This window comes from Nemorincola caseinilytica (assembly GCF_039540515.1).
GTDB lineage: Bacteria > Bacteroidota > Bacteroidia > Chitinophagales > Chitinophagaceae > Nemorincola > Nemorincola caseinilytica.
The window spans coordinates 57,672-115,342 of the sequence record NZ_BAABFA010000018.1 but is presented as its reverse complement, the minus strand read 5'-3'; the positions used below and the strand labels follow the sequence as shown (position 1 = coordinate 115,342).

Sequence of the window (57,671 nt, the reverse complement as noted above, 5' to 3'; positions counted from 1 at the left end):
AGCCTATGCCCAGGTATATGTAGGCGTCCACTACCCGCTCGATGTATTTTGCGGCGGCATACTTGGTGTATGCATCGGCATGCTCACCGGCACCATATTCAACAGGAAACTGAAGCTGACATAGATACGGGCATCCTATCTCCTCCCCTTGGGGGAGGTCGGGAGGGGGCTTACCTCCTCCTGCGGTATATCTCGCTCCACACCCTGCCTTTCTCATATCTGTCCATCAGCTCGTACGCAGGGTCCTTCATTATCACTTCGCGCCTGCCATCGGGCTCTATATTGGTAAATACGGCAATGTCCGTTCTTTCGTCTATATCCCAGCGCACCGTGCGGAACGTCCTTTGTCCCCCCAGGTAACCCGTAGCAGGATCCAGCAGGTGCTGCCGCGATACGAACGACGCTGTACCTACATTGCTATCGTAATATCCACCCTTCTCCAGCACATCTACCACATGCTGCTGCACATCCATACCGTCATAAGCGCCGAGGTCGTCATCACCGAAACCCTCATTGGTGCTGTACGCCACATAAGATGTGATACCGAACACCACGAAACACAGATAATACACGCTCCTGTGCAGCATACCCGCAAAATGATCGAACAATGCTGCAGCTATGAACAGCATGGGAATTATAGACAGCAGCATATACCTGTAGGTATAGTAGTTGAAGGTAGAATACAGCATGAAACAGAACACCAGCCCTCCCGTCAGCACCAGCATCCTGCGCTGCTGCATCTGCGCAAATACCGACCGGTGCGCATACTGCCATACCACAAACCCCCACGATGCACTAAAGACAATAAAGAAAGGCACACTGGGCATCAGCCGCCCGGTACGCATATCGTTCACCATGTAAAAGACCAGCACCACCAGCAGCAGTATGCTCAGGTAGCGCCATTTCCGGTATCTGATAGCTGTTATTGTCGCCAGTATGGCCAGCAGCAGGTAATAGATGTATTTATAGCTGGTATACAGCTCATCGCTCACACACCCTATGTGGAACCTGTACCATAGCACGTCCCACCGCCTTTCCATGATGCTGGCATAGAATGGAAAAATATACCACCCATGCAGCAGCTTGTTCAGCAGGAAGAAAACGCCCGCCAATACCGTGGGTATGCCCACGCACAGTATACGCGCTATGGTATCTTTACGGTGCTCCCGCCCGCGCCACAGGCCTGTCAATGCATCTATACCCAGCACAAAGCCCACTATCAGGCCGCTCTCCTTGGTATAGAACAGCATGGCCAGGCACAACGAAGCCAGCACATACCGCGCCCTTACATAGTAGTACATAGCAGCAAAGCCCAGTAAAGCCACCAGCATCTCCAGCAATACCATCGATGATTGTACAAAGAAAAGCTCCTGCGATGCCACCAGCACCAACGCCATCACCGCCACACGCATGTTGAACAGCCGCAGGCCAGCCTCATACACCAGCCACAGGAACAGCAGCGATATAACCAGCGCAAAGGAATGCATGGATACATGCGACGGGCCGAAGACCTTCATCCACGCAGCGCCCAGGGCATGAAAAAAAAGCGGGTGCCCGCGCGATATCTCGGGATCTATGGCATTGGGCATCAGGCTGATGCCATGGTCGTGCAGCGCCTTTATGGCGGTGGCATAGGGCCAGCTCTCATCCCAGTAATAAGGGTGCGATAAATGAGGGATCTTCAGCGCCACAAAGACACACAGCACTACCAGTAAAGGCCATCTGTCTTTGAAGCTACCAGCCATAAGGTGTGGGCATTGAAAGGGGGCTGAAGCCGCAGCTTATTTCTTCCTGCGGCTGTTTATCTCGTCTCGTATATGTATGGCGCGTACATAATCTTCCTGCTCCAGCACGGTCTGCAGCAGCTTGTTCAGCTCGTCCAGAGACATGTTCTTCATGTCGGGATCGGTCTTGCTCTTGTTACTCACCGGCACATCTGCCGCCTTGGCGGCCTCATTAGCGGCAGGCTCTACGCTCTCTTCGTTCTCCAGGTACAGCCCTGCGGCATCTATGATGTTCTCATAGGTATATATACGGCAATTGGCACGCACGGCCAGTGCCAGTGCGTCCGATGTGCGCGAGTCTATCTCGGTTATTATATCGCTGTTGCGGCATATCAGCTTCGCAAAGAACACGCCTTCCTCCAGCTTGTAGATGATCACCTCCGTCAGTTCTATACTGAAGGTCTCCATGAAATTTGCGAAAAGGTCATGTGTCAGCGGCCTGCTGGGCTGCATACGTTCCAGTGCCACGGCTATCGCCTGCGCCTCAAAACCTCCTATCACTATCGGCAGCCGGCGCATGCCATCCACCTCGCCAAGCACTACTGCATAAGAATGGGTCTGTGTGATGCTGTGAGACAATGCAACTATCTCGAGTTCTACCTTTTTCATTGAGCGTATACAGCTTACATTACCCTGCTTTTATGGCAGGGTTCAAAATATGTGTGAAGGTAATCAATTTTGTAAAGAAACACCTTACAACTATCCTAGCTTACATCTACTGCTTGCCCGCACTGTTTTTCCTGTGCTCACTCCCCATCTCCCCTTCTGTTCCTCCGCACTTAGAACAAGGTCGGCGCCTCTCGCTGCGACGCATCCTCGCCCGCATCGGGCAGCAGCGACAGCTCCTTCATATCGTCTGCCGCCAGGTAGCTGCCTACCGTCTTCCAGCCGGTTATATCTACTGTCTCGTGCAGGGCCACTATCTCCTCCTTCAGCTCTGTCTTCTTCTTGCCGGTACGCACTATCACCACGGGTTCCTGTTGCAGGGTCACCAGTTCCAGGTAGTTGCCCTCGCCATCCTTTATAAAGGTATACCTGCTCTTTAGTGTCTGGCTCTCTATCACAAAACGCTTCACGTTGAACTGCTTGTTCTTTGCATCAAAGTATATAGCCGTCACTACCTTTTCCGGGTGGAACTTGTCTATCAGCACCACATTATCCGCATCATACCTGTTGGTTATGTCAAAGCTCGTCACCTCGTACGTTCCATCCTTGTAGAATACTATTATGCGGTCTGTCTCGTCGAACCGGCCCAGCACCATACCGTGCCCGTCCTTGTTCAGCCTGCCCACACTGTCGTCATACCATATCTGCGGCGCCGATAGGGTCGATCGGCCCTTCTCCTTCAGCCGCACACCGCGCACAGGGTACTTCGTCACCTGGTTGCCCATGGCGCTGCGCCCCTTTATCTCCAGTTCCTCAAAGTAGTAGTCGAATGTCTTCGTCCTTGCCTTGCTGCTCGGCAGCAGTGTCACCGTCACCGATTCGGCCTCGCCGTTCGGGTTGGCCGTCAGGTAGTGTACCTTGCTGCCCGGGTTGCCGCGGCTCAGGTCGTACTCCTTATCTCGTGTCACGCCCGTCACGTTAAAGCGCTTGGCGTAGGTGATACCCGTCTTGCCATCCATATACATCATATTGTATGTGGTGCGCTCGTCGTTCTTCTGGAAAACAGCTATATGTATGATGTCCTTGCCCACAAAGGTCTTGTCGGCCACCTTCGTCACCGTCATCTTCCCATCCCTCCTGAAGGCAATTATATGGTCCAGGTCCGAGCAGTCGAAGGCGAATTCATCCTTCTTCAGTCCCGTACCTATGAAGCCCTCCTTATAGTTCACATACAGCTTAGTATTGGCTATCGCCACCACCGTGGCCTGTATGGTCTCAAAGGGGCGTATCTCTGTTTTGCGCTCCCTGCCCTTGCCATATTTCTTCAGCAGGTTCTCGTAGTAGCGTATCGCAAAGTCGTTCAGGTTGGCTATGTTGCCCTTTACCTCCTCTATGCTGGCCTCCACACCCTTTATGTGCTCATCGGCCTTGAAGGAGTCATACTTACTTATCCTCTTTATCCTTATTTCCGTCAGGCGCACTATATCTTCCTGCGTTATCTCCCTGCGGAATAGCTTTTTATAGGACTTCAATCCCTTATCTATGGCTGCTATCACACCTTCCCAGGTGGTCTGCTCCTCTATGTCGCGGTATATGCGCTTCTCTATGAATATCTTCTCCAGCGACGAATAATGCCAGTCGTCCTCCAGTTCGCCCAGCTTTATTTCCAGCTCGCGCAGCAGCAGGGCCTTCGTATGCTGCACCGAGTGTTTCAGCAGGTCCGACGCCCCCACGAAGTGCGGCCTATCGTCTATGATGATACATGCGTTCGGCGATATGCTTATTTCGCAATCTGTAAAGGCATACAGCGCATCTATTGTCTGGTTGGTCGATACACCGGGAGCCAGTTGCACCATCAACTCCACATCCTTGGCCGTATTATCGGTCACGCTCTTTATCTTGATCTTCCCCGAGTCATTGGCTTTCAGTATACTATCTACCAGCGACGATGTGGTGATGCCATACGGCACATCCTTTATCACCAGCGACTTCTTGTCCACCTCCTCTATCCTTGCCCTTACGCGCACCTTGCCGCCGCGCGCGCCATCGTTATAGTTGCTCACATCTATCATGCCCCCCGTCAGAAAATCGGGGAACAGCTCGAATTTCCTGCCTTTCAGGTGCTTTATGGCCGCATCTATTATCTCGCAGAAGTTGTGGGGCAATATCTTGGTGCTCAGGCCCACAGCTATCCCCTCCGTACCCTGTGCCAGCAGTAGGGGGAACTTCATGGGCAGCGTCACCGGCTCGTTCTTCCTGCCGTCATAGCTCAGTTGCCACTCCGTCGTCTTGGCATTGAAGGCCACCTCCAGTGCGAATTTCGACAGGCGCGCCTCTATATATCGCGCAGCCGCAGCGCTGTCGCCCGTGCGCACATCGCCCCAGTTACCCTGTGTCTCTATCAGCAGGTCTTTCTGGCCCAGGCCTACTATGGCATCCCCTATCGATGCATCGCCATGCGGGTGGTACTGCATGCTCTGCCCTATTATATTGGCCACCTTGTTGAAGCGGCCATCATCCATCTCCTTCATCGCATGCAGTATGCGACGCTGCACCGGCTTCAGGCCGTCCTCTACGGCCGGCACCGCACGCTCCAGTATCACATAGCTGGCATAATCCAGAAACCAGTTCTGGTACATCTCATTGATCATTGCCGAGCCCTGCCCGGCGAACATATCCTGCTCTTCCATCGTAGTCGTGAGTCATGAGTCGTAGGTCGCGAGCCGGTAGTTCCTGCCACACCCATTACGACCCAACAAAAATATCTATTGTCGGGGATAGGTGCAGGGAAGTTATCCACAAAAGAGTTAAGCTTAAAAAACCTACTTCGAAATCTCAGCAAAAAAGTTCTTCAAATTTGGATCTGCGTCTAATAATATATCGTTCAAATCGTCTATTTGCTTAGCTAAAATAACCTTGTCTATTGGTTTCTTAATTAATGTATTATATTCCTGTTCCGGATGATTTTTCTTGTACTGTTTGGTTAGCTTACACAGGTATCTATAAAATGATTCAAAAAGACTATTTTTTTCCTCAAAAATGTTCTCAATGACATTATTACTATTTTCCTTATTATTAATGAAGTGCCCAAAAAATCCAATAACGTAATAAGGTATAGGAGTTCTCTTATCGTCACTTGTTGCACGTTCTCTTTCTGCGCGTAAGTAAATCAAATATAATCGAATTAAATTATCACATGTCAAGTACTGATTTACTTTTAAGGAATAACCTTTATATATGTCAGTTGTTTCCTTTAGTACTGCGTTTTTCTTTGTATAAGCAAGATGGCCGTCTTTGATAAAGGCTAGATAAACCTGTAACAATTTGTCCAACGGAACGAATAAATCGCTTAATTCCGTAAAATCTATGCTTATCTTTTTGAAAACCCATTCGCGAGTTTTAATAATTCATTTAGCTTCTCTTTTGTACAATACTCGGATGAAAATGTATTTTTATCACTCGGTTTTATTAATAATAAAAATCCTCGCTCTTTAAATTCTTTTTGAACTCTGACAAACAAATCTGTTTTACCTCCGAAAACATTTTCATTAATAGAATTTTGTTTGTTGGTATACTTCACTACGTCTCTATAGAAAGATTGTTTCGTCTCAACAACTTGCAATATTTTTACCATAACAAAAGTTCCGCTGAACTCTTTGGTAATATCCTCATGCGTATAGGTGCTTAAAACCTCATTGATAGAATTTACAGTTTGACACCCATTAACTATCTGCGGTTTTATCACTTCAATTTGATTAGAATTTGCCGCAGTTTTTACGTTGTTACAAACTATCGTAACTCCATTATTATAATAGAAAAAATTGCTTCGATCCTGGGGGTGCTTTAATGTTTCAATAATTCCTTTATTAATCGCATTTCGACCCAAATACTCTCTTATGTTTGCCTCAAAAAGTGGATATTCCCTTTCTTTAGCCTCGTTGTACATTTTGTATAATTGCTCAACAGGAGTAAGGATATAAAATGCTTTGGGCATATTCGGCAATTTATATTCTTCTGGCCTGATTGCTAATATTGTTCTCCGTTCGGCGTAGTCTCCGACTACGTCGCAGCGGCACCAGATCTCCGATCTGCGAAAACACACACCACGCCCATCCTTACATCCTTCCTCGTCCGCCAAAGCCGCAGGCAATGGCGGACGCATCAAGGTTCACCCATCATGTGCACTTTCCTGCACATCATCTCACATTATTTTGGCCACTTCCCACCCATACCCCATATTTGTTACAGGTGCCACCTACCATCCTTAAAGTGGCCCGCACCTGCACAAAATGTACATATACCTGCATAAAGACATTTCTACTACATCTACAGCGCTCAACATACCATCTCCCCCCTTTGGGAGAGCCTGCCTGCTGGGAGGCAGGGCCGGGAGGGGCTTATCGACCGACATAAAACCGACACAGACCGACATTTTAGGTACACAAAATGTACATTTCAGGTACATAATACCGACACAAAATGTGCATGAAATGAGGCGAAAACCGCTATAACATATTGATAGCCAATAAAAACACCCTCCCACAAAAAATTTCCGTCAAAAATGCGCATTTATACCTTCTGTCTTCCTTACATCCTGTGGATCAAGGTTCCCCCGTTATCCACATAGTACTAATAGCTCGCCGGGCGTATTTGCTGCCGTCTCGTTATTTTTGCCGCACTAAGTATACAGGCGCATGATATACCACATAGTGATAGGCGATATGGCAGCCGCACCGCTGGCCGAGGCAATGACCACCACCCCCGAACTGGAAGGCGAGATAGTAGTGATAAGAGACCTGCTGAACCTGGGCCCCATACAGAAGACCGAGGATGGCCAAAAGTTCTCCGACCTCCGCAGCGCATTCTGGCAGCAGGTAGTAGTAAGCGACAAAAGCCCCATACAGGTAGATGATACCGAGCGACTGCTACAGGTGAGCGCCGCCATGGCCGCCAACGAAGACATAAAAGCATGGGTATGGATAGCTCCCTGGCCCGCCGATATATGCACCCTACTGTGGACCACGAAATACCTGGGCAAATATCCCGGCCGCTTCTTTGTGGTCAACATAGCCGGCCTGCCCTTCCTCGATGAGAACGGCAAGGTATTCTACCCAAAGAACATAAGCGAGCTGCGCCCCAAAGAGATAGTGAAAGCAAAACGCCTGGCCCGCCAGGTATCCTATGCCGAAATAGAGACCGATGGCGAAGAGTGGCGCAAGCTGGTGAACGAGAACGGCGCCATACGCACGCTGGAAGGCGCAAAACGCATAGCATCGCGGCCGGCAGAGCATTACGATACCCTGCTGTTCGGCTTCTGCACACAGCAGTTCCAGAAGGCATCGAAGGTGGTGAACCAGGCCATGGCCAAACACAACATACCCACCGGCGACCTGTACCTGGGCTGGCGCCTGCGCGAAATGGCCGCTACCGACCGCCTGCGCATACAGGGCGATACCACAAAGGGACTAAAGGACTTCGACGTGAAGATACCCAGCGGCGAGCTGGACTTCGTTACAGAAGGCGTGCAGCCGGTAGAAGGCAACGGATGATCTGCTATGCAGATATATAGCGCATCACCTGCCCTGCGACACCTGGTCGGTGGTAGTGGGTTGCCAGGTGGCCACATCGCCGGGCATGCTTTCGGTACCTGCCTTGTTCACAGCCACTACATAGAATTTGTAGCTGCCGCCATTACCCTGTGGTACCGGCAGTTTGTACATGGCAGGCCTTAACGGCAGGTCATCGGCCTGCAGCACGAACTTATCATTCAGGGCATCGTACTGGTACAGCCTGTAGTGGTGTGTAGTGTTGTCGCCGTTTATTGGCGGGTCCCACGATATATGCAGCATCTGCCGCCTGTTATTATCCATCACCGCCTTTATCACCGTATTGTGCGGCTTGGGCGCCTCCGGCGAAGGGAAGTAATTGAAAAGGCGCTCTACACCGTTTATCACGCTGCGGTCCTCGTATATGGCCACTACACGCACCCTTATATAATAGTTGGCCTGCGAGCCCGACCTGTCTATATACGACCTCGTAGCCCGGTTCAGCAATGCCGATGTGCGCATATAGCCCGCAGGCATATTATCCTTCTCTACATAGAACCCCTTTATGAATCGTTCATACTCCGGCGGGAAGCTCCACTCTATGCTCATACCGTCTTTGAAGTAGTACCCCAGCGATGTAAGGTTGGTAACGATAGGCTTCTTGTATTCGGCCGGGTGCTCGTGCGGGTGAAAGGTGTAAGACCTGATGATACCTTCTATACCGAACAATGATTGCGCGCTGATGCTGTACTGGTCCATAGTGGTAGCAGAGCCGGTCTTATCCAGCCATTCGAACTCTGACGCCCTACCTTTGCCCTCGGCCACTGCAATGGGACGGTCGTTGAGGCGTATGCCACGCTTATAGATGTTGAAGCCTGTCACATACCCGGCCTTTACCTTGTCCATATCGGCATTCCATACCAGGTGTACCCCCCTGCTGGTACCGGGGTCCACGCGCGATGTGATGTCCTGCACCACATTCAGATCGGGTATCTCGCCATAGTTCCAGCTTACCTGCGCCAGTTGCACATTGGTACCATGTACGAACAGGCCATACTGGTAGTCTATCCTCTGTGTTACGGTGCGGTCCACGAAGCCGAAGCCGCTCATCAGCGACACATCGAAGTCCAGCTCGGCCAGCATGAAGATGTCCTGTATGGCTTTGTCTCCGGCCTTCCACCTGGCCATAAATGCAGGATAGCTGTATTCCTGCACAGAGCCGTTCTTCAGCAGGTCTTTCAGCTTTTCCTTCACCCTGGCTATCTCTATCCCATCAGGCCCTGCAGGTATCAGGTCTTTTTTCAAAGATATGCCCGGCATCAGCGGGGCAGAGTTGAGCTTCTTCCAGTCGCCCAGGCCGTCCTTCCTTTTTATGTCGAAACCCGACATATCCATCTGTACCGAATTGAAGAACCATACCAGTTTTACGGTCTTGCCGTCGGGGCTTTGCGCCATCAGGTTCACGATATTCTCCTGTGCGAATGAAATGGAACTGAACAGGAGCAGAGATAAAATGCCAATAATGGTCTTCATAGAATAGCTGAGATACCTGGGTCAACAATGAACGCTTCGGTCAGCAACAAGGGGTCATGGCCAGCCTGCCCTTACTGCACAAAGCCATTCGTCACATATGCTACAGGCGCTGCTGGCGCTGCATATATAATATACTCAAAAATAGTAAAAAAACGGGCGCACAACTTCGCATTTACAGAAATGCAATGGCATTAGCTGAAAAGGAAGGCTATATCATCCTTCGTAAGGCGTTTCATGAATGCATTGTCATCAGACACCAGCTCTGCCGCCAGCGCACGTTTGCGCTCCTGCAGCTGCAGCATTTTCTCTTCCAGTGTATCCTTGCATATAAGGCGGTAGGCAAAAATGTTCTTTGTTTGCCCTATACGGTGGGTACGGTCTATGGCCTGCTGTTCTACAGCGGGGTTCCACCATGGGTCTACTATATACACATAGTCGGCAGCGGTAAGGTTCAGACCTATACCACCCGCCTTCAGCGATATGAGGAACACACGGCAATCGTGGTTGTTCTGGAACTCGGTGATGGCCCGCTCGCGCTCGGCCGATGAGCTGCTGCCGTCGAAGTACACATGGCTTATCTTCTCCTCGGTGAGCTTTTGCCGTATGAGGCCCAGCATACCCAGGAACTGCGAGAACACTAGCACCTTGTGGTCGCCCACGTTCTCGGTTATCTCGCGGCTCAGTTCGTCCAGCTTCACCGAGTAGTTATGAAAACGCTCACTCTCGTTCAGTATGGCAGGCGAGTCGCATATCTGGCGCAGCTTGGTAAGGCCCTGCAATATGTGCATCTGCGAGCGTTCCATGCCCTGCTCTTCTATCATGCCCAGTATCTGCGAGCGGTAGGTATTGCGGTAGGCATCGTATATGCGGCGCTGCTCTGTTCCCATCTCGCAGTAGAGGATGGTCTCTGTTTTTTCGGGCAGGTCTTTTGCCACCTGCTCCTTGGTGCGTCGCAGCAGAAAGGGGTGCGTAAGCTTGCGCAACTGCTGCTTCACCTCGTCTTCCATGAACTTGTCTATAGGTGTAGCGAACTCGCTCATGAAGAACTCGCGGCTGCCCAGCATACCGGGATTCAGGAAGTTCATCTGCGCATACAGGTCGAAGGTGTTGTTCTGCACGGGCGTACCGCTCAGGGCCAGCCGGTTCCTGCTATTCAGCAGCAGCGATGCCTTCGCCACCTGCGATTGCGGGTTCTTTATCGATTGCGACTCATCCAGTACCACATAGTCGAACGCTATCTCGCGCAGGCCTTTGATATCGCTGCGCATAGTGCCGTAAGTGGTAATGATGATGTCTATACCCTTGTACGAGGCCGGTGCGGCATTGCGCTTCGGGCCATGGTGTATGACATGGGTAAGCTCCGGGGTGAATTTCTTTATTTCGTTCTCCCAGTTATACATCAGCGTGGTAGGGCATACCACCATGAATATAGCATCGGGGTGATGGTTCTTGTAATGCTGGAAGAAAGCAAGTGTCTGTATGGTCTTACCAAGACCCATATCATCGGCCAGTATACCACCCCACCCTGCTTCGTTCAGGAAAATGAGCCATTGGAAACCCGCCAGCTGGTATGGCCTCAGTGTGGCCGTCAGGTGCTCCGGCGGCGCTATATTTGAGAAGTCGTTGCTCAGTATTCGCTCCAGCTTGTCCTTCTTCACCTCCAGGTCCTCTATCAGGGCCTCTTCCTTTATCTCGCCCAGCAGCTCTTCCAGCACATTGTAATGGAATTTCTTCAGGCGCACCTTACCGCCTTTGGCCTCGCCCACCTTCAGTAGCAGGCTGTATTTCTTCAGCCACTCCTCTGGCAGTAGGCCCAGCGAGCCATCGCTCAGGCGCACAAAGTTCTGCCGCTGGGTAAGCGCCTTTTTCACATCTATTATCGATACCCGCTGGTCGCCAAAGGTGAGCTCTACCGATGCATCGAACCAGTCTATGCCACTGCTCACCTGTATCTGGGTCTGCGGCTTGTGGGTATTCACGCGCAGGTTCTTCAGCCCTTCCATGCCCAGCAGCTCTACATCCTGCTCGCGCATCACATCCACGAACCGGAAGAACCAGTTGTTGGTAAGCACTGCCGAGCCCGGCAGGAAGAACACATCATCCTTCTTATTGAAAACTATATCGGTATGCAGTGTGCGCAGCAGGTCCATGTATTCCCGCTCGGCCTGCTCGTTGCGCTTCATTATGGTCACTATGCCATTGCGCGGCTGTATCACATCGCCAAAGTAAGACGGCTTCACCTCCACATCACCATACAGGAAGGCAGGCGCCAGTATCAGTGTCTGCTCGCGCTCATACAGGTACAGCCTGTAGCGGGTGATGGCCTTGTGTACATGTTCTACCAGTTCTTCAGAGAAATGCACATATATAAGGTTGCTCCACTGCATCAGCTCACTTTCCAGGAAAGTGTTCCATTTGCTTGCGGGCACCTTCATGTATCCCTCCGGCTCAAAGCGTTCTGCAATGGCTATTTCCTGCAGGTCTCCAAGGGCATACAGGCTATTCTCGTACTGCAGCAGGGCAGGGTTTATCACCGTTACCTTATTGTAAGGTACTGCACGGTTATCTATGTTCCATTCCAGCTCTACTATATGGTCATCCCCATCTTTCCTTACCACCAGCTGCGGATGCGCATGCGCAGAAGAGAAGGCTACAGCCTCCAGCGTCTGCGACGACAACGTTTTACCTGGCTTCCTCATGTACAGGAAGGGGTGGTTGTTATAACGGTCCAGCAGTTTCTGGTACTTGGGCAGCAGGTATTCCCATGCCTGCGTGCGCACTTCTTCCTGCGGAATATCTTTCAGCAGGCTGCCATAGTCATGCAGCAGGTCGCCGAAGGGCAGCGTTTTTTTCAGGTAGCGCAGCAGCTCTTCCGACTGGAATTTGCGCACCACCGGCAGCAGGTCGCGGTCCTCTGCCACAAAGCGCATGGGGTTCACATACTGGTCCAGCTCCAGCTTTTCTATGCCCTTCGCCAGGTCGGTCCCTTCCTCAGTGGCCTCTCCGGCCACCAGCAGCACATCTACAAAGGGGAACGAAGTACGCGAGGTGTCGAACACCACACCCAGGCGTTTATCTTCCTGTACCTGCACAGGTGCCGCTACCTGCACTTGCACGGGTGCGGCCACCGGCCTACCCTGCGCGCCCACCTTCTTTATAGAAGGGTCCAGTACGCGCAGAAAAGGTTTATTGTCCTGGTATATGAACTCGAACTTGCCTGTCAGGTCATCGTTCAGGCTGTAGCCATATTGCTCCAGCAGCTTGTTCTTCTGTATGTCCCAGTTCTGTATGGACTGGAAATGATTGGCCCCGAAATTCTTCAGTACCTGCAGAAAGAGTGCTGCCTTATGCACACACAGCGGGTGCGTGCTCTCGCTGCACCCGCAAGAGGTATCGAAATACCGCTCTTCGTTCTGCTTTATGGTCACGCGGTATATCTCCCCGCTCTCATCGGGCACTTTGGCCTCTATATTGCCGTTCTTGTTGGTGATGATGATGGCCCTGTCGCCATTGGCTATCATCTCGGCCTTTTCCAGCGATACTGCGGCGGTGAACAGTTGCAGCATCTGGCGGCTCACCTGCCTCATGCGCACTATGGTGTGCTTCTGCTCGTAAACAATGTTCACGTTCTCAAAGAAGCCGCTCTGCAATATATCGTTCAGCTGAAAAAGGGCCGCCACCTCGTGCCTGCATATCTCGCCCAGGTTGTAGGGGCACTGGCAGCGCACTGCCAGGTCCTTGGGCTGCAGGTATTTATTTACCGTTACCGTATAGTAGTTCTGGTACAGGTCGTTACGCACACGAAACCGCACCTGCTCCAGCAGGTGGTCCACATCCAGCATTTGTACTCCCGATGTATAGAAGATCTTCTTGCCACGGCGTATCACCTCTTCGGTGCCATGATTATATACATATCTGAGTATTGGCGGTAACGACATTCTTCCCGGCTACAGGTTCAAAAAAGGCAAGCTACAAAAGTAGAGAAAAAAGAGAAGAAGGATGTACAGATCGTTGTAAATGTATGTTAACATACCTTCCTCCACTTATGCATATGCGCACATTTACATATATAATAACTCGAAAAGGACATTGACCAAAAACACACAGCAGATCGTTATGAACCATAACTTTATAGCTGGAACAGAATTATAGATAGTTTGAAAAGAAGATGTAACGCAACGCTACGCCTGCCCCTGATGGTGTGTTGTATGACCTTACTCTACTGGTCTGCCCCGGCATGGGACGGCGGAAGTGCCCAGGTAGAGCAACTGCTGAAAAAACTGACCAAAGCCAAAGAAGACACGAACAAAGTAGTGCTGCTGGGCCAACTGGCCCATGCCTACGACCGCATAGAACCCGATACGGGCATCAAATATTCCAGCGCACAGCTGGTACTGGCCACAAAACTGCAATGGGTGCGTGGCATAGCCTATGCCAACAGCTCGCTCGCCGCCAGCTACTATGTGAAGAACGACCTTCGCCTGTCTGCAGAATATTACAACAAGGCCATAGAGATATGGCAAGAGGAAGGCGATAAGAAAATGCTGGCCGATAACTATGCCGGCGCCGGCGATGTGTATTTCTTCCAGGGCGACCTTGCATCGGCGCTCGACTACCTGCTGAAAGCGGGCGACCTGTACAACGAGGCGGGCAACAAGGAAAATGCAGCAAAGACATTGGTGCGCATAGGCGATATATACGGCACACAAAAAGACCGCGTGAGGGCCATGCAATACCTACGCAAAGGCGAGGACCTGTATGCAGCGCTGGGCGATAGCGCGGCCATAGGCCGGGTGAATGCCAGCATGGGCAATGTACACCTGGGCCAGCACGATCATGCCGAGGCGCTGAAGCACTACCGGAAGGCGCTGGCCATTTTCGAAAGAATGGGCAAAACATACGATATAGCCTATGTATGTGGCAATGCCGGCAGCGCCTACATGGGTATAAAGGAATACTCTTTGGCCCTTATACACTACTTCCGCTCGCTACGCATGAATGTAGCGCTTGGCAACCAGCATGGCGAAGAAGCCGCCATGGGCAATATAGGCTCTGCATACCTGGCCATAGCCAAAGACCCCAGGGCAGTACCCCGCGACAGCCTGATACCACAGGGAAATGCCCTGCTGCTGAAAAAAGCCGCCGAATACCTGCACAACAGCATAGACCTGTGCCAGGAGACGGGCAATACCGGCGCGCTGGTAGAGTTCTACCCTCGCCTGTCAGAGGTATACGCTATGCAGGGCTTGTGCAAACCCGCACTGGAATACCAGTTGAAGTACACGGCCATCAGGGATTCCCTGTTCGACTCTGAGAACAAGGTAAAGCTCTTTAATGTGCAGGCGCAGTACGAGATAGCGCTGAAGGATAAGGAAATAGACCTGGACAAGCTGGCCGTAGAGAAGAAGCAGAACGAAAGGATATTCTATATAGCAGGCATAGCGGGCCTGCTCATCATCATCGCCTTCATAGGCCGCGAACGCAAACGCTCGGACAAGCTGCTGCTGAACATACTGCCCGAGACCGTGGCATCAGAGCTGAAGACCAAGGGCACTACCGAGGTCACCTACTTCGATGATGTGACGGTCATATTCACCGATTTCGTGGGCTTTACCCGCGCAGGGGAACATATGACTCCGCGCGAGCTCATCAACGAGCTGCACGCCTGTTTCGAGGCCTTCGATGCCATAATGGGAAAGTACAACATAGAGAAGATAAAGACCATAGGCGATGCCTACCTTGCCGTAGGCGGCGTGCCCCGCCGCGATGCGCAGCATGCACAGAACGTGGTACGCGCCGCGCTGGAGATATGCACCTTCATGCAGGCACGGAAGGAGCAGCTTGGCGACCGCACCTTCTCTGTACGCATAGGGGTGAACAGTGGCAGCGTAGTGGCAGGTATAGTGGGCGTGAAGAAATTTGCCTACGATATATGGGGCGACACAGTGAACACGGCCGCCCGCATGGAGCAGAACAGCGAGGCCGACCATGTGAACATATCGGAAAGCACCTACGAGCTTATAAAAGACCGCTTCGAATGTACTTACCGCGGCCAGATGCTGGTAAAGAACAAGGGCGCCATGAAGATGTACTATGTAGTGGCCGAAAAGGGCGCTACCGCCTGAGCAGGTCCATAAAAAAAGCTATCTGTGCCACATTCCTGGAAAGGAACGCTGCACAGATAGCGGCAAAAGAACTATTCTATTACTTATTTACTACGAGCTGCAGGTGATGCAGCCTTCCTGCATGGTGCATACCGCACCGGTATTGTACTCTGTTGTTATGTCGTCTATCTCGTTGGCGCTGTCGGCCTTGGTCTCGGTAGAGGGTATCACAGGCTCTATATCGTTGCTGGCCTGCTTCTCTACGGTGAACTGTACCGCCTGTGTGGCCGCCTGTGTGCGCAGGTAGTACATACCTGTCTTCAGGCCCTTCTTCCATGCGTAGAAGTGCATAGAGGTCAGCTTGGCCATAGTAGGCGTATCTACGAACAGGTTCAGCGACTGCGACTGGCATATATAGGCGCCCCTGTCGGCGGCCATATCTATCAGGTTGCGCTGCTTTATCTCCCATACGGTCTTGTACAGCTCTTTTATATGAGCTGGTATCTCCGTTATGTGCTGTACCGATCCGTTGGCAGCTATTATCTTGTTCTTCATGGTGTTGTTCCACAGGCCCAGCTCTGCAAGGTCTTTCAGCAGGTGCTTGTTCACTATTATGAACTCACCACTCAGTACACGGCGTGTATAGATGTTGGAAGTATACGGCTCGAAACACTCGTTATTGCCCAGTATCTGCGATGTAGATGCGGTAGGCATTGGCGCTACCAGCAGCGAGTTGCGCGCGCCATGCTTCATTACCTCTGCGCGCAGTGCATCCCAGTCGTAGCGGTCCGAAGGCTGCACGTTCCACATATCGAACTGGAAGATACCCTTCGATAACGGAGAACCTGCGAAGGTCTCATATGCGCCATCTTTCTTCGCCAGATCCTTACTGGCCGTCATAGCGGCAAAGTATATGGTCTCGAAGATGTTCTTGTTCAGCAGCTTGGCCATATCGCTCTCAAAGGGCAGGCGCATCAGTATGAACACATCGGCCAGGCCCTGTACGCCCAGACCCACGGGGCGGTGGCGCATGTTAGAGTTGCGGGCCTCTTCTACAGGGTAGTAGTTGCCATCTATTATCTTGTTCAGGTTGCAGGTTATGTGGTAGGTCACCTCGTACAGCTTATCGAAGTTGAACTTGCCATCCTGCACGAATCTTGGCAGCGCTATAGATGCCAGGTTGCACACGGCCACCTCATCGGGGCTGGTGTATTCTATTATCTCTGTGCAAAGGTTGCTGCTCTTTATGGTGCCCAGGTTCTGCTGGTTGCTCTTCCCATTGGCGGCATCTTTGTACAGCAGGTAGGGCGTACCTGTCTCTATCTGCGCCTCCACTATGGCGAACCACAGCTCCTGCGCCTTTATGGTCTTGCGCTGGCGGCCTTCTGCCTCGTACTGTGCATACAGCGCCTCGAACTCTGCACCGAAACACTCCGACAGGCCGGGAGCCTCATTGGGGCAGAACAGGCTCCAGTCGCCGTTCTCCTCTACCCTCTTCATGAACAGGTCGGGGATCCACAATGCGTTGAATAGGTCGCGGGCGCGCAGCTCTTCCTTACCATGGTTCTTGCGAATGTCCAGGAAGTCGAACACATCGGCATGCCAGGGCTCCAGGTATATGGCGAATGCGCCCTTGCGCTTGCCACCGCCCTGGTCCACATAGCGGGCCGTATCGTTGAATACGCGCAGCATCGGTATCAGGCCGTTGCTGGTACCATTGGTGCCACCTATGTAGCTGCCTGTTGCACGCACATTGTGTATCGCCAGGCCTATACCACCTGCACTCTGCGATATCTTGGCGGTCTGCTTCAGCGTATCGTATATGCCGTCTATGCTGTCATCCTTCATGGTAAGGAGGAAGCACGATGACATCTGCGGCTTGGGCGTACCTGCATTGAACAGTGTAGGCGTAGCATGCGTGAACCAGCGCTCGCTCATCAGGTTATACGTCTCTATGGCGGCCTGTATGTCTTCTTTGTGTATGCCTATGGCCACGCGCATATACATATGCTGCGGGCGCTCTACCACCTTGCCATTCAGGCGCAGCAGGTAAGATTTCTCTATGGTCTTGAAACCGAAATAATCGAAACCGAAATCGCGGTCGTATATTATAGAGCTGTCCAGCAGCTCGGCATTGTCCTCTATTATCTGCGCCACATCATCGGCCAGCAGCGGCATGCGGCGGCCATTGGTATCATCGGTATAGTTGTATAGCTGGCGCATCGTTTCCGAGAACGACTTTGTAGTGTTCTTGTGCAGGTTGCTTATAGCTATGCGGCTTGCCAGCAACGCATAATCGGGATGCTTTATAGTAAGCGATGCCGCGGTCTCTGCAGCCAGGTTATCCAGCTCGGTGGTGGTCACACCGTCGTATATGCCCTCTATCACCTTCTTGGCCACATCTATCACGTTCACGGCCTTGTTCAGGCTGTAAGACAGCTTCTCTATACGCGCCGTTATCTTGTCGAACTTTACGCTCTCTTTTTTACCGTTCCTTTTTATTACATACATAGCGTTCGTATTTTATAAGGTTAGTTTGTCGTTGCTTTAGTTACAGAGTCAATTAGTTAAAAGGGTAATAAGGTAAAAGGTCGATAAGGTAAAGGGTTGGTATTTGAAATTTGGAATTTGTGATCTGGAATTTGGTATTTGGAATTTGGACTTTGGAATTTGGTATTTCCCCTAAAAGTCTTCATCCAGCGAAAAGCTCTGTGTCGACTGGCCGCTTATCACACCTGCCTTCTGGTAGTCGCCCACACGTTTCTCGAAGAAGTTGGTCTTGCCCTGCAGCGATATCATCTCCATGAAGTCGAAGGGGTTGGTGGCGTTGTATACCTTGGGGTAACCCAGGTCGGCTATCCACCTGTCCGCTACGAATTCTATGTACTGCTGCATCAGCCTCGCGTTCATACCTATCAGGTCTACAGGTATGGCCTCGCTTATGAACTGTTTCTCTATCTCTACCGCCTCGCAAATGATAGCATATACCTCGTTCTTGCTCAGCTTGGTGGCCAGCATGCTGTACAGCAGGCAGGCAAATTCGCAATGCAGGCCCTCATCGCGGCTTATGAGCTCGTTGCTGAAGGTGAGGCCCGGCATCAGGCCACGTTTTTTGAGCCAGAATATAGAGCAGAAGCTGCCGCTGAAAAAGATGCCCTCTACCGCTGCAAAGGCCACCAGGCGCTCGGCAAATGTGCCGTTCTGTATCCAGCGCAGGGCCCATTCGGCCTTCTTGTTCACACCGGGTACGGTCTCTATGGCGTGGAACAGCCTGTTCTTTTCCTTGGGGTCTTTTATGTAGGTATCTATCAGCAGTGCATAGGTCTCAGAGTGTATGTTCTCCATCATTATCTGGAAACCATAGAAGCACCTTGCCTCCGGCAGCTGCACCTCGCTCATGAAGTTCACCGCCAGGTTCTCGTTCACTATGCCATCGCTGGCCGCAAAGAAGGCCAGTATATGCGATATGAAGTGACGTTCGCCATCGTTGAGGTTGGCCCAGTCTTTCAGGTCATCGCCAAGGTCTATCTCCTCTGCTGTCCAGAAGCTCGCCTCGTGTTTCTTGTACATCTCCCACACCTTCGGGTAGTTGATGGGCAGTATCACAAAACGGTCTTTGTTCTCTTTCAAAAGTATCTCTTCCTGCATATCGGTAATGATGTTATCAGTTTCAGGAACACTACGGTAAAAAAGACAAGGGTGCCATGCCTGCAAGAGGCTGTACCACCACTACTTTTCCACCGAAAGTGTACGGTGCGTTACCGGGCAGGTCTTCTGGCTCTCCTTGGTCTTCAGATACCTTCCCATCCGCCGGGGGCGAACAGTGGTATTGGGCTTTCCGAAAACTGGGCGCATCTCTGCGCCAGGACTACAGCTACGGGGATAGCGCCGGACTGAGACCGGCTTCCCTTTTTCATCACGCAGGACATTCAGAGAATGGCCTGATAAGCGAACCCGATAACGAAACAAATGTAGACAGTTGGCCCGACCGCAACAGAAAATGATATGCACAACTGTGGATAACCGCAGGCCTCTTTTAGAACACAATACCAATGCCCAAAACACAAAAATAATTAATTAGTTAAATAAATAATTTATTTCAAAAAAGAGGCCCTAAAAGCATGCAAAAAGCATAGCGGTATATAGAAATGCTCCACGATGCGGGTCGCCATAAAGTATGATCTCATATCATTAGTTTTGCAGCCATCCTCACACCACTTATGAAGAACATCTTTCTTATCATACTCTTTACACTCTCTTTCTCGGCCAGGAATGCGCAGGCGCAGTATGCCATGCATGATACCTGGTACAATAATCCTCTGGGCTTTGCCCCGCTCAACCTGCACACATCCATGGGCTTCCTGGTGCCGGCCGCTACAGTGGCACTATGCCTGGCGCTTACAGGCAAGGACAGCTCATTGCATCACCGGTTCTCTATAAGCAGTACTGCAGGCTGGGCCGGCGGCTATAAATACCCCGCCACTACCCTTTCATAAAGCAATACGGCTGTGAACTTTCAGCTACGCAAATGGATGTCCATAGGCATAGAGGCACACCTGTACTTCATGCGCGACATGTATAACAATACTATGGGCACCGCACTGAGGCCCTTTGCAAGGTTCTATATGGCCAACAGGGCCAACTGGCGCCTGTATCTCTCATCGGGCGGAGGGCTCATTTACTGCATAGATCCTTTCCCCGCACCTACCTTCAACGATGGCCGCATAGGCACCCGCCTCAATGGCACCACACGGTACGACCTCAGCACCGAGATACGCTTCTCTCCCCGCACATTCTTCACAGCGGGCATTTGCCACCTGCACATATCCAATGGCAATACGAAAAGGGTGGACCGCAACCCCTCTCACGATAGCAACGGCTTCATTTTCGGCATCTCTCACATGTTGTGGCCTCACCACCAGCACATAACACATTAGCAGGCACATACACCCGCCTGTAGCATCTTTTATGCGCTCCTTTCAGGGTCTGTGCATCATGTGGCTTTTATGAAAATAATAGGGTCCAATGTATAAGTACACAACTTTCGTTCGGTGCTAATTTTACAGTATTCTTTCACTATAAAAACACAGCATCATGAACCTGACAGAACTGAAAGGCAACTGGAACGAAATGAAAGGCAAGCTGAAGCAGAAATATGCACAGCTCACCGACGACGACCTGCTATTCGTAGAAGGCAAGGAAGATGAACTTGTAGGCCGCATACAGACCCGGCTGGGAAAAACAAAAGACGAAGTACACAAAATGCTCACCGAGGACGAGGACCTATAGTACCACGGCTACAGTACATACTACCCACTTCCTCCCCGGTCGGGGAGACCGGGAGGGAGTTGAACACAGCTACCCATTGAACAGCACAACTTTGTACAATAACGGCCCACCGGAGGGGTTTAACAACATTTACCGAAAAACCGAACAGCTATGGAACAGAAAAAGAACAGCACGCAAGAGCAGGGCACGCCGCAGAACGCTGCGCAGGGCACCGGCAAGGAGCCACAACCCATACCGGGCCAACCTACCCCCGATAAACAAAAGCCCGAGATACCCGAAATGCCTGATAAAGAGACCCCTGATATGCCCATACGACATACCGAGGTGCCGCAGCAGGAGCCTCTTACACAACCGCAGACAGACCAGCCGGAGAAGGATCATAACACCCCTACTCCTAACACTACACCGGCCCAGCCGGGCAAAGGCCAGCAACAGCAGGGCGAACAGCACAACACACCGGGCACACAACAGCCACAGTAAAAAGTACAGGAAGAACAGGAACAACACTGACCGGCGGCCGCATCAATTCTTGAAGGCGGCCGCTATTATTTTGTAAGAGGTACAGGCCTTGCCCGTAGGCTTGTCTATACAGCCTGTGCAGCCTATGGTACGCACCTCTTTGGGACTCAGGTTATCTACCAGCGTCGATTTTTTGCTCATACGCCCGTTGAACATCACAGACACATCCACACGCACCATCATGGTACGCGTCTCCGATTTATTGGTGATGGCTATACCCTTCATCTCGCCACTACAGCCGCCCTCCAGCGCCACAAAAGACACATCGTTGCGCGCATTGCCCTTTATGGTATCCTGCACTGCTGCGGGGCGCGGCCTGGGCGCTACTGCGGGCTTCTTCACCGCGGCCGGTGCGTCCGTTGCCGATGCCACAGCAGGCGTAGGCGCTGCCTCCACAACTTCGGGCAGGTCTGCCGGTGGTGCGGTAGAGTCCTCTACCTGTGCGAACACACTTGAGCAACAAAGGAATATAGCAGCAAGAAGTAGTGTGGATCTCAGTTTCATAGAATACCTGTATGGATGGACAAAGCTAGATATAAACTTTCGGAAATAGAAAACTCATAGCCGCTGCGCACTATATGCAACGGCTATGAGTTTATGATTGGTACAGCAGCAGCGGTACTAGTCTATGGATACCAGTTCTATATCGAATATGAGGTCCTGGCCGGCAAGGGGATGGTTGGCGTCAAGCCTTACCATATCGCCGTTCACCTGCGTTATCACTACAGGGAACACATTGCCCTGGTCGTCGCCCATCTGCAGCTCCATGCCCACCTGTGGTGTCATATCGGCCGGGAAATCGCTCACAGGGTAGTCCATTACCATATCCTCGTTGCGGTGGCCATATGCCTCGGCAACAGGTATGTGCACTGTTTTCTTATCGCCCGGCTGCATGTTCATCACCGCTTCGTCAAAGCCTTTTATCACCTGCCCCTTTCCGGCTACGAAATTCAGCGGTTCGCGGCCCTGCGAGCTATCGAATACGGAGCCATCGGTCAGTTTGCCGTGATAGTGAACACTTACCTTGTCTCCTGCTTTTACCTGTTGCATGTTGTAATATTATGATATTTGTGAAAAAAATGAACACGCAAGTTACAACAATAATTATCATCACAGGTCTGCAAATGATATGAAGTGTCATTATTTTTGTAGTATATCCGTCCTTGCATTGAAGAACATCTGTTGCCTGTTGCTGCTCGTATCGGCCTTTTTCTGCGGTCATGCCCGGGCCATACCCGATACCACCATTCTGCCCGCCGCGGCCGACCCCCGCGGCTATATGCGCCATCTGAAAGACAAACGCGTAGGCCTCGTCATCAACCAGACGTCGGAGTACCGGGGCGTATCGCTGCTGGATATAATGCGCGCGCAGGGCGTGAACGTGGTGCGCATCTTTGTGCCCGAGCATGGTTTTCGCGGCAGCGCCGATGCCGGTGCGCACATAGCCAACGATGTGGACTCTGCTACAGGCATACCTGTCATATCGCTCTATGGCGCCAATAAAAAGCCTAAACCCGAATACCTGAAGGATATAGATGCATTGGTGTACGACCTGCAGGATGTAGGCGTACGCTTCTATACCTACATATCTACGCTGGAATACTGCATGGAGGCCTGCGCCGATGCCGGTGTATACCTGCTGGTGCTGGACCGGCCAAACCCCAATGGCCACTATGTAGATGGCCCTGTGCTACAGAAAGAACATCGCTCATTTGTGGGCATGCAGCCCATACCCATTGTATATGGCATGACGGCGGGCGAATATGCCCTGATGCTGGCCGGCGAAAAATGGGTGGCCGGGGCCGGTAAATTGAAATTCGACGTGGTGCCCTGCAAGAACTATACCCACTACAAGCGCTACCAATTGCCGGTCCCCCCCTCGCCCAACCTGCGCACCATGGAGGCCGTGTATGCATACCCATCTATGTGCCTGTTCGAAGGTACAACCATCAGTGTAGGCCGTGGCACCTACTTCCCCTTCCTGCAGTATGGCTGCCCCGAATTCGAGGGTCTCATGCACCATAGCTTCACCCCCCGCAGCGGCCCCGGAGCAAAAACGCCCCCCTACGAGGGCAAAAAATGCTATGGGGAGATACTGGGCGATATAAAGGAACTGGGCCTTCGCGAAGAGGAAGATGGACAGCTGCAACTGAAGTGGCTGATAAAAGCTTACCGGTCCTACCCAACCAAAAAGAATTTTTTCACGTCTTTCTTTACAAAGCTGGCAGGAACCACCATTTTGGAAGAACAGATAAAGCAAAATGTGCCGGAAGCAGATATAAGGGCATCATGGAAGAACGACCTGGAGGCTTTTAAAAAAATAAGAAAAAAGTACCTTTTATACCAGGATGTATATTAGGAATAAGGATATTTTTGGGAGTAAAAAACGACACTTTCATTATATCTCACATAAAAAAACTAACTTAGTCGTCATCATTTAAACCAATTCAATACAACTGATATGAAAAAACTGATAGCTACTTGTGTGCTTCTCGCCTCTGTAACTGCGGTATCGTTCGCGCAATCGAAAGTCACCAACAAGCCTTCATCGGCACAGGCGAACGCGAGTTCCGGCACAGCAACAAAGACCTCTGCTTACCCCGAGATAACAACAGATAAGCCCACAAGCTACTTTGCCAAAGATGCCGAAAAAGCTGCACGCGCGGCCCAAACGCGATATGGCCTCTCTGAAGAGCAGTATAAGGGCGTATATGAAGCCGAAATGTACTATGCAAAACAGATGCACCAGGCATCGGCCGGTGGTGCACAGGTAAGCAATGGCCAGCACCTGCAAATGAAAATGGCAAGAGACTGGGGCTACAAGCGTGTGCTTACCGAAGAGCAGTACGGCAAGTACTTTGCCGCAGAGGGTGCCCAGCCATAATAGCTACCTCATTTTTTTCTATGATATTCAAAGCCCGGTACGCACCGGGCTTTGGCGTTTAAGAATATATGAATGTATATTTTACCTCATAAATAAACACATAACATAATAAACATTAATAATTATATCTCTTTTCAGCTCGTATTGATAGCTCGCTTATCGTATTGAATTATCTTTACTCTCTATTTAGCCCCGACCCGCTGTCTTATACAAGCACCATACCAAAACTATACCGCAGCAAATGAGTGAGCAGACCGAACAGCACGGTACCGACCAGAAAGCAACGTCGAAAAAAGATGCCGCAATGTATGGCCGTGTTACCAAGAAGAAAACGAAGGAGACCATAAGGTACAACGAGAAGATATACAAACATGTATACGACTACCGCGAGACCTTTAAAAGCGCATTCGACTACTCGGGCATAGGTATGGCCCTGCTCACCCCCGATGGTAATATACTGGATGCAAATAATGCACTTAGCACCTTTGTAGGCTACAGCCGCGCAGAACTGGCCGACCTCAATTTTCTGGACCTCGGCCACCCCGACGACAACCAGAACGACCGCTCGCTGCTGAACAGGATGCTGACAAATGTGCTGAATTACTACAGCCTGGAAAAACGCTACATAAGCAAGCAGAACACCATACTGTGGGGCATGCATACGGTATCGAAGGTGTATAACGAAGCCGGCCAGCTACAGCACTATGTGCTGCAGGTAGTAGATATAACCCGGCGCAAGAACCTCACCGATGAGCTGAACCGCAAGAACAGCGAGCTGGAAGCCATACGCAGCGGCCTCATCAATCGCATCGACCAACTGGAAGAGCTGAACCACATAATAGCGCACAACCTGCGCGGCCCTGCCAACAACATAGTGCTGCTGGTAGATATGCTGAAGGACAAGTACGAAGAGAAGGATACCGACGGCCTGCGCCTGGAGATGGAAGAGATAGTACAGTACCTGAAGGAGGGCAGCGGCTCGCTGGTCACCAGCCTGAACACGCTGATGGATGTGGTACGCATCAGCATGTCGCGCGAGATACCCTTCGACGACTGTGACGTATATGCCATGTGCCACGAGATACTGGACCAACTGAACAGTACCATCTTCGAAACAGGAGCCTTCGTGCAGCTGGAACTGGAGATAAAAAAGATACACTACCCGAAGGTCTTCCTCGAAAGCATCATCTACAACCTGCTGAGCAATGCCCTGAAATACATAAGTCCCGACCGCATACCCGACATACTGCTGCGCACCTACGAGCAGGATGGCAAGATAGTGCTATCGGTAAAGGACAACGGCCTGGGTATAGACCTTGTGAAATATGGCAACAAGATATTCAAGCTGAACCAGGTGTTCCACAAACGGCCCGACAGCAAGGGCGTGGGCCTTTACATCACCCGTGCGCAGATCGAATCGTTCGGTGGCAGCATACAGGTAAAAAGCAGGGAGAACGAAGGCTCCGAGTTCATCGTCACCTTCTGATCTCCCTGTATCTATATCTTTTCAAACTCCTTACTTCGTGCTCCATGCGGCCAGCTTCTCGCGCAGCACATTCAGCGGCACACAGCCATCTATCAGCACCTCGTCATGAAATGACGCTATGTTGAATTTGCCGCCCATCTGCTGCTCATATTTACGGCGCTCGCCGCTTATGGTCATCTGCCCTATCTTGTAAGACAGCGCCTGGCCCGGTATGGCCATATAGCGCTCTATCTCTGCAGTTGCCTCGGCCTCGCTCACCAGCTCGTGCTGCAGCATATACTTTATGGCCTCCTCACGCGTCATGCCCTTGTGGTGCATACCCACGTCCACTACCAGGCGAATGGCGCGGTGTATGCCATCGCTCAGGTGACCGAAGTACTGGTACGGATCGCCATACAGCCCCAGGTCGGTACCAAGGGTCTCGCAATAATGCGCCCATCCCTCGCCATAGGCGCCATACCACAGAAAGCGGCGGAAAGCAGGCAGGTCCTTGTTCTCCTGCTGCAGCGATATCTGGTAATGGTGGCCCGGTATGGCCTCGTGCAGGAAGAGGGTGCTCATACCTACACAATTATACTTTCGTGCGTCCACTATAGGCACATAGAATATGCCCGGGCGGGTACCGTCCTCAGAACCCTGGTTATACTCTGCACTGGCCGATGCCGCACGGAAGGCCTCCGTCTGCCTGATGGTGAACTGCGTTTTCGGCACATTGTTGAACAATTTTTTCAGTTGCGGGTCTTCCTGCTTCTTTATCGCCCAGAAACTGTCTATCACCTGCTTTGGCTCGGTAAAGGGGAAGAACTTCTTATCGTCGCTTATGAACTTGAAGAAGCTCTGCAGCGTACCCTTATACCCTACCTGGTCTTTTACCTTGTTCATTTCGGCCTCTATGCGTGCCACCTCGGCCAGGCCTATGTTGTATATACTATCGGGCGAAAGGTCGGTGGTGGTCCACAGGCGTATACAATATTTGTAATAGTCCTCGCCACCGGGCATTTCCTTTATACCGCTACCGCCACGCGCCTTGGGCAGGTATTCTTTCTCAAAGAAATCGTGCAGGCGGGTGTATGTCGGGTTCACTATGTTCTTTATCGCCTCCCTGTAGGCAGCATCCAGCCTTTTCTTGTCGGCATCGCTGGTGCCCTCGGGCAGCATCTTCATAGGGCCGTAGAATATACTGGCCTCCTCATTGGCCGCTACCACTGCCTTTAGCTGTGGCAGTATCTTCACCACCAGGCTGCGTGGCAGCACCCAGCCCGTCTCCGTGCCTTTGCGCATATTGGCTATGGCAGTATCGGCCCATGCGGGCACTGCGGCCAGGCGCTTTAGCCAGTTGTCATGGTCGGCAATGGTCTTGAACGGCTGGTTGCCCGAACCCGAGCCCAGTTGCGGCAGCTCCAGCGTGAAGGCCCAGAACTGCGATATGGGCAGCAGGTGCGAGGGGTACTTCAAACCCTCCATACCCATGCGCATCTCGTGGCAGAAGAGCCGCCAGCTCATCTTATCATCGGCCGAAAGCCCTGCGGTATCTATCTGTTCCGCCTCGCCCAGGTAGCGGCCATAGAAGCGGTCCAGGCTATCGCGAAAGCTCTGTGCTATGGTTATGGTCAGGCGGTCGTTGTAGCGCGTATCGCCTATACCTGTCGCCTCTACCGGGAAAAGCTGCAGCCGGTCCTCCCAGTACCTGCCCAGCATTTCGGCCAGTGCGGTGCCGTTGTTCTTCTTAGCTTCCTGCTTGCCGCTTTCGCCCCCGCAGGACACCAGCAATGCCGACATACCCAGCGCGGCCATGAATTTTCTCATCAATTGTATTTTTGTGTAAATAAAGGTAATAGTTCCCGTCATGTTTTCACCTTATGCGGGGGAATTGTACACATACGGCCGCCAAAGCCTAATCCTTCCTGTAATAGTAGATATTGTCGCTGGCAAAAGCAGCCGGCCTGTTGGATGAGAAGTAACCCGAGCCCTCGGCAGACAGCGCCATAGATATATCATCGTACGATGAATTGACAGGCGCTCCCATATTCACCGGCGGCAGGAAGACACTCTTTTCCCTGTCCCAATGTGATATAAAGATATCCAGCCCGCCAAGACCCGCATGCCCGTCAGATGCGAATATCAGCGTGGTATCATTCACCAGGTAAGGAAATACCTCCTCTCCCTCGGTATTCACGTTCGGGCCCAGGTTCACGGGCTTCATCCACTTGCCTTTTTTATTGCGGTGGCTCATATACATATCCGAGCCATTGCCGCTGGCCGTGGAAGAGAATATCATGGTACTGCCATCGGCGCTTATGGTAGGATGCGCTACGGAATGGCTCTGCCTGTTAAAGGCCATGGGCTTTACCTTAGTGAACTTGTGTGTGGCATCGTCATACTCTGTGGCCATCATCATTTCCAGCACCACCACAGAGTCCTTATTAGGCACTGCACCGCGGCTGAAGAATTTTTCGTTGTAGCGCGTGCGGGTAAAATACATGGTATCGCCCGTGGCATTGAAGGTGGCAGGCCCGTTATGCCATTCTATGTTCACCTTACCTGCTGCGCCCAGTGTCACCGCCTCTGTACCACAATTGCCCGAGCCATCGCATGGCACGGCATAGATATTATAGCACGAGTTGCCCGACCATGCGCTCTGTCGCTTGTGCACACCTATGGCCGTATCGGATGCAAAAACGAGGTTGCCGTTCCAGAACGTAGGCCCGAACTCCGACCTGTCGGTATTCACATCCAGCAGCGCCGGCGTACCCCTGTTGGGCGACCGCAGCATACCCGGCGCTATGCGGCAGCCTTCCACCAGGTTCACTGCACGGCGGTCCCTGGGATTATTGGCCGCAAATTCCTTCAGCCATCGCGATGCAGAGTCGTACTGCTGCAGTTGCATCAGCACCTTGCCATATTTCAGCCGCAGCGGGTCCGTCACTTTTTTCATCTCTATCACCTTCCGGTAATACTCTTCGGCCTTTGCTATATCGCCCGTCAGCCTGTAGCAATCGCCCAGGCGCGCGTACAGGTAAGCTGTACCGCCATTCTCTGCCAGCTTTTCGTAGTATGGTATGGCCTTGTAGAAAGCAAGATGCGTAAAGTAATAGTCCGCCCTTATCAGGTCCATATTATCCCGGGCATACACTGTGCTACCGCATAGTGCCTGTGCCGCAAAGGCCATTATCAGTAATGCTTTTTTCATAGGCCGGGTATCAGAATGCGCGTATGATACGCGGGGTGACATATTTCGAGTTATCACGGATCAGGTCGAAGCCTACTACTATCTCATGTGTGCCCTTATCGTACTGCCGCAGGCCCGATACCAGGTAGTCGTAGGCATAGCCCACATTGATGTTCCTGGTGGCCTGTATATGCACTATACCCTCGAACGACATGTCGGTACGGTACGTTACACCCACCAGCAGCCTGTCATAGAATATACCCGATACGTTCAGGTCGCCGTTGAAGGGCAGGTTGTATTTGCCATTCCCCGCATAGCGCATCAGCACCTGTGGCTCTATCTTCACTATATCGTTCACGGTAAATACATAGCCGGCACAGCCATAGTATCCACGTATCTCTTTGGCTACAGAGGCCAAGCTTTGCGTCTTGTCGTAGTAGTTCTGGAACAGGTTCGGCACCGATACCCCGGCATAGAAATTCTCTCCATACAGGTACACGCCCGCGCCCGCATTGGGCAGGAGCGCTCCCCTTACATCGCGGGTGAACGTAGCATCGTTCATCTGCGATAGGTTCAGTTGCCCGTAGTCGGCGCTATATGTTTTCAACCCACCACGCAGCCCCATAGACAGCACCATATCCTTTATCCGCAGTCGGTACGCATAGTAGCCCATCAGGTTGGTATAGCGCTCCACACCTATCGATTCGCTGGATATGCTACCCCCTGCCGCCACCTTTCGGAAGGGCCTCATATAGTTGCCGACAGGCGCATCCAGTGTCACATTGAAGGTCTTGGGAGCGCCGTTTATACCCGTCCACTGGTTTCGGTAGCAGGCATTGATGGATGTCACATCCCTGCTGCCTGTATAGCCGGGGTTGTACAGCAGCTTATTGTACAGGAACATGGTATAGTGAAGGTCGCTCTGCGCCGATGCCTTCGTAAAAGTGCCCGCGCAGAACAGTAAGAGTATCAAATATCTTCTCAGGCTCATAGTATCATCGTTTTACCAGTATAGTACCTGTGAACACGTCTTTACCACCCGTACCATTTTTGGCGTTCAGCTTTATCACATAAAAATAGGTACCGTCAGGCACAGGCATACCTGTTCTGCCGCGGCCATCCCATTTGTTATCGTAGTTGTGTTTCTCGTACACCATGTCTCCCCATTTATCGAATAGCTGCACCACATTATCTGGATAGTTATGCAGCCCCTTTATCACCCAGTACTCGTTCACACCATCTCCGTTCGGCGATATACCTGTGTTCACATCTATTTCGTCACAGTCTCCTTCCAGTATGTCTATCGTTGTGCTCTTTTCGCACAGGTTCTTATCTCGCACCGTTACTGCATAACTGCCGCGTCTCAGGTTCTCTGCACGGTCGGCAGTACTATTATCGAACCACTGGAAACTATAGGGCGCCCTGCCGCCGTTCACCGCAACTATAGCCGATCCGTTGGCCATCTTACACAGCTCGTCCTTCACATCGGGTGTTATGCTTAGCGAGTCGGGTTCCTTCACGGTATAGCCTTCGCTTTTCTGGCAGCCGTTGCTGTTGTCGGTCACGTTCACACCATAGCTGCCCGGTGCCAGCCCGCTTATGTCCGGCGATGTCGCGCCAGTGGTCCATTGGTAGCTCCATGGCCCGGTACCACCTGTAAGTCCCACCGATATACTGCCATCAGTGGTGCCATAGCAGCGCGTATCGTTCACCGTCTCATTGATCAGGAATGGCGCTATCGTATATATACTCAGCAGGTAGGTCGTCTTATTGGTACAGCCAAAGACACTTGGCGCCGTTACATATGTGATGGTCACATTACCTGCCACTACAGGCGTTACTGCTCCCGTTGTGGCATCTATAGCTGCTATAGCAGGCGCGCTGCTGCTCCATGTACCGCCCGGCACTGTGCATACAAGCACTATCGGCGCGCCCACACATGCCTGTTTCGGCCCCGATATGGTGCCCGCAGCGGGCAATGGCGCCACCGTCACCGTATGGCTCACACTAGCGCTGCAAGCCACATTGCTTACCGTAAATGTGATGATCACCGTACCCTCGGCAATGCCGGTCACCACACCTGCCACCACACTGGCTATGGCCGCATTGCTGCTGCTCCATGCGCCAGTGGTACTTACCGAGCTGGTGAGTGTTATGGTACTGCCTATGCATACCACATGTGGCCCGGATAGCGTACCTGCATCAGGCATAGGATCTACCGTTATCACCTTCGTAGCCGATGCCGAACCACATGCATTGGTAAGCGTATAGCTGATTGTAGCCGTACCCGCGACCATACCTGTTACCACACCTGTGGCAGATATAGCGGCCGCCCCTGCAGGCGTAGCATTGATGGCCCATACCCCACCGGGCACCGATGCCGTCATGGTAATAGAATTACCCTCGCATACCTGTACCGGCCCGGTGATCACACCTGGGTCGGGCAGCGGGTATACATTCACCGCATGTGCCGCGCTGGCAGAACATACGCCATCTGATACCGTATAGGATATCACCGCCACACCGCCACTTATACCCGTTACTACTCCCCCACCCGACACGCCTGCTATACCGGGAGCGCCACTGCTCCATGTACCGCCGCTTACTGTATTGATGAGTGTAACGGTGGTGCCTACGCACAGCGATGCCGGCCCCGAAAGGGTACCTGCATCGGGCACCGGGTGAACGGTAACTATATATGTGGCCGTGGCCGGGCCGCAGGCGTTCACTACCGTATAGCTGATGGTGGCCGTACCTGCCAGCACACCTGTTACCACCCCACCCGCCGATACGCTCACACCCGGCGCTCCGGAGCTCCATGTACCACCAGGTATAGTAGACGTAAGGGTGATGCTGGATGAGACACACAATGTATGAGGGCCGGAGATAACACCCGCATTGGGCAGAATATCTACGGTGATAATGCGCGTTATAGGTATGGGCCCGCATATGCCGCCCGGCACCGTATAGGTAACTATACCTGTACCGCCGCTCACACCCGTCACTACACCTGCAGCGCTTACCGTTACAGCGCCTGTGGCGCTCCATGTACCACCCGGCGTAGCACAGCTAAGGGTAATAGTATTGCCGATACATACGGCCGATGGCCCCGTGATGGGCGATACCGGCGGCAATGGGTTCACCGTAATGACCTTTGTGGCCATCGCCGAACCACAGGCGTTAGAGATGGAATAGGTAATGGTCACAGTACCCGGGGCCACACCTGTCACTACCCCGCCTGCCGACACTGTAGCTATAGCTACAGACCCGCTGCTCCAGGTACCGCCCGGCACACTGGCCGTGAGTGTGATACTCATGGAAACGCACACCGTACCCGGACCCGATATAGTGGCCGCAGCAGGCGGAGGGTCGATACTGATCACATAAGTGGCCACATCTATCCCACACCCATTGGACACCATATAGCTGATGGTGGTAGTACCGACCACAAGACCTGTCACCACACCCGAAGGGGTAACACTGGCATTCGGCGCACCGCCGAACCATGTGCCGCCCGGCACAGTAGAGGTCAGGGTAATGGTACCACCCACACATACCGATACCGGGCCGCCTATAGTGCCTGCATCAGGCAGCGGATCCACATTTATCACCGCTGTCACAGAGGTCGTACCACAGGCATTGGATACCGTATAGGTAACAGTGGCCGTTCCTGCGGCCAGGCCGGTCACTACACCGCCCGCACTTATACTGGCCGCGCCGCCCGCTATGCTCCAGGTGCCACCCGGTGTGGAGTTACTCAGTGTTATAGATGCGCCCTCGCAAACGCTGGCAGGCCCCGTAATGGGCGATAGCACAGGCGGAGTGTTCACCGTTATCACCGATGCGCCGCCGGCTGTGCCGCACGGTCCTGTTATAGAATAACTGATAGTGGCCGTACCACCCGATACACCCGTCACCACACCGGCAGCAGATACAGTAGCTACCGATGGGTCACTGCTGCTCCATGTACCGCCTGTAGTGGGGAAAGAAAGTGTGATGGTACTGCCCACACATACCGATACCGGGCCCGTAACACCGCCCGGTATACCCGGTGCAGCATTGACAGTGACCACATAAGTGGCCGTGGCCGCCCCACAGGAATTTGTGACAGTATAGGTAATGCTTGCCGTACCTGCCGCAACACCCGTCACCACACCCGATGCCGATACCGCAGCATTGGGCGCACCGCCGCTCCATGTGCCGCCCGGCACAGTAGAGGTCAGCGTTATGTTCCAGCCTGTACACACCGTTGCCGGGCCAGATATGGTACCTGCCACAGGCATGGTCTCTACCGTCACTATACGCGTAGCGGTGGCAGCGCCGCAACTATTGGTAACAGTATAAGAGACCGTTGCCGTACCGCCCGATACCCCTGTCACTACACCACCGGCACTTACAGTAGCGCTGCCGCTGCTGCTCCATGTACCGCCCGGTGTGGCATTGCTCAATGAAATGGTACTGCCTGCACATACCAGTCCCGGGCCCAGTATAGGCGCTACCGTAGGTAGTGTGTTCACCGTCACCACATGGGTAACGCTCAGCAGGCCGCATGCTCCCGATCCCGCTATTGAATAGCTGATGGTAGCAGTACCGCCCGATACACCCGTCACTACCCCACCCGCTGTCACTGTTGCGATACCACCACTGCTGCTGCTCCATGTGCCGCCAGCCGGTGTGGCAGATAAAACTATCGATGCGCCTGCGCATACCACAGCAGGCCCTGCTATAGGCGTAGGTGCAGGTGCCGATGGCGTAACGGTCACCACATAAGTGGCTACCGCCGGGCCGCAGGCGTTTATAACGGTATAGCTGATAAGGGCCGTGCCTGCAGAGATGCCTGTCACTACCCCGCCTGATGGCGTGACACTTGCAGTAGGGCTGCCGCTGCTCCAGGTGCCTCCCGGCACTGTCGATGTCAATGTTATAGACCCGGCCACGCATACACTCGTTGGCCCCGATATAGTACCCGCCGACGGCGCACTGTTCACCGTAACGATGTGCGTGGCCAGCGATGAGCCACAGCTATTGGTCACGGTATAAGAGATGATAACGATACCACCAGCTACACCCGTCACTACACCGCTTGCGCTTACCGAGGCCGCACCTGTAGCGCTCCACACACCACCCGGTGTAGCATTGCTCAGTGAAATGGTAGCGCCCACACACACCGATGCCGGCCCTGTTATAGGCGCTACAGTAGGAGTAGGGTCAATGGTCATTGCCATCGTTGCCGATGCCGTGCCACACATATTCGTAACTGTATAGCTGATAATGGCCGTTCCTGCAGTGGCACCCGTTACCACTCCCGTACCCGATACCGGTGCTACAACAGGATCGGAGGTGCTCCATGTACCGCCGCCTACACTGGGTGTAAGAGTGGTGGTAGTACCTATGCAGATAGGCGATATACCTGTAATGCTACCCGCAGGTGGTACCGTAGGCAGTACATTTATGGTATGTATGGCAGATACCGCACCACATGAATTGGATACCGTATAGCTGATGACCGCACTACCTGCAGCAGATGCCGTTACAACACCTGTGGCCGATACACTTGCAACAGGCGCTCCGCCCGACCATGTACCACCCGGGGGCGTAGCCGTAAGGGTTGCCACTGCACCTGCGCACATCGCTGCAGTTCCTGTTATCGCAGGCGTTGGCAATGCTATTACGGTCACTACTTTTGTGGCCGTGGCGCTACCGCAGGTATTGGTGACGGTATAACTGATGGTGGCCGTACCATCTGTCACCCCGGTCACTACGCCGCCCGCGCTCACTGTAGCGCTGCCCGATGCACCCCACGCACCGCCCGGTACCGAACCAGAGAGTGATATAGTAGCGCCCACGCATACAGTGGATGCACCTGATATAGTACCAGCATCGGGCAATGGCAGTACGGTCACTACCCTGGTGGCATAGAACGTACCACAGGTATCATTGAATGCATAGCTTATAGTAGCCGTGCCACCCGATATCCCTGTTACACTACCGCCACCCGTTACGGTTGCTACCGCTATATCGCTGCTCGTCCATGTACCGCCGGTAAGCGGAAAAGAAAGAGAGATGCTACTACCCACACATACCGATGATGGCCCTGTAATGGTGCCGGGGCTGCTGCCCGGTGTTACCGTTATGGTATATACCGCGGTAGCTGCTCCGCAGCCATTCACTACTGTATAGCTGATGATGGCAGTACCCGGTGTACCACCTGTCACTACACCGGTGGCCGATATGCTTACATCTGCGCTCGGGGTGCTCCATACGCCGCCGGGCACGGTAGATGTCATGTGTATCGTCCACATGGCGCAGACCGTATCCGGGCCCGATATCGTACCTGCGTCGGGCGCTATGTTCACCGTTACTATTTTTGTTACTGTGGTAGTACCGCAGCTATTGGTAACGGTATATGATACCGTCGCCGTCCCACCCGATACTCCACCTACCGATCCCGTTGGGCTTACGGTGGCAGTACCTGTTGCGCTCCATGTACCGCCGGGTGTGGTATTGGTAAGTACTATGGTGCCGCCCACACATACCATTGCAGGGCCTGCTATGGTATCTACCACAGGCACAGTGTTCACTGTTACGGCCCGGGTCAGTATGGTCGTACCGCAAGTGTTGTTCACGGTATAGCTTATGATCGCCGTGCCGCCTGCTACACCGTTCACCGTACCACCTGCCACAGTAGCTATGGTAGTACTGCTGCTGGCCCATGTACCGCCCGGCAGCGATGGTACCAGTACTATACTGCTGCCCACGCATACTGTCGATGGCCCTGTCAGCACACCTCCGGGGTCGGTCACCGGTCTTACATATATGGTCTTGGTAGCTACAGATGGCCCGCAGCTATTTGTTACTGTATAGCTGATGGTGGCAGACCCACTGATAAGGCCCGTTACTACCCCTGTAGCAGATACGGAAGCATTGGGCGCCCCACCCGACCATATACCCCCGGGCACCGATGCCGTCAGCGCAATGCTCGATGTGATACATACCGTATCGGGCCCAGAAATAGTACCTGCATCCGGCAGTGGGCTTACTGTTACTACACGCGTGGCCATTACCGAACTGCACATATTGGTCACCGTATAGGTCACTACCGCCGTTCCTCCCGATACACCCGTTACCTCGCCCGTTGTAGGGTTCACTGTGGCGGCACCTGTGGCGCTCCATGTACCGCCTGCTGTGGTATTGCTCAGTGTTATGGTAGCGCCCTGGCATACGGTATCCGGCCCGGTTATAGGGTTCACCGTGGCCAGCGGGTTCACTGTTATGGTCTTCGTAGCATATGCAGGTCCGCAACTGTTGCTTACCGTATAGCTTATCACCGTAGTACCGGCCGATATACCTGTCAGTATGCCGGTACTGCTTATCGTGCCCACAGCAGGCGTACTGCTCGTCCATGTACCGCCGGGTGCTGTTGAGGTATAGGCCGCCGCACTGCTTTCGCATATCGTTGGCGGGCCCGATATCACACCCGGATCGGGCGGCGAAGCCACTACCGTCACTATATAAGTGGCCGATACAGGCCCGCAATCATTGGTCACGGTATAGCTGATAGTGGCCGTTCCGGCATTTATACCTGTCACTACCCCTGCCGGCGATACACTGGCATTGGGCGCCCCGCCGCTCCATACACCGCCCACCACCGTAGAGGTCAGTGTTATGGCAGGCCCGCTGGTACATACCTCATGCGGGCCTGATATGACACCCGGATCGGCCAGTGCATTCACTGTTACCACCATAGAGGCGAACACTGGCCCGCAGGCCGATGACACGTTGTAGAAAACGGTCACTGTACCACCCGATAGTCCTGCAAGCACACCCGTGGTGGTACCTATCGATGCCGCAGGCCCTACTACGCTCCATGTACCGCCCGGCGTGGTATTGCTCAGTGTTATGGTGCTGCCCTGGCATACCGTATTCGGCCCCGTTATGGGGTTCACCGTAGGTATAGGTACCACAGGAAAAAAGGTAGTGGAATAACAGCCGCTGGGCAACGTATATGTGATCATTGCAGACCCCGTGGCCAGGGCTGTGAACACACCCGAGCTTGCCCCTATCGTACCTACGGCAGGTATATAGCTGGTCCAGGTACCTCCGGCCGGTGTGCCTGTAAAAGTAGCTGTGGTACCCACACATACCGAAGATGGCCCGGCAATGGTAGGCACAGGGTCTATGATGATGGTGAAGGCACGGGTAAGCGTACCGGCATCGGGGCAATTGTTGTCGGTGAAGGTGACATAGAACGTATACGATCCCGGCGCAGTGCCGGTAGCGTTCCATAAGAAAGTACTGTGGGGCGCCGGGGTGGTATTGTCTACAGTATTGAAGGAAGAACCCGTGGGCAGGCCCGATGCTGTAACTGTAATGGTATCACCCTCGGGGTCCACCGGATATATGTTTATAGAGAATGGCCCGGAGTTCTGGCATATCCTGAATGTGGTGGTATCGGTAAGGGTACCGGCGGTTGCGCCGCTGAACACGCCCGATGGTGGCATATTCGAGCAGGGGCGAACATAGAACGTCATCTCCCGCTGGCAAGTACCCACCAGTATACCTCCCCTGAACTCGCGCACATTATATACCACCACCGATCGCTGCACAAAATTCGGGTTGAAAACTATTTGCCCTGTGGTGCTGGAGAAAGAATAAGATGCCGGAAGACATTGCAGGGGTGTTGCAGGGGTGATAGGCTGTCCCGGCCATGCCGAACCGGTATATGTGCAATCGCCGCCTACCACACTGCAGTTGCCCGTGCCATTGGTGGCCGCCACCAGTTGGAACACAAGATTATCTCCATCCGCATCGGCCGCGCCTGGATTGTATGTATTCAGTTCGTTCAGACAAAAGAAGGGTGTGGGAATAGTAGTGAACAGAGGGTTCGAATTGGCCGGGAAAGACAAGTTGTTCAGCGTATCTATCAGCTGAATACTGGTAGCAGGGGTCGTGGGCAGGTTAGTGATGGCCGCAGCCCTCCCTGCGGTCGCTGAAGTATATTGTCCATTGAACACAAAACGCCATACCGAAGAATTGTACGGTAGCATATAGTCCACAGAATAAACGAACTTTTTTATGCCCGGTATCGTAAAGGCGGTATTCGTACATTGTGTGGAAGAGATATCTGCTGCACAAACAGGTGTTATCTCCACACCTGCGGTAGGCGGTTGCAGAGATAAGCTAAGTGTGGTCACACTGGTAGCGCCATCATACACACACACCTGCGGCGTTCCTGTAGATAAACTAGGGAATGTCCCAGAACTGGCAGGCCCGCAATCGCCATAGAGCACTACGGTTATCCTGTAGGTATTGCCGGTAACATGGGTATAGAACAGATCTGCGCCTACTATATGCGATGCCCTGCCCACTGCAGGCAGGCAAAAGAACAGTAGCACCAGCAAAGAACGTTTGAGAAGAGTATAGGTAAATTTCATAAAGTAAGTGGTGTATAGCGTGAAAATAACAATAATTATGCCATTTATTTAATATTTTTAATGAAAGACACATGATCGCCGCATAAAAGCACAGAACACACTTTTCATACCCACCTATTAATGCATTATATACTGAAAGACAGTTCTCTATTCGTCTTGGTTTGGGAAATGACCATTTTTCCGGGCTATGCTTGGGGCTGAACCATATTTATAGGCAAAGAACAGCAGGAAAAAGTTAGTGTATAAGGAATATCGTCCTTTATATACCAATGCATTTGTGAGAAAATGCATTTTAATTATACATTTGCCATCGCTATTTATGAAAGTAACACAACTGCTGGCCGAAGCCAAGGATACCATCATATCCTACGAGATACTCCCCCCCACTAAGGGCAAAAGCATCGATTCCATCTACGATCACCTCGATCCGCTCATGGAGTTCAAGCCCTCTTTCATCAATGTCACCTACCACAGGGCCGAGCAGACGTTCAAAAAACGCGGCGATGGCAGCTTCGAGCGGGTGGAGATCCGCAAGCGCCCCGGCACAGTGGGTATCTGCGCCGCCCTTATGAACAAATACAAGGTCGAGGCCATCCCCCACCTTATATGCGGCGGCTTCAGCAAAGAAGAGACTGAGAACGCGCTTATAGACCTTGACTTCCTGGGTATAAAGAACGTACTGGCGCTGCGTGGCGATGCCGCTGCCAACGAAAAATTCTTCAACCCCCACCCTGCCGGTCACAGCTATGCCGAAGACCTGGTGCGCCAGATAGTGGGCCTCAACAATGGCCTGTACATGGAGGACGATATAATGGATGGCGCCAAGACCGATTTCTGCATAGGCATAGCGGGCTATCCCGAAAAACACTTCGAGTCGCCCAATACCGATACCGACATCTACTACCTGAAACGCAAGATAGACCTCGGTGCAGACTATGTGACCACCCAGCTTTTCTACAACAATGAGCACTATTATGCCTATGTGAACAAGTGCCGGGAGTTCGGTATAGAGGTGCCTATAATACCGGGCCTGAAACCCATCACCAACAAGAAGCAGCTAACTACCATACCCCGTGTGTTCAATATAGAGATACCCGTAGACCTCTACAATGCCATGATGAAGGCCAAGACCGATGCCGACTGCGAGCAGATAGGTACGGAATGGCTCACAGAGCAGTGCCGCGACCTGCTGAAGAACGGCGCCAAAGTGCTGCATTTCTATACACTGGGCAAACCCAGGGTCATCTACAACGTACTGAAGAAGCTGTTCTAAACCCTATAGCATATGAACTACTGGCTTGTAAAGTCCGAACCGTTCAAATACAGTTGGGACCAGTTCGTAAAGGATAAGAAGACCTTTTGGGATGGTGTACGCAACTATGCCGCCCGCAACAATATGAAGGCCATGGCCAAGGGCGATCATGTGCTTTTCTACCATAGCAACGAGGGCCTGGCCATAGTAGGCATAGCCACTGTGGTCAAAGAGGCCTACCAGGACCCCACTACCGAAGACCCTGCCTGGGTGGTGGTAGAGCTGAAACCCTACAAAGCCATTCCCACCCCCGTTACCCTTGCCGACATCAAAAAGGAACCCTCCCTCGCCGATATGCAACTCGTGAGGCTGGGCAGACTGTCAGTAAGCGCCGTCACCGAGGCCGAATACAAAAAGGTACTATCTATGGGTGGCCTTTGACATTCAACACATTACACGTTAAAAGTAAGAGCAGCAACGTTATTTTAACATTAAGGACCGGGAAGTTATCCACATAGCCTTGGAGCGACCGGCAGTTTCCCTTACTTTTGCACCTCGCAAACAAACATGCCGATGAGAAAGCGCTCCTTTACTTCAGCATGCCTGTTAATGATAGTATTTTTACTTACCAGCTGCGATGCAGGTAAGAGGGTTACATTAGCACATGCCAGGCAGCCAAAGTTTATTAATGGTATCTACCTGCACGGTCAGACAAAGACCGGTGAGGCTGCCAATGCTATAGATACCCGCACCGTTGCCACCCTGCCAGCGCAGGAGGCCGTGGCATCTGCTACATCATCCGAACCCGCTCATGCCGGGGCGCTCACCGCCGAAGAACAAAGGCCCGAACAACACCAGGGCCGTACCCATTTCATATTCATAAAGCGCAAAAAGCAGGAAACAGAAGAGGAAACAGAAACATCTGAACCCGCTACTACACCCACTGCTACTGCCACCGAAGAGATAGAGCCCGCCGGCCTTAAATACACCGACCTCGTAGGCATACAGGGCAAAGATGTGCACAACGGCCAGTTATACAACTTCATCACCAGGTGGTATGGTACCCGCTATCGCCTCGGCGGCCAGTCAGAGGCCGGTATAGACTGCTCGGGCTTCTCCCGCAAGCTGTACGATGATGTATATGGCATAGAGCTTACCCGCACCGCACAAGACCAGTACAAGAGCTGCAAAAGAGAGAAAAAGGCCGATGATGCCCAGGAAGGCGACCTCGTATTCTTCCGCCAGCGCGGCAAGCGCATCACCCATGTGGGCGTTTACCTGGCCAATGGTCATTTCATTCATTCATCTACCTCGCAGGGCGTTGTTATCAGCAGCCTCAAGGAAGATTACTGGCGCAGGCATTATGCAGGTATCGGCAAGATATCGCGCGGTGGTGGTGTATCGGGTCTGTAAAAGAATATCCCCTGCCGTATCGGCATTCCAGTTTGGTTACGGAGAAATAAATTTAGGATAGTAGCTTCTGCCTCAGCAGGAATTCCAGTTGCTCGTTCGAAAGGCTCAGTTTATTGGTCATTTCGCGCTCTTCTATCTTCTGGCGGTATACGTCAAAGGCGCGTGTTATGGTCATATCCAGTTCTTCCTCGTTCCATGGCTTGGTCAGGTAGTGAAATATCTTTCCCTTGTTCACGGCATCTATCACGGCGTTCATATCGGCATAGCCGGTGAGCAGTATGCGTATGGGATCGGGAAATTCATCAAGTATCGACTCCAGGAATTCCACACCTGTCATTTGTGGCATACGCTGGTCAGTGATAATGATATTTACCATATTGTTCTTTAAGATCTTTATCGCTTCCTCTCCGCTAATAGCCGTAAGTATGTTATATTTAATGCGGAAAACAGCTTTGAACGAGATGAGGTTGTTCATTTCATCATCAACGTACAATATGGTAATTTTATCTTTATTCATTGGCTGTGAGATGACCTGCGTTAAGGGGTAGGCTGTTGTTGTAAAAATAATAAACTTATTCGTTTAATACTAAAATCTACCATGGTGTTAACAAAGATAATTAATAATAAATTAAAAGAAATAAAAGAAGAACAAGATATGTACAGGCCCGTGTTCTTTCGCCTCATAGAGAAGGGGGACGAAGAGGCACTGGAACAGCTACTGAACACCCGCCCATGGATACGGGTCTATGACACCATCCACGCCCAGCTTCGCGAACTGGTAAAGACCAGCATACCCAAAGAGACCCTGAAAGACAATGAGATAGAACCGCGCATACACACCCACCTGGCCGGCACCCCCATAGACCAGTACGGCGTATGGGTATACTACCCATGGAACGATAAGCTGGTACACCTGCTCGATGAGAAGGAATTCGTCTTCATGCGTACCAACCGCAATAAGTACAAGATAACCGACGAGGAAGAAGAGATACTGGCTACCAAACGCATAGGTGTGGTAGGCCTCTCGGTAGGTCAGGCAGTATCGGTGACCATGGCCATGGAGCGTACCTTTGGCGAGCTGCGCATAGCCGATTTCGACGACCTGGAGATCACCAACCTCAACCGCCTGCGCAGCAGCGTATACAATATGGGCCTGAAAAAGACCATACAGGTAGCGCGCGACATAGCCGAGATAGACCCATTCCTGAAGATCACCCTCTTCTCAGAAGGCCTCACTACCACCAATATGGATGCCTTCTTCACCGAAGGCGGCAAGCTGGACCTCGTGATAGACGAATGCGACGGGCTGGACATGAAGATACTGCTGCGCCACAAGGCCAAGGCCCTGCGCATACCTGTGCTCATGGAGGCCAGCGACCGCGGTACTGTAGATGTAGAGCGCTTCGACCTGGAGCCCGACAGGGCCATACTGCACGGCTTCATAGACCACCTGGACCACACCAAGATAGGCTCCCTCACCAACGATGAGAAGATACCCTACATCATGCCTATGCTGGGGCTGGATACCATATCCAAACGCCTGCGGGCATCTATGGTAGAGATAAAGCAGACCATTTCCACATGGCCGCAACTGGCCTCGGCCGTGGCCCTTGGCGGTGCCCTCTGTGCCGATGTCTGCCGCCGCATCATGCTGAACAAATACAGCAGCTCGGGCCGGTATTTTGTAGATATAGAAGAACTGATAGGCGACAAGCCCCAGAAGATGGAAGGCACCTACGAGGTACGCGAAATGCCCTATCCCCGGCTTACAGAGCAGCAAATGCTGCAGTTGGCAGGTGCACATGCCGCGCCATCATCGGCCATAAGCGCAGGAGATCTGCAGCAGGTAGCACAGGCCGCTATAGAGGCCCCATCTGCTGCAAACAACCAGCCATGGAAGCTGCTGTCGAAAGATGGCGCTCTCTACCTCTTCCACGACAAGCAACAGTCCTACTCGTGGACGGATCCCATAGACTTCATAGCGCGTATATCGCTCGGTGCCGCGCTGGAGAATATCATCATCAAGGCCGCCAGCCTGGGCTTCGAGGCCCACTATACCCTCTTCCCCGCCGGCGAGGACCAGCCATTGGTGGCCACTATAGCCTTCCGGCCCAGCGAGGCGGTACGCCCCCTTGGCGCACCCGCCATGTATATAGGCACACGCTGCACCAACCGCAAGCGGGGCGATAACGCCCCCCTGCCCGCCGGCATCTATACCGATCTGGCTACCGCCTGCGCACGTGTGGCAGACACCAAACTCACCTTTCTTACCGACCCCGACATTATCAATGCCTTTGCCGATATAGAATCTGCCGCAGAGCGTGTACGCTCGCTGCACCCGCAGTCGCACCACGAGTTCTTTCACAAAGAGCTGCGCTGGAACGATAGCGGTACCGAAAAGATAACCGAGGGCCTGGACATAAAGACCCTGGAGCTCACCGTGGCCGAGGAAATGGGCATGCGCATCGGTTCCGACCCGGGCGTTATAGCCCTGCTCAACCAGTGGCGCACCGGCAAGGTCTTCGAAAAGCTCATCCGCCTCAGTATACGCAGCTCTTCGGCAGTAGGCCTTGTCTCCGTTCCGCAGTATAGTGCCGCCCACCTTGTGAATGGTGGCCGCGCTGTAGAGCAGGTATGGCTGGAGGCCACCCGCCATCACCTGTCGGTACAGCCCATTTCGGCCCCATTGTTCCTGCATGCCAGGGCCAAATATGCGGGCATGGATGGCGAAGACCCTAATATGGTATCAGAGATATATGAATTGTATGGGAAATTATGTACCTTGTTTCCGGAATTGCATGACAGGCACGGTTTATTCTTATTCCGCCTCTTCAAAGCCGAACCGCCTACGGCGCGATCGCTCCGGAAAAGCATAAATGAACTGTACACCATTGCCTGAAGATGTTGAAATTAAAATTCACTGCATTCAAACCTGTGGATGACCTGGAGCTATCCGAGCGTTATCTGAAGGGTCATACGAAAGTGCTGGAGGATTATGGTATCACCAATATCACTTCCAACAACAGGGTATGGCTGGAAATGCCATGCATATATGGTGTAGTGGCGCAGAACGAGGAAGGAGAGCTGGTAGGCGGTATACGCGTGCAGATGGCCGATGGCATACACCCCCTGCCCGTAGAGAAAGCAGTAGGCCATATGGACGGCCGCATATACGATGTGGTGAAGCAATACTACGACAATGGCGTAGGCGAGCTGTCGGCGCTGTGGAACGCCAAATCGGTGGCCGGCTATGGAATAAGTGTACTGCTTACCCGTGCAGGTATATCCATGACCAACCAGATGGGCTGCAACACACTGGTAGGTATATGCGGCGACTACACATTGGATATGTTCAAGAACGTGGGCTTTGTGGTAGATAATACGCTAGGCTCCAATGGTGAGTTCTTTTACCCCAAGGAAGACTTTATTGCGCGTGTACTGGGTATCCTCAACTCGAAGAACCTGGAGACCGCCGAAAAAGTGAACAGGGAACGAATGCTGGATCTCCGCAACAACCCCGTTCAGAAATATATGGAAACAGGCCCCAAGGGGCTTGTGGAAATAGATTATAACTTAGTGATACCCACAAAAGCTCAGTAATGCTCATACGCTATCTTCTTCTTGTTGCCTGTTCGCTATTGTCTGTAGTTGCCGGCGCGCAGAACGTACCACCTATCACCATCAGCGACCCCGACAAGAACTACCTGGTCACCACCGGCGTAGAATACATAGAAGACAAGACGCATTCGCTCACCTACAAAGATGTAGTGAACGCTCATTACGAGGTTTGGCCCAAGGGTATCCCCAATTTTGCCACTACTTCATCGGCATACTGGCTCAGGATCAGGCTGCGCAACGAATCCAGCACGGGCAAGCTCATGCTCAGGCTTTCTGCCCCTACTACGGACAGTGTCTTTTTCTACGAGCCCATAGGCGATTCAGGGCTCAAGGCCCACTCTACCGGTGCTGCATTCCCATTCGGCTACCGCGAAAAGATCAGCTCCGACCTCATATTCCCCGTCTCCGTTACTCCCGGTACCGAGAAGTATGTATACCTCAAGGCCTCCAGCACCTCTCCGCTGCTGCTACCCCTTTCTACCGGCACCAATATCGCCATATCCGACTCCGATAAGTACAAGGACATATTCTGGGGCATGTACATGGGCCTTATGCTGGCCATGCTGCTTTACAACTTCTTCGTTTACCTCACCACCCGCGATGCCAGCTATCTCTTCTATATAGGCTATGTGCTGGCCGTTATACTCGCGCAGATCACCCTTTCGGGCTATGGCTTCCAGTTGTTATGGCCCAAAAGCCCATGGTTCTCTATAGCCAGCACCTACCTCACTCCCCCACTGGCGGGCATCACCGGTATGGAGTTCCTGCGGCACTTCCTGCGCACGCGCGAGCATATACCCAGGGCCGCCGACAGGGGTTTCTTTATCCTTTATATCCTTTATGGCATAGCCATAGTGGCCGCCCTTGCGGGCAAATACACCATTACTTACAATGTCATAGACATGACGGCCTCGCTCGTATCCATCTACATGCTGGTAGTGGCCATCGTCATCTGGCGCAAGGGGTACAGGCCGGCCGGCTTCTTCCTGGTGGCATGGGTAGCGTTCCTGATAGGTGTTTTCATATTCGTATTCAAGAATTTCAACATCCTCCCTTACAACATATTCACGGCATATACCATGCCTGTAGGTTCGGCTATGGAGGTGATACTGCTGTCCTTCGCCCTGGCCGATAGGATAAACATTCTGAAGAAAGAAAAGGAAAAGCACCAGGCCGAGGCCATCGCCGCACTGGAAGAGAACGAAAAGATAATACGCGAACAGAATGTAGTGCTGGAACAAAAAGTAACAGAGCGCACATATGAACTGAAAAGATCGAACGACGACCTGAACAAGGCCCTTACCGACCTGAAAGAGGCCGAGACACAACTGGTGGAATCTGAAAAGATGGCCTCTCTCGGCCAGCTTACGGCAGGTATAGCGCACGAGATCAATAACCCCATCAACTTCGTCACCTCTAACGTGAAACCCCTCAACAGGGATGTACTGATACTGCTGGACACAGTAAAAGAACTGGAGCAGATAGCCACATCCGATATGTCTGCCGGGGAAAAAGCAAAGGCCATAGAGAATTATAAGACCGATATAGATTACGAATACCTGCAGATAGAGATAGATCAGCTACTGAATGGTATAGGCGAAGGCGCCAGCCGCACGGCCGAGATAGTGAAAGGCCTCAGGATATTCTCTCGCCTCGATGAGGACGACCTGAAAAAGGCCGACATAAATGAGGGCCTCAACTCTACCCTCATCATCACCAACAATATGCTCAATAACACCATAGCTGTGGCGAAGAGCTATGCCAACCTGCCGCTCATAGAGTGTTATCCCGGCAAGCTGAACCAGGTGTTCCTGAACATGATATCGAATGCCGTTTACGCCATTCGCAAGAAATACGGAGAGGCCGAGGGCGGCGTACTTTCCATCACCACCACGTTCGATGAGTCGAACGTGCACATCACCATCGGCGACAATGGTACCGGTATGGACGAGAACACCAAAAAACGCCTGTTCGAACCTTTCTTTACTACCAAAGATGTGGGCGAGGGCACCGGTCTGGGTATGTCCATTGCCTATAATACCATCAACAAACATCACGGCCAAATAAATATTAACTCCGAACTTGGCAGGGGAACAGAATTTATCATTACTTTACCACTGATTCAAAAATAACGTAGCGTTGAACACAGGAGAGAAAATAAAAGTGCTCTACATCGATGATGAACAGAATAACCTGAATGGCTTTAAAGCCACTTTCAGGTTCGATTACACTATTTATATCGCTGCGAATACCCCACAAGCATACGAGTACCTCAAGGCCCATCCCGATATAAGAGTAGTACTTTGCGACCAGCGTATGCCCGATAAAACGGGAGTACAGTTCTTTGAAGAGATGCGCGACCAATACCCCGACCCTGTACGAATGCTGATAACCGGCTATACCGATATAGAGTCTGTGATAGATGCGGTGAACAGGGGCCACATTTTCAGGTATATCAAGAAACCATGGACCGATAATGATGTGCGCTCGGCCATAGAAGAGGCCAACAAATTCTACCTTACCAGCTCGCTGCTGGTGCTGAAGAACAAAGAGCTGCAGTCGGCATACGACGAGCTGGGCAAATTCGCATACAGCATCACCCACGATGTGCGAGGCCCGCTGCTCAGCATCATAGGCGCCATAGACCTTGCCAACGGCATCAACAACCTCGATGAGCTGCGCGAACTGCTCAACATGATGTCCGAAGCGGTACGCAAGCTGGATGAATACATCAAGAACACACACGAATACTACAAGCTGAAGCGTGGTATGCTCCAGTTCGCCGAGATCAACTTCAATACCCTGCTCTCAGACATAGCCGCCCTCTTCCGCATAGCCAGCCGCAACAACAATATCAACTTCACCTCTACCGTCATACAGAACGAGCCGTTCTATTCCGACGAGATCAGCATCAAAATGATACTGAACAATCTCCTGTCCAATGCCTTCAACTACCAGCGCAAGGCCGCCAGCGAGAAATTAGTGGATGTGCACATAGAAGTGAAGGCCAATAATGTGCAGATAAAAGTAAAAGATAACGGAATAGGCATACATGAAAACCACATAAACAATATCTTTACATTGTTTTACAGGGCCACATCCGAAGAAACGGGCTCAGGTCTTGGCCTGTACAACGTGAAGGACGCGCTGAATAAACTGAATGGAAAGATAGAAGTGGAATCTGAACCCAATGTGGGATCAACGTTTATCGTAACAATACCCGGTCGAACTCATGGTACCAAATAAGAAACTGAATTTTATTGTCATTGATGATAGCAAGCTTGATTGTTTCATCGCTGAGAAGATAATCAAGAACACAGGCAAATGCGAGTCCATACGGTCTTTTCTGCAGGCCAAAGATGCCCTTGAGTTCATTGCCGCTACCCCGCCAGACGATCTCTCGCATACCATCATACTGGTAGATATACAAATGCCCATCATGAACGGTTTCGAGTTCGTAGAAGCGTTCGAGAACCTGCCCGGCAATATAGTGGCCAACTATACCATTTATGTCATATCCTCATCTATAAACGAGAACGACCTGCAAAAGGTGCACAACTACAAGTCGGTAAGGCAATTCCTCAATAAGCCGCTCACCAGCAACAACTTGTCGGCCCTGCTTTCCTGACGTATACCGCCTCCATCTTATTTATGTAGTATCTTTGTATAGCATTTGCTAACAAGCATTTTTATGTCCGTACTACAAGCCAGCAGCAGTTCCCCCATTATATTCACCGAATGCCCCCGCGATGCCATGCAAGGCTGGGACAGGCATATACCGGCCGCAGAGAAGGCCGAATACCTGAACCTGCTCCTTCGGGTTGGTTTCGATGTGCTCGATTTTGGTTCCTTCGTATCGGCCAAGGCCATACCACAACTGGCCGATACCAAAGAGGTGCTGTCCATGCTAGACCTGAGCGCCACCCGCAGCAAGCTGCTGGCCATCATAGCCAATACCCGCGGCGCCGAAGAGGCCGTACAGTACAGCGAGATATCTTACCTCGGCTTCCCGCTCTCCATATCCGAGACCTTCCAGATGCGCAATACCAACAAGACCATAGAGCAGTCGCTGGTACAGGTGCAGGAGATACAGGACCTCTGTGTACGCCACAGCAAAGAGCTGGTGGTATATATATCTATGGGCTTTGGCAACCCCTATGGCGATCCGTACAATGCAGAGGTGGCCATACAGCAGGTAGGCAAGCTGGTGCGCATGGGCATAGGCACCATAGCCATGTCCGATACAGTAGGCGTTGCCACGCCCCATAATATCAGTTATATCTTCAACAGCCTGTTGCCCGAATTCACCGGCACCAACATAGGCGCACACTTCCACTCTACAGCAGATACCTGGCGCGAGAAGGTGGGCGCCGCCTACAATGCAGGGTGCCGCCGGTACGACAGCGCCATCAGGGGCATAGGCGGCTGCCCCATGGCCAAGGACGACCTTGTGGGCAATATGGCTACCGAGCACCTGGTAGACTGGTGCGACGAGCATCAGCTCCCCCTTCAGCTCGATAAGGAAGCATTCCGCGCCGCATGGGAAATGGCAGGCAGGGTATTCCGTCATTAAAGGCAACGGACACCGGCCAAATTTTGGGGTAATGTTTGCATTTATTGCCCTACTATTGTGCTCCTCTTTATCAGGCATTTATGGATAACGGTATACAGGCCGCCACAAGGGGCGCATCGTTCTATGTAAGGCGTGTCATAGGCGCTATACTATTGCTGGCCCTTTCGGCCACATTCTTCTACTCTGCCTATACCAAGATATATAGCGAGAACGCCTTCGATAATTTCCACTGGACATTCATAGACCTCGGCATCAGCAACATACTCGTGGCCGGCATCATAGCGCGTATGATGATAGGCATGGAGTTGCTGCTGGGCCTGCTGCTGCTGGGCCATGTATACCTGCGCAGCTTCACCTACAAGGCCGTTATAGCCGTGCTGTCCGTCTTCATCATATACCTGCTGGTGATAATAGCCAAGCAGGGCAATACCGGCAACTGTGGCTGCTTTGGCGACAAGCTGGCCATGACACCCCTCACCGCCATATGGAAGAATGTGGCCATGATAGTGGCCACGGTGGCGCTCATGTTCATATACCCTGTGAGGCCCTACAGGCACCAGGCATATGTATGCATGGCACTGGCCTTCCTGGCGTTCTCCACACCCTTCGTCACGCACAATATCTATGTAGGTACCGCCCCCGTAAAGTACGGCCAGAAGCTGGACCTCGATCTGCTCTACAAGTACTCCCCTGCCCCGCCTATGGACCTTCGCAAGGGCAAGCACATCATAGCCTTCATGCACTTCACCTGTCCCCACTGCAAAAAAGCGGCCTTCCTGCTGCACATCATACACAGGCAGTACCCACAGATACCCATATACATGGTGCTCGATGGCGCCGACGTACACAAAAAAGCATTCTTCGATGAAAGCCAGGCCGAAAATGTACCCCACCTGCTCTACCCCCATTCTACAGAGTTCCTGCAACTGGCGGGCGAGGCCGTACCCGCCATATACTGGGTGAACAATGGTGTGGCCGAATACAAAAGCAAGTATGCCTACTACCAGCTAGATCCTTCTGATATGCTGAGCTGGCTGCAGGCAAAATGACCTCTGCCTCTTATATGCTTCTTATCTTATTCTTATTATTTATATCATTAGTACTCCGATAACAATTCAAGTGTTGTTCAGTGAATAAAACAAAAGTAGGTTTGAGGTATCGAACTCTGACCATATGAACAACAACTTGAGCGACATAGAGCAGAGGCTGCTCGAAAAATTTCTTCGCGATAGTACACTCAATGAGGCCAAAAGCCTGCAGATAGCGCTGCGCAACTTCCTGGCAGAAGAAAAAGATGCCCTCATGCAGGAGCTGTCGCTCGATGAGCGCGACATTCGCGCGCTCCAGACACAGGCATCAAAGAACATACTCGATTTCCTGAAAAGTAACGACTTCATAGCCGAGCGCGAGGGCGGTGTGCTCTTCATCACAGATAGAGGCAAGCAACTGCGCAAGCAAGGCACGCTGGCAAAGTATGAAGAATGGCAAAAGGATACCCGTGCAAAGAACAAGGTGATCATACAGACCATAGAGACCCGTGGCTACCTGGACCAGGACCAGATAATACGCAACAGGCGCGCCCTCATCATCAAGCGCATCAAAAAGTTCGTGCTCTATCCGCTGCTGCTCATCATTCTGTTCTTCTTCCTGCTGCTGGGCGCTCACCATTACAACCTCGACAAGAACGTACCTGCCGTGCGCAACTTCTTCAACAAGGTGAAGAACAATGCCGATTCTACCGCCAACGAAGAGGCCGCGACCGATGGAGAAAAACAGAAGGATACGCACAGTAAAAAGAAGAAAGGGCACAAAGGGCATTGATCCATTGCCGGTCATGGCACCTTATTTTTGATGAGATCATAAATAACTGTATTTTTATATCCGCGATGGCTCCGGCCTGTCTGGGGTCATATCGTTTGCACACATATCAAAGCGATATCAAATGAAGAAATTTCTCTTTTTTGTAGTGCTGCCTGCCATCATGGTAGCGGGGAACAGTTGCAAAAAACTGAGCTGGGAAAAAGACTCAAAGGCCAGGGACTGCTACTGTGTCTACTATTTCCGCCCCGGCGTAGAGCGTTATGAGACCTTCAAATACGGTCCGTCGTACAGCGATGCAGTGCTCAAGAACATCTGCAATGGTAAAGACCAGGAATTCAAAAAGAAATACGGCTATTACAACGCACATTGCGATGTAAAATAATATTCATATCGCAGCCGGTATAACATAGCAGATCCTAATGCGACACCCCACACGGTATTGGCCGTGTAACGAAAGCGATATACCTTTCCTTCATGGCAAAGAAACGACAGGCAAACCCGCGGAACACCACCGCCCCTGCTGCGGACAATAATATAAAGCAGCCCGGCAGGCCATCGCCACAACGGCCCGAACCGACCACTGCAGAAAAGAAAAAAAGTCCCTTTGGGCTGGTACACCTGCTCATACTGGCCGGTATCTCTGTCATCACATGGCTCACATACCAGAGTGCGCTCGCCAACCAGTTCACCAACTGGGACGACCTCGGCTACGTCCTCACCGATCCCCTTATCAAAGATAGCTCCATCGAGGGGCTCAAAAGGTTGTTCCTCCTCGAAAGCCGCGTGATGGGCAACTATCACCCGCTCACCATGGTCACCTACTGGTGGGAGTATGGCAAAGAGGGGCTGGAACCCGCCATCTACCATCTCGATAGTATCATATTCCATATCATCACCACGGCCACGGCCTATATCTTCGTTCGCACGCTCACGCGCAGCATATTGGCAGCAGCAATAGCAGCCCTGCTCTTCGCGGTACATCCCATGCGTGTAGAGTCCGTCACCTGGATCGCAGGCCGGAAAGATATTCTCTATGGTATGTTCTACCTGCTGGCATGCACCACCCATATACTATATATACGCGCCCGCGAAGGTAAACGGGCGCTGTGGTTCGTAGCTACCATACTGCTTTTCGCGCTTTCCTTGCTGTGCAAGTCGGTAGGTGTCACCCTGCCTGTAGTGCTCCTGCTTATAGACCTCTACGAGCGCCGCGATCTGAAGGCTGTGCTCATCATAGAAAAACTGCCATTGTTCGGCCTATCCATGCTGTTCGGCCTCATTTCCATTTACGCGCAGAAAGATGTTGGTGCGCTCGGCACGCTCGATGTCCACTTTACCGTCCTCGAACGGCTGGCCCTGGGCTGCTATGCGCTCTGCACCTATGTATGGAAAATGGTAGTACCCGTAGGGCTCACCAACTTCTACCCCTACCCCATAAAGGTCAATGATGCGCTGCCTGCTGTATTCTATGTATACCCCTTGCTGGTAGGCGGTGCGCTCTTTGCCATATGGAAGTTCGGCAGGCACAACAGGCTGCTGCTGCTGGGTGTGCTCTTCTTCATCATCAACCTGCTGTTGCTGCTGCAATTCCTGCCTGTAGGCGGCGCCGTCATGTCCGATAGGTATACATATATACCCTATGTGGGCCTCTTTCTGCTCATAGGCTATTTCATAGCCAGGCTGGTAGAACAGAAAAAGCCCCTTGGTACCCTGCTGTTGGTAGTAGTACTGGGTGCAAGCGGTGCATATGCCTATATGACCAGCGAGCGCAATAAGGACTGGTACGACTCTGTAAGCCTCTGGACCGATGCTATAGAGAAAGACCCCGAGTCACCCATCGGCTACTTCTACCTGGGGCAGGAATATTATACCCGTTTCGAGGGGGCACAGAACCAGGTAGACCGCAAGAAATATGGCGATTCCGCATTGGTCTATTTCTCAAAGTCGGTAGAGCGCAAGCCCGATTATACCAGCCCCATCATTTGCATAGGCGAATACATGCGCAGCACGGGCCGCATAGAAGAGGCAAAAACGGCCTACCTGAGAGCACTAGCCATAAAGGATGGACTGGAAAGCGCCTACCTGGGCCTGGGTGTGGTGTACAGCATACAGGGCAAATACGACTCTGCCGCGCCCGTGTTCCGCAAGGCGCTTGCGCTCAAGAAATTCTTCCCGGAAGGTTATAGCAATTATGCCAACTTCCTGGAGATAGTGGGCAAGTCCGATTCGGCCATAATTACTTACGAGAAAGCCATTTCGCAGAACCCCGATGCCTATATACCCTACATGAACAGGGGCCGCATATACATGAAGCAGCAGAAGTATGACCTGGCCATAAAAGACTACGACCATGCCGTGATGCTGAAACCCGAATACCCCGATCCGCTGGTACAGCGCGCACAGGCACACCTGGCAAAGGGCAATAAAGCACAGGCCCATGCCGATATAGCTGAGGCCAAAAAACTAGGTGCTTTGATCGATCCGGCATTGGAAGAGAGCTCCCGGTAGCGCCATACGGCTATCGGCTTAGCAGGTCGTCTATATCCTCGTCGCCGTTCAGGTGGTTCATTTGTTCCACGATCCGGGGGTAGCGCCATGCCACTCTGCGGCTCATGGGCCTTACAGTGAATTTCTTGGGGTTGGGCAGGCAGGCTATTATCTGTGCGGCCTCGGCCTGCGTCAGGCTCTTTGCCGGCTTATGAAAGTATTGCTGCGCGGCCGCCTCTATCCCGAAGATGCCCGGGCCCATCTCTATCACGTTCAGGTACACTTCCATTATGCGCTTTTTGCCCCATGTCCACTCTATCAGTTGGGTAAAGTAGAATTCCGGCACCTTGCGCACATACCTGCCCCAGCCGCTACCCTGCCACAGAAACACGTTCTTGGCCGTCTGCTGGCTTATGGTACTGGCCCCGCCGCCGCGTACTTTATTCTTTTTCTTCTTTTGTGGCCCGAACACGCTTTTTTCCAGGGCCTTCCGGTCGAAACCGCCATGCTCTGCAAATAGCTGGTCTTCGCTGGCAATGGCGGCCAGCTTCACACTATTGGGTATCTTTTCCCAGCTCACATAGTCTCTCTTCAGGCCATAGCCCCCGAAGAGGGCAGCCACCTGGGTGATGGTGAACGGTGGCCATACCCACCTGCATACCACTACATACAGCGTAGACGACACGAACATCACCAGCAATGCACGCAGTATCCACCTGCCTATACGTCTTTTTCCTTTTGCCATTTGAGGCCGCAAAAGTATGAATGAATGGTTGTTATGTCAAAAACACCTCTTTTTCCGCTTGCACATTCCCCGACGAAAGATTATATTTGCCACACTTTTTAAACGATCACAACTTATGGGTCACGATACACACGGTCACAGCACAGAGAACAAAGCGATAATATCTTTTGGTAATGGTCTCTGGCTCGTTATCATCCTTGTAGGGCTTTTCATAGCTGCACTCAATTTCGTACAGGTCGAAAGTGCTTCTGAGGGCCATGGCGAGGCCACGCACGAAACACACCATGGCGCTGCCGGTGGCCACGAAGCTGCTCCTGCAGCGCATCACGATGCCGCTCCCAAGAACGAGACCCACGAGGCCGAGGGCGCACACCACAACGAGGAAATGACAGCTCCCGTTGGCGAAGGTGCAGAGACAGGCAACCACGAGCAACACTAATAGCCATTCCCGCACATGCAGGCGAACGATACCATACTGATAACCGGCGCGGCCGGTTTCATCGGTAGCTATCTTGTTGGCTACCTCAACCATGCAGGCTACGACAACCTCATACTTGCCGATGATTTTTCTGTAGAGAAAAAAGCGCCCAACCTAGCCGGTAAGCGCTACCTCGAAAAGGTACACAGGGACGATCTCTTTGCCTGGCTCCAAGCCAACCCGGGACGCGTACAGTATGTCTTCCACCTGGGCGCCCGCACCGATACCACCGAAATGGATTACGAGGTACACCGCAGGCTGAACCTTGAATATTCGCAAAAGTTGTGGGCCGTATGCGCTGCCAATGCCATACCGCTGGTATATGCTTCATCGGCCGCCACATATGGCGCAGGCGAGCATGGCTACAAGGACGACCACGATGTGATATACAAGCTGCAGCCGCTCAATCCCTATGGGGTGTCCAAGAACGAATTCGATAAATGGGCATTGCAGCAACCGCAGCAGCCACCCTTCTGGGCAGGTCTCAAATTTTTCAATGTTTTCGGCCCCAACGAGTATCACAAGGGCCGTATGGCATCGGTCATATTCCATGCCTATAATACCATTCAAAGCACAGGTAAGGTAAAACTGTTCCGCTCGCACCACCCTGCTTATAAAGATGGCGAGCAGATCCGCGACTTCATATATGTGCAGGATGTGGTGCAGATATGCGTATGGCTCATGCAACACCGCCCTGCCAATGGCCTGTACAATACAGGTACCGGCAAGGCCCGCACCTTCAACGACCTCGTAAAGGCCATATTCGATACGCTGCAGCTACCTGCCAATATAGAGTACATAGACACTCCTATCGATATCCGCGACAAATACCAGTATTTCACCGAGGCCGACATGACCAAACTCCGCGCGGCCGGTTACTATGCTCCTTTCCATACGCTGGAGCAGGGAGTACGCGAATACGTTACCACATATTTGACAACGGGCAGGTATCTCTGATACCTGCCCGTTCGCTTTATTCCTTTATCCTACTCTCTTACGGCTCATACACTATACGCAGTACTGCGGTGCTGCCATCATTGCCCACGAACCTGCACATATACATACCCTGTGCCAGGCCGCGTGGCAGGTTCATTTCGGTAGCAGATGCGTTCACCACATACCTGCTTACTTCCTTGCCGTCTATGGTATGAATGGTCACTACACCGGCCACAGGTGTCTCTATGGTCACCATACCGTCCGTAGGTGTAGGATATACTCTTATACCCGCTACAGGTGCTGCTGTTGGTGTCACCGCCGTAGGGCAGTCTATGCTGTACTTCACATATATCGGGAAGAAGGCCGTATCGGCACTGCAGTCGTTCTTCACTATATGCCTTATGATGGCCTTGCCGGGAGCAATGCCCGTCACCTTGCCTGTAGTACTTTCTACAGACACATAGGGGCTGCTGCTGTTCCATATACCACCCGGGGCAGTGCTGGTCAGGGTCACCGTATTGGCGTAGCATACTGTATCGGGCCCGCTTATGGTACCCGCCACTATAGGCGTTATCACGGCTACCGTCATGGTAGCTACGGCAGTGCCGCAGGCATTGGTACGCGAGTACGATATGGTGGCCGTACCTGCACTTACAGGTGTTGTTATGCCGCCCGCTACGGTCACTACAGCCTCGTTGCTGCTGCTCCACACACCGCCTACCACGCTGGCCGTTAGCACTGCAGTACTTCCCAGGCAAAAACTATCTATACCACTTATACTGCCTATGGCAGGCAGCGGGTTCACGGTAATGGTATACCGTGCCACAGCCGTACCACAGCCATTGGTAGCCGTATATTTTACGGTATCCACACCGCCCGCTACACCCGTCAACACACCTGCCGGTGTAATGGACACCTTGCCTGTTACCACACTCCACGATCCGCCCGCTACCGTGGCAGTGAGCGTCACTGTATTGCTCTGGCATACCGTAGGTGTACCCAGTATAGAGCCTGCCGTAGCCAGCGCATTCACCGACAGCACATCTGTTCCCACGCATCCGGCCGCGCTCCTGTAAGTAATGATAGTAGTACCTGCCGACACACCCGTGATATTCCCCGTAAGTATACCTGCAGTGGCAACAGCGGGTGCTGATGATGACCAGGTGCCGCCCGTAGGTGTGGCCGCAAATAATGCGGAGGAACCTACACACAGGTCGGCAGGGCCCTCTATGAGGCCCGGCAGTGGGTCTATGGTCACAATAGCTGTAGTATAGCAGCCTGTCGCCGTCATCACATACGATATCACAGAGGTGCCTGCCGCTATACCGCTCACCAGGCCCGCTACACTGCCTATGGTGGCTATGGCGGTATTACCGCTGCTCCATGTACCCGTTAGCGGAGAGCTACCCAGCAGTGTGGTAGCGCCCACACAGGCATGGCATGTACCTGCTATAGTGCTTGGTGTGGGATTCAGGGTCAGTGTCTTAGGGCGCTTGCAGCCTGTAGATAATACATATGATATGGCCACTGTACCGCTGTTCAGCGCTGTCACCACACCGGTAGTGCTGGTCACTGTGGCCATAGCGGTATTGCTGCTGACCCAGGTACCGCCGGCCGGTGTACCTGTAAGTGTAGTGGTAAGGCCGGTACAAAGGGCAGATGCACCGCTCACCGCCGTAGGCAGGGGATTTATGGTCACTATCACGCCCCTTGCGCATCCGCTCGGAAGTATATACGAAACTATAGATGTGCCCGGTGCTATGCCTGCCACTACGCCCGAGGCCGATATGATGCCTACTACCGTATTAGAGCTTACCCATACGCCATATGGCTGTGTATTGGTAAGTGTTCCCGTAGAGCCCTCGCACACGGCCAGGGGCCCCATTATGGCAGAAGGAGACTGGTTGACAGTAACAGTGACATATGCTTTGCAGCCCGAAGGAGCCGTATACGATATTCGCACCGTACCCGGTGCAACTGCATATACCGCACCT

Annotated in this window: 43 protein-coding genes and 1 riboswitch (2 of these 44 cut by a window edge); of the genes, 25 read left to right on the top strand and 18 right to left on the bottom strand. The window is 52.3% G+C overall.

Features of this window, described 5'->3' with window-relative positions:
• A protein-coding gene (locus ABD843_RS12635) for a phosphatase PAP2 family protein (RefSeq protein WP_345083697.1) crosses the window boundary here: on the top strand, window positions 1-124 show its 3' portion. The gene continues 452 nt to the left of window position 1, outside the view; 124 of the gene's 576 nt are visible here — the last part of the coding sequence; its start codon lies beyond the left edge, outside the window; its stop codon occupies window positions 122-124.
• Between the two features lie 46 nt (window positions 125-170).
• Here the strand turns inward: ABD843_RS12635 and ABD843_RS12630 are convergent, their stop codons facing one another.
• From ABD843_RS12630 to ABD843_RS12610, 5 genes are all read right to left on the bottom strand, one after another.
• Window positions 171-1,745 (bottom strand): ArnT family glycosyltransferase, encoded by a 1,575-nt coding sequence (locus tag ABD843_RS12630; protein ID WP_345083695.1) that lies wholly within the window; start codon window positions 1,743-1,745, stop codon window positions 171-173.
• Window positions 1,746-1,781: 36 nt separating this feature from the next.
• Window positions 1,782-2,393 (bottom strand): bifunctional nuclease family protein, encoded by a 612-nt coding sequence (locus ABD843_RS12625; protein WP_345083693.1) that lies wholly within the window; start codon window positions 2,391-2,393, stop codon window positions 1,782-1,784.
• 170 nt (window positions 2,394-2,563) lie between these two features.
• Entirely contained in the window at window positions 2,564-5,080 is a 2,517-nt protein-coding gene (locus tag ABD843_RS12620) for a DNA gyrase/topoisomerase IV subunit A (protein WP_345083691.1), read from the bottom strand.
• Window positions 5,081-5,212: 132 nt separating this feature from the next.
• Window positions 5,213-5,722, bottom strand: a complete 510-nt coding sequence (locus ABD843_RS12615) for a hypothetical protein (RefSeq protein ID WP_345083689.1) — start codon at window positions 5,720-5,722, stop codon at window positions 5,213-5,215.
• 38 nt (window positions 5,723-5,760) lie between these two features.
• The gene (locus ABD843_RS12610; RefSeq protein ID WP_345083687.1) at window positions 5,761-6,384 is read right to left on the bottom strand and encodes an AIPR family protein; all 624 of its coding nucleotides are present in this window, start codon (window positions 6,382-6,384) and stop codon (window positions 5,761-5,763) included.
• A 700-nt stretch (window positions 6,385-7,084) separates the two neighbouring features.
• On the opposite strand from ABD843_RS12610, the gene ABD843_RS12605 reads away from it, so the two are divergent.
• Window positions 7,085-7,939 carry a DUF3658 domain-containing protein gene (locus ABD843_RS12605; RefSeq protein ID WP_345083685.1) on the top strand — a complete coding sequence of 285 codons (855 nt, stop codon included), beginning with the start codon at window positions 7,085-7,087 and terminating at the stop codon, window positions 7,937-7,939.
• A 24-nt stretch (window positions 7,940-7,963) separates the two neighbouring features.
• Here ABD843_RS12605 and ABD843_RS12600 read toward each other — a convergent pair whose 3' ends face one another.
• Both ABD843_RS12600 and ABD843_RS12595 read right to left on the bottom strand, forming a co-directional pair.
• A complete protein-coding gene (locus tag ABD843_RS12600; protein ID WP_345083683.1) occupies window positions 7,964-9,469 on the bottom strand; it encodes a fibronectin type III domain-containing protein in 1,506 nt (501 codons plus the stop codon).
• A 191-nt stretch (window positions 9,470-9,660) separates the two neighbouring features.
• Window positions 9,661-13,407: an SNF2-related protein gene (locus ABD843_RS12595; RefSeq protein WP_345083681.1), complete on the bottom strand. Its 3,747-nt coding sequence runs from the start codon at window positions 13,405-13,407 to the stop codon at window positions 9,661-9,663.
• A 270-nt stretch (window positions 13,408-13,677) separates the two neighbouring features.
• Between ABD843_RS12595 and ABD843_RS12590 the strand changes: the two genes are divergently transcribed.
• A complete protein-coding gene (locus ABD843_RS12590) occupies window positions 13,678-15,594 on the top strand; it encodes an adenylate/guanylate cyclase domain-containing protein (protein ID WP_345083679.1) in 1,917 nt (638 codons plus the stop codon).
• 90 nt (window positions 15,595-15,684) lie between these two features.
• Here the strand turns inward: ABD843_RS12590 and ABD843_RS12585 are convergent, their stop codons facing one another.
• Both ABD843_RS12585 and ABD843_RS12580 read right to left on the bottom strand, forming a co-directional pair.
• Complete coding sequence (locus tag ABD843_RS12585; RefSeq protein ID WP_345083677.1) at window positions 15,685-18,084, bottom strand: ribonucleoside-diphosphate reductase subunit alpha; 2,400 nt, start codon at window positions 18,082-18,084, stop codon at window positions 15,685-15,687.
• A gap of 171 nt (window positions 18,085-18,255) precedes the next feature.
• On the bottom strand, window positions 18,256-19,221 hold the full coding sequence (locus tag ABD843_RS12580; RefSeq protein ID WP_345083675.1) for a ribonucleoside-diphosphate reductase small subunit: 966 nt from the start codon (window positions 19,219-19,221) through the stop codon (window positions 18,256-18,258).
• A gap of 99 nt (window positions 19,222-19,320) precedes the next feature.
• Window positions 19,321-19,546: riboswitch (cobalamin riboswitch) on the bottom strand.
• 247 nt (window positions 19,547-19,793) lie between these two features.
• On the opposite strand from ABD843_RS12580, the gene ABD843_RS12575 reads away from it, so the two are divergent.
• The 4 genes from ABD843_RS12575 (at window position 19,794) to ABD843_RS12560 (ending at window position 21,342) form a co-directional block, all read left to right on the top strand.
• Window positions 19,794-20,069, top strand: a complete 276-nt coding sequence (locus tag ABD843_RS12575) for a hypothetical protein (protein ID WP_345083673.1) — start codon at window positions 19,794-19,796, stop codon at window positions 20,067-20,069.
• Window positions 20,070-20,081: 12 nt separating this feature from the next.
• Window positions 20,082-20,510 carry an acyloxyacyl hydrolase gene (locus tag ABD843_RS12570; protein WP_345083671.1) on the top strand — a complete coding sequence of 143 codons (429 nt, stop codon included), beginning with the start codon at window positions 20,082-20,084 and terminating at the stop codon, window positions 20,508-20,510.
• Between the two features lie 157 nt (window positions 20,511-20,667).
• Window positions 20,668-20,862 (top strand): CsbD family protein, encoded by a 195-nt coding sequence (locus ABD843_RS12565; protein WP_345083669.1) that lies wholly within the window; start codon window positions 20,668-20,670, stop codon window positions 20,860-20,862.
• A gap of 150 nt (window positions 20,863-21,012) precedes the next feature.
• On the top strand, window positions 21,013-21,342 hold the full coding sequence (locus ABD843_RS12560) for a hypothetical protein (RefSeq protein WP_345083667.1): 330 nt from the start codon (window positions 21,013-21,015) through the stop codon (window positions 21,340-21,342).
• A gap of 42 nt (window positions 21,343-21,384) precedes the next feature.
• On the opposite strand, the gene ABD843_RS12555 is transcribed toward ABD843_RS12560, so the two are convergent.
• Both ABD843_RS12555 and ABD843_RS12550 read right to left on the bottom strand, forming a co-directional pair.
• Window positions 21,385-21,885, bottom strand: a complete 501-nt coding sequence (locus tag ABD843_RS12555; protein ID WP_345083665.1) for a hypothetical protein — start codon at window positions 21,883-21,885, stop codon at window positions 21,385-21,387.
• 117 nt (window positions 21,886-22,002) lie between these two features.
• On the bottom strand, window positions 22,003-22,431 hold the full coding sequence (locus ABD843_RS12550; RefSeq protein ID WP_345083663.1) for an FKBP-type peptidyl-prolyl cis-trans isomerase: 429 nt from the start codon (window positions 22,429-22,431) through the stop codon (window positions 22,003-22,005).
• Window positions 22,432-22,549: 118 nt separating this feature from the next.
• On the opposite strand from ABD843_RS12550, the gene ABD843_RS12545 reads away from it, so the two are divergent.
• From ABD843_RS12545 to ABD843_RS12535, 3 genes are all read left to right on the top strand, one after another.
• Window positions 22,550-23,740 carry an exo-beta-N-acetylmuramidase NamZ family protein gene (locus ABD843_RS12545; RefSeq protein WP_345083661.1) on the top strand — a complete coding sequence of 397 codons (1,191 nt, stop codon included), beginning with the start codon at window positions 22,550-22,552 and terminating at the stop codon, window positions 23,738-23,740.
• 102 nt (window positions 23,741-23,842) lie between these two features.
• On the top strand, window positions 23,843-24,265 hold the full coding sequence (locus tag ABD843_RS12540; protein WP_345083659.1) for a hypothetical protein: 423 nt from the start codon (window positions 23,843-23,845) through the stop codon (window positions 24,263-24,265).
• A gap of 241 nt (window positions 24,266-24,506) precedes the next feature.
• Window positions 24,507-25,751: a sensor histidine kinase gene (locus tag ABD843_RS12535; RefSeq protein ID WP_345083657.1), complete on the top strand. Its 1,245-nt coding sequence runs from the start codon at window positions 24,507-24,509 to the stop codon at window positions 25,749-25,751.
• Between the two features lie 30 nt (window positions 25,752-25,781).
• On the opposite strand, the gene ABD843_RS12530 is transcribed toward ABD843_RS12535, so the two are convergent.
• The 4 genes from ABD843_RS12530 to ABD843_RS12515 form a co-directional block, all read right to left on the bottom strand.
• The gene (locus ABD843_RS12530; RefSeq protein WP_345083655.1) at window positions 25,782-27,557 is read right to left on the bottom strand and encodes a DUF885 domain-containing protein; all 1,776 of its coding nucleotides are present in this window, start codon (window positions 27,555-27,557) and stop codon (window positions 25,782-25,784) included.
• An 88-nt stretch (window positions 27,558-27,645) separates the two neighbouring features.
• Complete coding sequence (locus ABD843_RS12525; RefSeq protein WP_345083653.1) at window positions 27,646-28,941, bottom strand: tetratricopeptide repeat protein; 1,296 nt, start codon at window positions 28,939-28,941, stop codon at window positions 27,646-27,648.
• Between the two features lie 10 nt (window positions 28,942-28,951).
• Complete coding sequence (locus ABD843_RS12520; RefSeq protein ID WP_345083651.1) at window positions 28,952-29,911, bottom strand: PorP/SprF family type IX secretion system membrane protein; 960 nt, start codon at window positions 29,909-29,911, stop codon at window positions 28,952-28,954.
• Between the two features lie 4 nt (window positions 29,912-29,915).
• Entirely contained in the window at window positions 29,916-38,354 is an 8,439-nt protein-coding gene (locus ABD843_RS12515) for an Ig-like domain-containing protein (protein ID WP_345083649.1), read from the bottom strand.
• Between the two features lie 319 nt (window positions 38,355-38,673).
• Here ABD843_RS12515 and metF point away from each other — a divergent pair, with 319 nt between their 5' ends.
• The 3 genes from metF (at window position 38,674) to ABD843_RS12500 (ending at window position 41,019) form a co-directional block, all read left to right on the top strand.
• The gene (gene metF / locus ABD843_RS12510; RefSeq protein WP_345083647.1) at window positions 38,674-39,627 is read left to right on the top strand and encodes a methylenetetrahydrofolate reductase [NAD(P)H]; all 954 of its coding nucleotides are present in this window, start codon (window positions 38,674-38,676) and stop codon (window positions 39,625-39,627) included.
• A gap of 12 nt (window positions 39,628-39,639) precedes the next feature.
• Window positions 39,640-40,047: an EVE domain-containing protein gene (locus ABD843_RS12505; protein WP_345083645.1), complete on the top strand. Its 408-nt coding sequence runs from the start codon at window positions 39,640-39,642 to the stop codon at window positions 40,045-40,047.
• A 168-nt stretch (window positions 40,048-40,215) separates the two neighbouring features.
• Window positions 40,216-41,019: a C40 family peptidase gene (locus ABD843_RS12500; RefSeq protein ID WP_345083643.1), complete on the top strand. Its 804-nt coding sequence runs from the start codon at window positions 40,216-40,218 to the stop codon at window positions 41,017-41,019.
• 52 nt (window positions 41,020-41,071) lie between these two features.
• Here the strand turns inward: ABD843_RS12500 and ABD843_RS12495 are convergent, their stop codons facing one another.
• The gene (locus tag ABD843_RS12495; RefSeq protein ID WP_345083641.1) at window positions 41,072-41,536 is read right to left on the bottom strand and encodes a response regulator; all 465 of its coding nucleotides are present in this window, start codon (window positions 41,534-41,536) and stop codon (window positions 41,072-41,074) included.
• An 81-nt stretch (window positions 41,537-41,617) separates the two neighbouring features.
• Between ABD843_RS12495 and ABD843_RS12490 the strand changes: the two genes are divergently transcribed.
• From ABD843_RS12490 to ABD843_RS12445, 10 genes are all read left to right on the top strand, one after another.
• Window positions 41,618-43,918 carry an Rv1355c family protein gene (locus tag ABD843_RS12490; protein WP_345083639.1) on the top strand — a complete coding sequence of 767 codons (2,301 nt, stop codon included), beginning with the start codon at window positions 41,618-41,620 and terminating at the stop codon, window positions 43,916-43,918.
• A gap of 2 nt (window positions 43,919-43,920) precedes the next feature.
• On the top strand, window positions 43,921-44,619 hold the full coding sequence (locus ABD843_RS12485) for a hypothetical protein (protein ID WP_345083637.1): 699 nt from the start codon (window positions 43,921-43,923) through the stop codon (window positions 44,617-44,619).
• Entirely contained in the window at window positions 44,619-46,769 is a 2,151-nt protein-coding gene (locus ABD843_RS12480; RefSeq protein WP_345083635.1) for a sensor histidine kinase, read from the top strand. The genes ABD843_RS12485 and ABD843_RS12480 overlap by 1 nt, the downstream gene beginning before the upstream one ends.
• Window positions 46,770-46,776: 7 nt before the next feature.
• Window positions 46,777-47,883, top strand: coding sequence for an ATP-binding protein (locus ABD843_RS12475; RefSeq protein WP_345083633.1), 1,107 nt, complete (start codon window positions 46,777-46,779; stop codon window positions 47,881-47,883).
• Complete coding sequence (locus ABD843_RS12470; protein ID WP_345083631.1) at window positions 47,870-48,265, top strand: response regulator; 396 nt, start codon at window positions 47,870-47,872, stop codon at window positions 48,263-48,265. Before ABD843_RS12475 ends, ABD843_RS12470 begins: the two co-directional genes overlap by 14 nt.
• Before the next feature lie 63 nt (window positions 48,266-48,328).
• Complete coding sequence (locus tag ABD843_RS12465; RefSeq protein ID WP_345083629.1) at window positions 48,329-49,210, top strand: beta/alpha barrel domain-containing protein; 882 nt, start codon at window positions 48,329-48,331, stop codon at window positions 49,208-49,210.
• Between the two features lie 80 nt (window positions 49,211-49,290).
• Window positions 49,291-50,259, top strand: coding sequence for a MauE/DoxX family redox-associated membrane protein (locus ABD843_RS12460; protein WP_345083627.1), 969 nt, complete (start codon window positions 49,291-49,293; stop codon window positions 50,257-50,259).
• A gap of 124 nt (window positions 50,260-50,383) precedes the next feature.
• Window positions 50,384-51,031: a hypothetical protein gene (locus tag ABD843_RS12455; RefSeq protein ID WP_345083625.1), complete on the top strand. Its 648-nt coding sequence runs from the start codon at window positions 50,384-50,386 to the stop codon at window positions 51,029-51,031.
• A gap of 121 nt (window positions 51,032-51,152) precedes the next feature.
• A complete protein-coding gene (locus ABD843_RS12450) occupies window positions 51,153-51,413 on the top strand; it encodes a hypothetical protein (RefSeq protein WP_345083623.1) in 261 nt (86 codons plus the stop codon).
• A gap of 92 nt (window positions 51,414-51,505) precedes the next feature.
• Window positions 51,506-53,539, top strand: coding sequence for a tetratricopeptide repeat protein (locus ABD843_RS12445; RefSeq protein WP_345083621.1), 2,034 nt, complete (start codon window positions 51,506-51,508; stop codon window positions 53,537-53,539).
• A gap of 10 nt (window positions 53,540-53,549) precedes the next feature.
• Here ABD843_RS12445 and mtgA read toward each other — a convergent pair whose 3' ends face one another.
• Window positions 53,550-54,263, bottom strand: coding sequence for a monofunctional biosynthetic peptidoglycan transglycosylase (mtgA, locus tag ABD843_RS12440; RefSeq protein ID WP_345083619.1), 714 nt, complete (start codon window positions 54,261-54,263; stop codon window positions 53,550-53,552).
• A 115-nt stretch (window positions 54,264-54,378) separates the two neighbouring features.
• Here mtgA and ABD843_RS12435 point away from each other — a divergent pair, with 115 nt between their 5' ends.
• Complete coding sequence (locus ABD843_RS12435) at window positions 54,379-54,702, top strand: hypothetical protein (RefSeq protein WP_345083617.1); 324 nt, start codon at window positions 54,379-54,381, stop codon at window positions 54,700-54,702.
• A 15-nt stretch (window positions 54,703-54,717) separates the two neighbouring features.
• Window positions 54,718-55,698 (top strand): ADP-glyceromanno-heptose 6-epimerase, encoded by a 981-nt coding sequence (gene rfaD / locus ABD843_RS12430; protein ID WP_345083615.1) that lies wholly within the window; start codon window positions 54,718-54,720, stop codon window positions 55,696-55,698.
• 37 nt (window positions 55,699-55,735) lie between these two features.
• Here the strand turns inward: rfaD and ABD843_RS12425 are convergent, their stop codons facing one another.
• On the bottom strand, window positions 55,736-57,671 hold the 3' portion of the coding sequence (locus ABD843_RS12425) for an FG-GAP-like repeat-containing protein (protein ID WP_345083613.1). 3,401 nt of this gene lie beyond the right edge of the window; only the last 1,936 of its 5,337 coding nucleotides appear in the window; the start codon falls outside the window, past its right edge — the gene reads right to left on this strand; the stop codon is at window positions 55,736-55,738.

Coding starts and splice junctions, on each gene's coding strand:
- ABD843_RS12630 (WP_345083695.1), bottom strand. CDS start 1,745: ATGGCTGGTAGCTTCAAAGACAGATGGCCTTTACTGGTAGTGCTGTGT.
- ABD843_RS12625 (WP_345083693.1), bottom strand. CDS start 2,393: ATGAAAAAGGTAGAACTCGAGATAGTTGCATTGTCTCACAGCATCACA.
- ABD843_RS12620 (WP_345083691.1), bottom strand. CDS start 5,080: ATGGAAGAGCAGGATATGTTCGCCGGGCAGGGCTCGGCAATGATCAAT.
- ABD843_RS12610 (WP_345083687.1), bottom strand. CDS start 6,384: ATGCCCAAAGCATTTTATATCCTTACTCCTGTTGAGCAATTATACAAA.
- ABD843_RS12605 (WP_345083685.1), top strand. CDS start 7,085: ATGATATACCACATAGTGATAGGCGATATGGCAGCCGCACCGCTGGCC.
- ABD843_RS12600 (WP_345083683.1), bottom strand. CDS start 9,469: ATGAAGACCATTATTGGCATTTTATCTCTGCTCCTGTTCAGTTCCATT.
- ABD843_RS12595 (WP_345083681.1), bottom strand. CDS start 13,407: ATGTCGTTACCGCCAATACTCAGATATGTATATAATCATGGCACCGAA.
- ABD843_RS12590 (WP_345083679.1), top strand. CDS start 13,678: ATGACCTTACTCTACTGGTCTGCCCCGGCATGGGACGGCGGAAGTGCC.
- ABD843_RS12585 (WP_345083677.1), bottom strand. CDS start 18,084: ATGTATGTAATAAAAAGGAACGGTAAAAAAGAGAGCGTAAAGTTCGAC.
- ABD843_RS12580 (WP_345083675.1), bottom strand. CDS start 19,221: ATGCAGGAAGAGATACTTTTGAAAGAGAACAAAGACCGTTTTGTGATA.
- ABD843_RS12575 (WP_345083673.1), top strand. CDS start 19,794: ATGAAGAACATCTTTCTTATCATACTCTTTACACTCTCTTTCTCGGCC.
- ABD843_RS12565 (WP_345083669.1), top strand. CDS start 20,668: ATGAACCTGACAGAACTGAAAGGCAACTGGAACGAAATGAAAGGCAAG.
- ABD843_RS12560 (WP_345083667.1), top strand. CDS start 21,013: ATGGAACAGAAAAAGAACAGCACGCAAGAGCAGGGCACGCCGCAGAAC.
- ABD843_RS12555 (WP_345083665.1), bottom strand. CDS start 21,885: ATGAAACTGAGATCCACACTACTTCTTGCTGCTATATTCCTTTGTTGC.
- ABD843_RS12550 (WP_345083663.1), bottom strand. CDS start 22,431: ATGCAACAGGTAAAAGCAGGAGACAAGGTAAGTGTTCACTATCACGGC.
- ABD843_RS12540 (WP_345083659.1), top strand. CDS start 23,843: ATGAAAAAACTGATAGCTACTTGTGTGCTTCTCGCCTCTGTAACTGCG.
- ABD843_RS12535 (WP_345083657.1), top strand. CDS start 24,507: ATGAGTGAGCAGACCGAACAGCACGGTACCGACCAGAAAGCAACGTCG.
- ABD843_RS12530 (WP_345083655.1), bottom strand. CDS start 27,557: ATGAGAAAATTCATGGCCGCGCTGGGTATGTCGGCATTGCTGGTGTCC.
- ABD843_RS12525 (WP_345083653.1), bottom strand. CDS start 28,941: ATGAAAAAAGCATTACTGATAATGGCCTTTGCGGCACAGGCACTATGC.
- ABD843_RS12520 (WP_345083651.1), bottom strand. CDS start 29,911: ATGAGCCTGAGAAGATATTTGATACTCTTACTGTTCTGCGCGGGCACT.
- ABD843_RS12515 (WP_345083649.1), bottom strand. CDS start 38,354: ATGAAATTTACCTATACTCTTCTCAAACGTTCTTTGCTGGTGCTACTG.
- metF (WP_345083647.1), top strand. CDS start 38,674: ATGAAAGTAACACAACTGCTGGCCGAAGCCAAGGATACCATCATATCC.
- ABD843_RS12505 (WP_345083645.1), top strand. CDS start 39,640: ATGAACTACTGGCTTGTAAAGTCCGAACCGTTCAAATACAGTTGGGAC.
- ABD843_RS12500 (WP_345083643.1), top strand. CDS start 40,216: ATGATAGTATTTTTACTTACCAGCTGCGATGCAGGTAAGAGGGTTACA.
- ABD843_RS12495 (WP_345083641.1), bottom strand. CDS start 41,536: ATGAATAAAGATAAAATTACCATATTGTACGTTGATGATGAAATGAAC.
- ABD843_RS12490 (WP_345083639.1), top strand. CDS start 41,618: ATGGTGTTAACAAAGATAATTAATAATAAATTAAAAGAAATAAAAGAA.
- ABD843_RS12485 (WP_345083637.1), top strand. CDS start 43,921: ATGTTGAAATTAAAATTCACTGCATTCAAACCTGTGGATGACCTGGAG.
- ABD843_RS12480 (WP_345083635.1), top strand. CDS start 44,619: ATGCTCATACGCTATCTTCTTCTTGTTGCCTGTTCGCTATTGTCTGTA.
- ABD843_RS12470 (WP_345083631.1), top strand. CDS start 47,870: ATGGTACCAAATAAGAAACTGAATTTTATTGTCATTGATGATAGCAAG.
- ABD843_RS12465 (WP_345083629.1), top strand. CDS start 48,329: ATGTCCGTACTACAAGCCAGCAGCAGTTCCCCCATTATATTCACCGAA.
- ABD843_RS12460 (WP_345083627.1), top strand. CDS start 49,291: ATGGATAACGGTATACAGGCCGCCACAAGGGGCGCATCGTTCTATGTA.
- ABD843_RS12455 (WP_345083625.1), top strand. CDS start 50,384: ATGAACAACAACTTGAGCGACATAGAGCAGAGGCTGCTCGAAAAATTT.
- ABD843_RS12450 (WP_345083623.1), top strand. CDS start 51,153: ATGAAGAAATTTCTCTTTTTTGTAGTGCTGCCTGCCATCATGGTAGCG.
- ABD843_RS12445 (WP_345083621.1), top strand. CDS start 51,506: ATGGCAAAGAAACGACAGGCAAACCCGCGGAACACCACCGCCCCTGCT.
- mtgA (WP_345083619.1), bottom strand. CDS start 54,263: ATGGCAAAAGGAAAAAGACGTATAGGCAGGTGGATACTGCGTGCATTG.
- ABD843_RS12435 (WP_345083617.1), top strand. CDS start 54,379: ATGGGTCACGATACACACGGTCACAGCACAGAGAACAAAGCGATAATA.
- rfaD (WP_345083615.1), top strand. CDS start 54,718: ATGCAGGCGAACGATACCATACTGATAACCGGCGCGGCCGGTTTCATC.